This is a genomic window from Arthrobacter sp. Sr33 (genome assembly GCF_054511195.1).
In genome coordinates this window covers 57,672-114,595 of record NZ_JBTNDD010000010.1, presented here as the reverse complement: position 1 = coordinate 114,595, position 56,924 = coordinate 57,672, and the positions used below count along the sequence as shown (strand labels likewise).

General features: G+C 64.7%; 54 protein-coding genes, 1 tRNA gene and 2 riboswitches (2 of these 57 cut by a window edge). Of the genes, 33 read left to right on the top strand and 22 right to left on the bottom strand.

Annotated features, from left to right (window positions below; translation table 11 throughout):
• On the top strand, positions 1-703 hold the 3' end of the coding sequence (gene groL / locus ACX80T_RS13725) for a chaperonin GroEL (RefSeq protein WP_019483821.1). It extends 935 nt beyond the left edge of the window; the window shows 703 of its 1,638 coding nt (coding positions 936-1,638); its start codon lies off the left edge, out of view; the stop codon is at positions 701-703.
• 133 nt (positions 704-836) lie between these two features.
• Here the strand turns inward: groL and ACX80T_RS13720 are convergent, their stop codons facing one another.
• From ACX80T_RS13720 to ACX80T_RS13695, 6 genes are all read right to left on the bottom strand, one after another.
• Entirely contained in the window at positions 837-1,127 is a 291-nt protein-coding gene (locus ACX80T_RS13720) for a WXG100 family type VII secretion target (protein ID WP_019483822.1), read from the bottom strand.
• A 114-nt stretch (positions 1,128-1,241) separates the two neighbouring features.
• Positions 1,242-2,696, bottom strand: coding sequence for a sensor histidine kinase (locus ACX80T_RS13715; RefSeq protein ID WP_459304677.1), 1,455 nt, complete (start codon positions 2,694-2,696; stop codon positions 1,242-1,244).
• Positions 2,697-2,708: 12 nt separating this feature from the next.
• Positions 2,709-3,419, bottom strand: a complete 711-nt coding sequence (locus tag ACX80T_RS13710; protein WP_019483824.1) for a response regulator transcription factor — start codon at positions 3,417-3,419, stop codon at positions 2,709-2,711.
• Between the two features lie 63 nt (positions 3,420-3,482).
• Positions 3,483-5,126, bottom strand: a complete 1,644-nt coding sequence (locus tag ACX80T_RS13705) for a DNA repair helicase XPB (protein WP_459304676.1) — start codon at positions 5,124-5,126, stop codon at positions 3,483-3,485.
• Positions 5,119-7,569: a helicase-associated domain-containing protein gene (locus tag ACX80T_RS13700; RefSeq protein ID WP_459304675.1), complete on the bottom strand. Its 2,451-nt coding sequence runs from the start codon at positions 7,567-7,569 to the stop codon at positions 5,119-5,121. Before ACX80T_RS13700 ends, ACX80T_RS13705 begins: the two co-directional genes overlap by 8 nt.
• Positions 7,570-7,644: 75 nt before the next feature.
• Complete coding sequence (locus tag ACX80T_RS13695) at positions 7,645-7,908, bottom strand: hypothetical protein (RefSeq protein ID WP_024477371.1); 264 nt, start codon at positions 7,906-7,908, stop codon at positions 7,645-7,647.
• Between the two features lie 187 nt (positions 7,909-8,095).
• Between ACX80T_RS13695 and ACX80T_RS13690 the strand changes: the two genes are divergently transcribed.
• Genes ACX80T_RS13690 through ACX80T_RS13680 form a run of 3 tightly spaced genes read left to right on the top strand, consistent with a single transcriptional unit; the run spans position 8,096 to position 10,275 of the window.
• Positions 8,096-8,479, top strand: a complete 384-nt coding sequence (locus ACX80T_RS13690) for a cold-shock protein (protein ID WP_019483828.1) — start codon at positions 8,096-8,098, stop codon at positions 8,477-8,479.
• An 8-nt stretch (positions 8,480-8,487) separates the two neighbouring features.
• Positions 8,488-8,949, top strand: coding sequence for a DUF3027 domain-containing protein (locus ACX80T_RS13685; protein WP_459304673.1), 462 nt, complete (start codon positions 8,488-8,490; stop codon positions 8,947-8,949).
• Between the two features lie 48 nt (positions 8,950-8,997).
• Positions 8,998-10,275: an MFS transporter gene (locus ACX80T_RS13680; RefSeq protein ID WP_116778151.1), complete on the top strand. Its 1,278-nt coding sequence runs from the start codon at positions 8,998-9,000 to the stop codon at positions 10,273-10,275.
• Positions 10,276-10,322: 47 nt separating this feature from the next.
• Here the strand turns inward: ACX80T_RS13680 and serC are convergent, their stop codons facing one another.
• The gene (serC, locus tag ACX80T_RS13675) at positions 10,323-11,450 is read right to left on the bottom strand and encodes a phosphoserine transaminase (protein WP_459304672.1); all 1,128 of its coding nucleotides are present in this window, start codon (positions 11,448-11,450) and stop codon (positions 10,323-10,325) included.
• A 248-nt stretch (positions 11,451-11,698) separates the two neighbouring features.
• On the opposite strand from serC, the gene ACX80T_RS13670 reads away from it, so the two are divergent.
• From ACX80T_RS13670 to ACX80T_RS13635, 8 genes are all read left to right on the top strand, one after another.
• On the top strand, positions 11,699-12,406 hold the full coding sequence (locus ACX80T_RS13670) for a metal-dependent transcriptional regulator (protein ID WP_459304671.1): 708 nt from the start codon (positions 11,699-11,701) through the stop codon (positions 12,404-12,406).
• 138 nt (positions 12,407-12,544) lie between these two features.
• Positions 12,545-12,718, top strand: a riboswitch (cyclic di-AMP (ydaO/yuaA leader).
• A gap of 2 nt (positions 12,719-12,720) precedes the next feature.
• Positions 12,721-13,521: a M23 family metallopeptidase gene (locus ACX80T_RS13665; RefSeq protein WP_459304670.1), complete on the top strand. Its 801-nt coding sequence runs from the start codon at positions 12,721-12,723 to the stop codon at positions 13,519-13,521.
• A 125-nt stretch (positions 13,522-13,646) separates the two neighbouring features.
• Positions 13,647-13,810, top strand: a riboswitch (cyclic di-AMP (ydaO/yuaA leader).
• Between the two features lie 5 nt (positions 13,811-13,815).
• Complete coding sequence (locus ACX80T_RS13660) at positions 13,816-14,649, top strand: NlpC/P60 family protein (RefSeq protein ID WP_019483833.1); 834 nt, start codon at positions 13,816-13,818, stop codon at positions 14,647-14,649.
• A gap of 29 nt (positions 14,650-14,678) precedes the next feature.
• The gene (locus ACX80T_RS13655; protein WP_019483834.1) at positions 14,679-15,542 is read left to right on the top strand and encodes an NlpC/P60 family protein; all 864 of its coding nucleotides are present in this window, start codon (positions 14,679-14,681) and stop codon (positions 15,540-15,542) included.
• Positions 15,543-15,776: 234 nt separating this feature from the next.
• Positions 15,777-16,277 carry an HNH endonuclease gene (locus tag ACX80T_RS13650; protein WP_019483835.1) on the top strand — a complete coding sequence of 167 codons (501 nt, stop codon included), beginning with the start codon at positions 15,777-15,779 and terminating at the stop codon, positions 16,275-16,277.
• Positions 16,274-16,900, top strand: coding sequence for a molybdenum cofactor guanylyltransferase (mobA, locus tag ACX80T_RS13645; protein WP_019483836.1), 627 nt, complete (start codon positions 16,274-16,276; stop codon positions 16,898-16,900). The genes ACX80T_RS13650 and mobA overlap by 4 nt, the downstream gene beginning before the upstream one ends.
• A gap of 14 nt (positions 16,901-16,914) precedes the next feature.
• The gene (locus tag ACX80T_RS13640; RefSeq protein WP_019483837.1) at positions 16,915-17,211 is read left to right on the top strand and encodes a DUF6457 domain-containing protein; all 297 of its coding nucleotides are present in this window, start codon (positions 16,915-16,917) and stop codon (positions 17,209-17,211) included.
• 11 nt (positions 17,212-17,222) lie between these two features.
• Positions 17,223-18,509: a molybdopterin molybdotransferase MoeA gene (locus ACX80T_RS13635; RefSeq protein ID WP_156809121.1), complete on the top strand. Its 1,287-nt coding sequence runs from the start codon at positions 17,223-17,225 to the stop codon at positions 18,507-18,509.
• Positions 18,510-18,587: 78 nt separating this feature from the next.
• Here ACX80T_RS13635 and ACX80T_RS13630 read toward each other — a convergent pair whose 3' ends face one another.
• Positions 18,588-20,909, bottom strand: coding sequence for an FdhF/YdeP family oxidoreductase (locus tag ACX80T_RS13630; protein WP_019483839.1), 2,322 nt, complete (start codon positions 20,907-20,909; stop codon positions 18,588-18,590).
• A gap of 64 nt (positions 20,910-20,973) precedes the next feature.
• Here ACX80T_RS13630 and fdhD point away from each other — a divergent pair, with 64 nt between their 5' ends.
• A complete protein-coding gene (fdhD, locus tag ACX80T_RS13625; protein WP_019483840.1) occupies positions 20,974-21,813 on the top strand; it encodes a formate dehydrogenase accessory sulfurtransferase FdhD in 840 nt (279 codons plus the stop codon).
• A gap of 27 nt (positions 21,814-21,840) precedes the next feature.
• Complete coding sequence (locus ACX80T_RS13620) at positions 21,841-22,878, top strand: LLM class flavin-dependent oxidoreductase (RefSeq protein ID WP_019483841.1); 1,038 nt, start codon at positions 21,841-21,843, stop codon at positions 22,876-22,878.
• Positions 22,879-22,982: 104 nt separating this feature from the next.
• Here the strand turns inward: ACX80T_RS13620 and ACX80T_RS13615 are convergent, their stop codons facing one another.
• From ACX80T_RS13615 to ACX80T_RS13600, 4 genes are read right to left on the bottom strand one after another with little or no spacing between them, the layout of a single operon-like run.
• Positions 22,983-23,795 (bottom strand): DUF1684 domain-containing protein, encoded by an 813-nt coding sequence (locus ACX80T_RS13615; RefSeq protein WP_019483842.1) that lies wholly within the window; start codon positions 23,793-23,795, stop codon positions 22,983-22,985.
• 29 nt (positions 23,796-23,824) lie between these two features.
• The gene (locus ACX80T_RS13610) at positions 23,825-24,619 is read right to left on the bottom strand and encodes an amino acid ABC transporter ATP-binding protein (protein WP_019483843.1); all 795 of its coding nucleotides are present in this window, start codon (positions 24,617-24,619) and stop codon (positions 23,825-23,827) included.
• Positions 24,606-25,265 carry an amino acid ABC transporter permease gene (locus ACX80T_RS13605; protein ID WP_024476481.1) on the bottom strand — a complete coding sequence of 220 codons (660 nt, stop codon included), beginning with the start codon at positions 25,263-25,265 and terminating at the stop codon, positions 24,606-24,608. Before ACX80T_RS13605 ends, ACX80T_RS13610 begins: the two co-directional genes overlap by 14 nt.
• A gap of 27 nt (positions 25,266-25,292) precedes the next feature.
• Positions 25,293-26,117, bottom strand: coding sequence for an amino acid ABC transporter substrate-binding protein (locus ACX80T_RS13600; protein ID WP_019483845.1), 825 nt, complete (start codon positions 26,115-26,117; stop codon positions 25,293-25,295).
• 219 nt (positions 26,118-26,336) lie between these two features.
• Here ACX80T_RS13600 and ACX80T_RS13595 point away from each other — a divergent pair, with 219 nt between their 5' ends.
• Entirely contained in the window at positions 26,337-28,220 is a 1,884-nt protein-coding gene (locus ACX80T_RS13595; RefSeq protein ID WP_459304668.1) for an ABC transporter ATP-binding protein, read from the top strand.
• 16 nt (positions 28,221-28,236) lie between these two features.
• Here the strand turns inward: ACX80T_RS13595 and yczE are convergent, their stop codons facing one another.
• The 4 genes from yczE to ACX80T_RS13575 form a co-directional block, all read right to left on the bottom strand.
• Positions 28,237-28,869, bottom strand: a complete 633-nt coding sequence (yczE, locus tag ACX80T_RS13590; RefSeq protein ID WP_459304667.1) for a membrane protein YczE — start codon at positions 28,867-28,869, stop codon at positions 28,237-28,239.
• 11 nt (positions 28,870-28,880) lie between these two features.
• Entirely contained in the window at positions 28,881-29,366 is a 486-nt protein-coding gene (locus tag ACX80T_RS13585; RefSeq protein ID WP_459304666.1) for a DUF6314 family protein, read from the bottom strand.
• An 18-nt stretch (positions 29,367-29,384) separates the two neighbouring features.
• Positions 29,385-29,461, bottom strand: a tRNA-Arg gene (locus tag ACX80T_RS13580).
• Between the two features lie 18 nt (positions 29,462-29,479).
• Entirely contained in the window at positions 29,480-30,124 is a 645-nt protein-coding gene (locus ACX80T_RS13575; RefSeq protein WP_459304665.1) for a hypothetical protein, read from the bottom strand.
• Between the two features lie 173 nt (positions 30,125-30,297).
• Between ACX80T_RS13575 and ACX80T_RS13570 the strand changes: the two genes are divergently transcribed.
• The 8 genes from ACX80T_RS13570 (at position 30,298) to ACX80T_RS13535 (ending at position 40,710) form a co-directional block, all read left to right on the top strand.
• Positions 30,298-31,842 carry an alanine/glycine:cation symporter family protein gene (locus ACX80T_RS13570; protein ID WP_459304664.1) on the top strand — a complete coding sequence of 515 codons (1,545 nt, stop codon included), beginning with the start codon at positions 30,298-30,300 and terminating at the stop codon, positions 31,840-31,842.
• A 126-nt stretch (positions 31,843-31,968) separates the two neighbouring features.
• On the top strand, positions 31,969-34,461 hold the full coding sequence (pcrA, locus tag ACX80T_RS13565; protein ID WP_459304688.1) for a DNA helicase PcrA: 2,493 nt from the start codon (positions 31,969-31,971) through the stop codon (positions 34,459-34,461).
• A 143-nt stretch (positions 34,462-34,604) separates the two neighbouring features.
• A complete protein-coding gene (sucC, locus tag ACX80T_RS13560; RefSeq protein ID WP_019483851.1) occupies positions 34,605-35,774 on the top strand; it encodes an ADP-forming succinate--CoA ligase subunit beta in 1,170 nt (389 codons plus the stop codon).
• Between the two features lie 58 nt (positions 35,775-35,832).
• Positions 35,833-36,735, top strand: a complete 903-nt coding sequence (sucD, locus tag ACX80T_RS13555; RefSeq protein ID WP_019483852.1) for a succinate--CoA ligase subunit alpha — start codon at positions 35,833-35,835, stop codon at positions 36,733-36,735.
• A 151-nt stretch (positions 36,736-36,886) separates the two neighbouring features.
• Complete coding sequence (locus tag ACX80T_RS13550) at positions 36,887-37,942, top strand: zinc-dependent alcohol dehydrogenase family protein (RefSeq protein WP_024475443.1); 1,056 nt, start codon at positions 36,887-36,889, stop codon at positions 37,940-37,942.
• A gap of 140 nt (positions 37,943-38,082) precedes the next feature.
• On the top strand, positions 38,083-38,706 hold the full coding sequence (locus ACX80T_RS13545) for a TetR/AcrR family transcriptional regulator (protein WP_162148034.1): 624 nt from the start codon (positions 38,083-38,085) through the stop codon (positions 38,704-38,706).
• The gene (locus ACX80T_RS13540; protein ID WP_019483856.1) at positions 38,703-40,268 is read left to right on the top strand and encodes an MDR family MFS transporter; all 1,566 of its coding nucleotides are present in this window, start codon (positions 38,703-38,705) and stop codon (positions 40,266-40,268) included. Before ACX80T_RS13545 ends, ACX80T_RS13540 begins: the two co-directional genes overlap by 4 nt.
• Positions 40,269-40,272: 4 nt before the next feature.
• Positions 40,273-40,710, top strand: a complete 438-nt coding sequence (locus tag ACX80T_RS13535; protein WP_019483857.1) for an SRPBCC family protein — start codon at positions 40,273-40,275, stop codon at positions 40,708-40,710.
• Between the two features lie 19 nt (positions 40,711-40,729).
• Here the strand turns inward: ACX80T_RS13535 and ACX80T_RS13530 are convergent, their stop codons facing one another.
• Positions 40,730-41,827, bottom strand: coding sequence for a VIT1/CCC1 transporter family protein (locus tag ACX80T_RS13530; RefSeq protein ID WP_347693140.1), 1,098 nt, complete (start codon positions 41,825-41,827; stop codon positions 40,730-40,732).
• Between the two features lie 266 nt (positions 41,828-42,093).
• Here ACX80T_RS13530 and ACX80T_RS13525 point away from each other — a divergent pair, with 266 nt between their 5' ends.
• The 4 genes from ACX80T_RS13525 to ACX80T_RS13510 all read left to right on the top strand — a co-directional run bounded on the left by ACX80T_RS13525 (position 42,094) and on the right by ACX80T_RS13510 (position 45,898).
• Positions 42,094-42,489: a YidH family protein gene (locus ACX80T_RS13525; protein WP_019483859.1), complete on the top strand. Its 396-nt coding sequence runs from the start codon at positions 42,094-42,096 to the stop codon at positions 42,487-42,489.
• 10 nt (positions 42,490-42,499) lie between these two features.
• Positions 42,500-42,835 (top strand): DUF202 domain-containing protein, encoded by a 336-nt coding sequence (locus ACX80T_RS13520; RefSeq protein WP_019483860.1) that lies wholly within the window; start codon positions 42,500-42,502, stop codon positions 42,833-42,835.
• A 79-nt stretch (positions 42,836-42,914) separates the two neighbouring features.
• Positions 42,915-44,621, top strand: coding sequence for a long-chain-fatty-acid--CoA ligase (locus ACX80T_RS13515; RefSeq protein ID WP_459304663.1), 1,707 nt, complete (start codon positions 42,915-42,917; stop codon positions 44,619-44,621).
• A 35-nt stretch (positions 44,622-44,656) separates the two neighbouring features.
• Complete coding sequence (locus ACX80T_RS13510) at positions 44,657-45,898, top strand: AI-2E family transporter (protein WP_459304662.1); 1,242 nt, start codon at positions 44,657-44,659, stop codon at positions 45,896-45,898.
• Between the two features lie 135 nt (positions 45,899-46,033).
• Here the strand turns inward: ACX80T_RS13510 and ACX80T_RS13505 are convergent, their stop codons facing one another.
• Positions 46,034-47,566, bottom strand: a complete 1,533-nt coding sequence (locus tag ACX80T_RS13505) for a sodium:solute symporter family protein (protein WP_024476269.1) — start codon at positions 47,564-47,566, stop codon at positions 46,034-46,036.
• 185 nt (positions 47,567-47,751) lie between these two features.
• Between ACX80T_RS13505 and ACX80T_RS13500 the strand changes: the two genes are divergently transcribed.
• From ACX80T_RS13500 to ACX80T_RS13490, 3 genes are all read left to right on the top strand, one after another.
• Positions 47,752-48,330, top strand: coding sequence for a helix-turn-helix domain-containing protein (locus ACX80T_RS13500; RefSeq protein WP_459304661.1), 579 nt, complete (start codon positions 47,752-47,754; stop codon positions 48,328-48,330).
• A 179-nt stretch (positions 48,331-48,509) separates the two neighbouring features.
• Positions 48,510-49,502: an agmatinase gene (gene speB / locus ACX80T_RS13495; RefSeq protein WP_459304660.1), complete on the top strand. Its 993-nt coding sequence runs from the start codon at positions 48,510-48,512 to the stop codon at positions 49,500-49,502.
• The gene (locus ACX80T_RS13490) at positions 49,503-51,173 is read left to right on the top strand and encodes a thiamine pyrophosphate-binding protein (RefSeq protein ID WP_459304659.1); all 1,671 of its coding nucleotides are present in this window, start codon (positions 49,503-49,505) and stop codon (positions 51,171-51,173) included.
• A 28-nt stretch (positions 51,174-51,201) separates the two neighbouring features.
• Here the strand turns inward: ACX80T_RS13490 and ACX80T_RS13485 are convergent, their stop codons facing one another.
• The 4 genes from ACX80T_RS13485 to ACX80T_RS13470 all read right to left on the bottom strand — a co-directional run bounded on the left by ACX80T_RS13485 (position 51,202) and on the right by ACX80T_RS13470 (position 54,718).
• On the bottom strand, positions 51,202-52,329 hold the full coding sequence (locus ACX80T_RS13485) for an FAD-dependent oxidoreductase (RefSeq protein WP_116778157.1): 1,128 nt from the start codon (positions 52,327-52,329) through the stop codon (positions 51,202-51,204).
• Positions 52,322-53,041: a methyltransferase domain-containing protein gene (locus ACX80T_RS13480; RefSeq protein ID WP_019483867.1), complete on the bottom strand. Its 720-nt coding sequence runs from the start codon at positions 53,039-53,041 to the stop codon at positions 52,322-52,324. Before ACX80T_RS13480 ends, ACX80T_RS13485 begins: the two co-directional genes overlap by 8 nt.
• Complete coding sequence (locus tag ACX80T_RS13475; protein ID WP_024476268.1) at positions 53,042-54,172, bottom strand: type III polyketide synthase; 1,131 nt, start codon at positions 54,170-54,172, stop codon at positions 53,042-53,044.
• A gap of 75 nt (positions 54,173-54,247) precedes the next feature.
• Positions 54,248-54,718, bottom strand: a complete 471-nt coding sequence (locus tag ACX80T_RS13470; RefSeq protein ID WP_024476267.1) for an SRPBCC domain-containing protein — start codon at positions 54,716-54,718, stop codon at positions 54,248-54,250.
• Positions 54,719-54,790: 72 nt separating this feature from the next.
• Here ACX80T_RS13470 and ACX80T_RS13465 point away from each other — a divergent pair, with 72 nt between their 5' ends.
• The 3 genes from ACX80T_RS13465 to ACX80T_RS13455 all read left to right on the top strand — a co-directional run.
• Positions 54,791-55,816, top strand: a complete 1,026-nt coding sequence (locus tag ACX80T_RS13465) for a hypothetical protein (protein WP_024476266.1) — start codon at positions 54,791-54,793, stop codon at positions 55,814-55,816.
• 125 nt (positions 55,817-55,941) lie between these two features.
• Entirely contained in the window at positions 55,942-56,610 is a 669-nt protein-coding gene (locus tag ACX80T_RS13460) for a hypothetical protein (protein ID WP_024476265.1), read from the top strand.
• Positions 56,611-56,725: 115 nt separating this feature from the next.
• Positions 56,726-56,924 carry the 5' portion of a Tex family protein gene (locus tag ACX80T_RS13455; protein ID WP_024476264.1) on the top strand. It continues 2,126 nt past the right edge of the window, so the window shows 199 of its 2,325 coding nt (coding positions 1-199); it begins with the start codon at positions 56,726-56,728; its stop codon lies beyond the right edge, outside the window.

Here is a 56,924-nt window from a genome sequence, read left to right as displayed (position 1 = left end):
CGACCTTCTGGGTAGCGCACGCAAGGTTGTTGTCACCAAGGACGAGACCACCATCGTCGAAGGTGCAGGCAACGCCGAAGAGATCGCCGGACGCGTCAGCCAGATCCGCGCCGAGATCGAGAACTCCGACTCCGACTACGACCGCGAGAAGCTGCAGGAACGTCTGGCCAAGCTGGCCGGCGGCGTTGCAGTCATCAAGGCCGGAGCTGCAACCGAGGTTGAGCTCAAGGAGCGCAAGCACCGCATTGAGGACGCAGTCCGCAACGCCAAGGCAGCAGTCGAAGAGGGAATCGTCGCCGGTGGCGGCGTTGCTCTCATCCAGGCCGGCGCCAAGGCTTTCGCATCACTGCAGCTCGAAGGCGACGAGGCAACCGGCGCGAACATTGTTCGCGTTGCCATCGACGCTCCTCTGAAGCAGATCGCCTTCAACGCCGGCCTTGAGCCAGGCGTCGTTGTCGACAAGGTCCGCGGACTGCCTGCAGGCCACGGCCTGAACGCAGCAACCGGCGTGTACGAAGACCTGCTGGCAGCCGGAGTCAACGACCCCGTAAAGGTCACCCGCTCTGCACTGCAGAACGCGGCATCCATTGCTGGTCTGTTCCTCACCACCGAAGCCGTAGTAGCTGACAAGCCTGAAAAGGCTCCAGCCGGCGGCGGCGGCGGCGACGAAATGGGCGGCATGGGCGGTATGGGCGGCTTCTAGTCCCCACCGGCGAGGTGTCACCACCTCGCCTTGCTGAATCTGGAAGGACGGTACCCTCACGGGGTGCCGTCCTTCCGGCGTTAACCGGGAAGCTCGGCCTGCCGGTCACCGTGGGCGGGAGGGTAGTCCAGGCTCAGTACAGGAACATCCGCGCATTGCTCAGTTCGGCGTCGGCGTATTGCTGGGTGGCCACCGTCAAGGCATGATTGATCTCCGCCAACGACTCCTCTACCCGGGCCTGGGTGGCACGCCATTGAGCCACCGCCTGTTGGAAATTCGCGGCGGCCTGCCCCTTCCACAGCATCTCCAGTTCCAGCAGGCCCGCCTGCATCGTATTCACCTCGGACTGCAGCCGGCCGATGGTTCCCTGCACTTCGCTGCCCTTTGCGGCGAGTGCATCTGTGTCGACCTGAAAGTTTGCCATGTGCTTCCTCCTCATTGACGGCCACTCCCGGACCATTGCTGGTTAGCTTCGACCCTAGGCCGAGCGCTCAGGGGTTTGGGGAGGGAAAGCCGGAAAAGTGGGCAGCGCCCATGCCTAAAAGGCTGTGGAGGAGGAGTCATCCGATTCGAGGGCGCTATACGGCAGCCGGATGGACAGGGTGGCTCCGCCGCCGGAGGTCTCCTCCAACCGCACAGAGCCGTCATGCTGGGCCACCAGGGCAGCAACAATCGCCAGCCCCAGGCCGGTGCCGCCGGTCTCGCGGTAGCGGGATGAGTCGGCGCGGTAGAACCGCTCGAAAACCCGCGCCGCGTCTTCCTCGGAGATGCCCGGGCCGTGGTCCCTGACCTCGATCACCGTGTCCATCCGACCGTGGATCACCGGCGCCACACCAATCGCGACTTCGATCGGGGTGCCATCGGGGGTGTACCGCAAAGCATTCGTCATGAGGTTGGCCACGACCTGACGGAGCCTGGCCTCGTCCCCAACAGTTGGTGCCGAATGCGCAGGACCGCCGTCCAGACCAATGACGGTGATTTCACGATCAGGGGCAATCGCACGGGCATCGAGCGCTGCATCATTGCCGAGAATGACCAGGTCCAGAGGTTCGGATTCCAGCGGGCGCTGTTCGTCGATCCTGGCGAGCGTCAGCAGGTCCTCAACCAGCTCACCCATCCGCTTGGCTTCACTTTCGATCCGGCCCATCGCCGCCCGCACGTCGTCGTCGTTCTGCAGCGCTCCGTGCCGGTACAGTTCCGAGAACCCTCTGATAGTTACGAGCGGGGTACGCAGTTCGTGGGACGCGTCAGCGACGAAACGACGCATCTTGCGTTCGGATTCCGTTCGGGCCGAGAACGCTGTCTCGATATGGGCGAGCATGGCGTTGAGTGAACGCGACAACCTCCCCACCTCAGTGGCCGGCCGTTCTACCTCGACGCGTCGGGAAAGGTCGCCGGCGGCGATCGCCGCAGCAGTCCGTTCCACCCGACCCAGCGGCCTGAACTGACGGGTTACGGCAACGAAGGCGATACCGCTGGCCACCATCGTCGCCCCGAGGCCGACGAAGAAGATGATCTGCCCGGCTTCCTCCAGTGATTTGTTGACCGTAGCCAGGCTCGAAGCAATGGCCACGCTGCCCTGGCCGTTGCTCAGTGCATAGAGCTTCACCCGCCAGCCAGGGCTGCCGGGAGCGCTCCCTGGCACCGTAAAGCCCTTCTGCTCCCGGGCGGACACTTCCTCGACCGGAATTTCGGGGATGACCGGGAAGTCCGCCGATTCCTCGGACAGGGTTCCCCTGAGCTTCTGGCCGTCCACGTCCCTGAGCTCGCCGTAGAACCGTAGCAAGGTTCCATCGGTGGCACCGTCGGGAAGGATGTTTTGCGCCACGGCGTCGGCGTTGGCCCGGATATCCAGATCCATCTGCTCAATCAGGCTGCCGCGCAGCATCGAGACCGTGACAATGCCGGTAATCGCAACAGTGACCACCATGAGCAGAGTCATGGTGGCCACCAGTTGGGTGCGCAGCGATGCGGCTTTCCACCGATCAATCACGTGGGCCGGTACCTACCGCTTGTCAGAGGTACGCAGCAGATAGCCGACGCCCCTCTTGGTCTGGATCAGGGCCACCGCGTCAGGGTTCTTGTCGATCTTGCGCCGCAGATAGGAGATGTAGGACTCGACAATCGAGGCATCCCCGTTGAAGTCGTACTCCCACACATGATCGAGGATCTGGGCCTTCGAGAGCACCCGGTTAGGGTTCATCATCAGGTAGCGCAGCAGCTTGAACTCGGTGGGGGAGAGATCGATGACCTCACCCGCCCGGCGTACCTCGTGGGCGTCGTCGTCGAGCTCCAGATCGTCCACGCGGATCACGGCGTCGTCATCGTCCATGGGCTGGGTGCGGCGGAGGACGGCACGGATCCGGGCCACCACCTCATCGAGGCTGAACGGTTTGGTGACGTAATCGTCGCCGCCCACGGTCAGCCCGGTGACCTTATCGTCGGTGTCGTCTCGAGCGGTGAGGAACACAACGGGGAAGTGCCGTCCGGCGGCACGAAGCCGGCGGGTCACTGTGAAACCATCCATGTCCGGCAACATGACATCGAGTACTGCCAGGTCGGGGTTATGGGTCTCTGCAGCGGCCAGCGCTTCGCGGCCGTTGGCGGCAGCGACGACGTCGAAACCCGCGAAACGCAGGGAGGTGGAGAGGAGCTCACGAATGTTTGGCTCGTCATCCACTACGAGGAGTTTTGCTTCAGGTCCAGTCTTTTTCACAGTTCCCAGTATCCTCCCAGACACTGGGAGTTGTCTGGATAGTGCGTGAAAGCTTCCCGTATGTCAGCCCTGAGGAATGTCCGCGGCGTCCATGATCCGGTAGGCATAGCCCTGCTCGGCCAGGAACCGTTGCCGTTTTGCGGCGAAGTCCTGATCAATCGTGTCCCGCGCGACCACGGTGTAGAACCTTGCGGCCCGACCATCGGCCTTGGGGCGCAGCAGGCGACCCAGTCGTTGAGCTTCCTCCTGCCGGGATCCAAAGGACCCGGACACCTGGATGGCGACCGAGGCCTCGGGGAGGTCGATGGAAAAGTTGGCTACCTTCGACACCACAAGAGTGTGGATTTCCCCGTTGCGGAACTCACCAAACAGCCGCTGCCGTTCCTTCACGGAAGTGTCCCCCTTGATCACCGGGGCATTCAGGCGCTCGCCGAGCTCGTCCAGCTGGTCGATGTACTGACCGATTACCAGCAGCTGCTCGCCCTGGTGCGAGGCGACCAGCTTTTCGACCACGCCGCTTTTGGTCTCCGACGTGGCGCACAGGCGGTACTTGTCGCCGTCCTCGGCCATCGCGTAGGCAACCCGCTCGTCGCGCGGCAGATCCACTCGCACCTCCACACAGTCGGCCGGCGCGATGTAGCCCTGCGCCTCGATGTCCTTCCAGGGGGCGTCGTAGCGTTTGGGGCCGATGAGGGAGAACACTTCGCCCTCCCGGCCATCCTCCCTGACCAGGGTCGCGGTCAGGCCGAGTCGGCGTCGTGCCTGCAGATCGGCTGTCATGCGGAAGATTGGGGCAGGCAACAGGTGCACCTCGTCATAGACGATCAGCCCCCAGTCATTCGCGTCGAGGAGTTCGAGGTGCGGGTAGAGGCCACCCCGCCGCAACGTCAGCACCTGATAGGTGGCTATGGTGACCGGCCGAATCTCCTTGACCGCGCCCGAGTACTCACCGATCTCGTCCTCGGTCAGGGATGTGCGCTTCAGCAGCTCATCCTTCCACTGGCGGGCGGAGACGGTGTTGGTGACCAGGATCAACGTGGTGGTCTGGGAGGTCGCCATCGCTGCAGCGCCCACCAGGGTTTTGCCCGCACCGCAGGGGAGTACGACGACGCCCGAGCCGCCCGACCAGAAGTTTTCCATGGCCAGCTTCTGATAGGGGCGCAGCGTCCACCCGTCCTCGAGCAGGGCGATGGGGTGGGGTTTGCCATCCACATAGCCGGCAAAGTCCTCCGCCGGCCAGCCCAGCTTCAGAAGCAACTGTTTGAGCTGACCGCGCTGGGAGGAGTGCACCACCACCGTTTCTCCGTCGATACGCGGGCCCAGCAGGGGCTGGATTTTCTTGGCGTGCAGCACCTCTTCAAGGACCGGGTAGTCGTTGGTGCGCAGGACCAGCCCATGCTGGTCGTCCTTCTCAAGGCGGAGCCGCCCGTACCGTGACATGGTCTCTTCGATGTCCATCAGCAGTGCGTGGGGTACCGGGAACCGTGAGTATTTCAGCAGGGTGTCGAGGACATGCTCGGCGTCGAGCCCTGCCGCACGGGCATTCCACAGCCCGAGCGGAGTCAGCCGATAGCTGTGGACGTGTTCAGGGGCGCGTTCCAGCTCAGCGAACGCCGCGATCGCGTGCCGTGCTTCGGTGGATTGTTCGTGGTCCACCTCAAGCAGGATGGTTTTGTCGCTTTGGACGATCAACGGGCCGTCAGGCATCAGTTACTGCCCCTTCATCGATGGAAAGTAGTTCAACGTCCATGATCCGGTGGATCGAGACGACTTTTTCGACCTCGTTGGCCGGGTCAATGACCCGGACCCTGCCGCCGGATACAGATAGTGGAACAAGGACCTGCCGGGTGGAATTCCCCTGGCTGTCGGCGAACCCGAGCCGGACCGGGCGTCGGAGCCGGATTGCCTTGCGGAGGGTCTCGAGCCCCAGCAGGGTGTCACTCTCAGTGGTCGACATTCCGTCCGCAGGCGCCACCCCGGCACCGCGAAGCACTGCCACCTGGTTGGCGATGTCCTCCGATGAGAGGGTCCAGGGGTTCAACGTCACCCGCGACGACGCCGCCGTCACGCTTCCCGGCCCGCCTGCGGGGCCGGACCGTCCGGGACTGGATGGCACAGCCAAGCCCTCGAGGGCGGGTGCGTACCCCAGGTCACGCAGGACCGCCGCGAGCTCCGGCCCGGACGCCTGGGAAATCACGACTGTCGGCGCGAGCTGCACCAGGCCAAGTGCTGCGGCCCGGGGATCGGTCAGGAGGGCTGAAAGCGCCGCATCATCGTCGCTGCGAACATAGCTGCTGGCCCTGCCCACCCGGAGGCGGCCGTACCTCGACGCGGTGTCGTCGACCAGGTACTTCAACGGCTGTGGAACGTCGGTGGCCGAATGGCGTGCCAGGAACGACAGAATCGTCGACGCATCCTGGCCGTCGTCGAACGCGCGGCGCAGCGACTCCGCCGAGAACCGGTAGATGCTGGCCGGCCCCTGGCCCTCGGGGGTGGAAAGGAGGGCCAACTCGGTGGCGACCTCGGGCTCGAGATATCCGGGGGCAACAGCGGTCAGGTCTGCCTGCAACATGAAGTGCCGCAGCGGGGCGGGCAAGGCGCCGCGCAGGACGGCGGCGGCGTCGTCGTGCCTGCCGGCTGCGGTCAGGGAGCCTAGCTCAGTCAATGCGCCGGACCCCATCAGGCCAAGGCGGGACGCCTCCGTGAGCATGCCCGGAACCAGCCGGGCAAAGCGCCGCTGCAGGCGCGGCTGGCTCCACGTAAGCCACTCAACGACGTCGCGGGTCTGCAATACGGCCGACATGGCGCCGTCAATTGGGTGCCCGCTGGCGTCGTCGCTGAGGGCAGCCAGCGCCGCCAGCATCCGGGACCGGATGTGGGGGGCGTCGGGTCGGCCGGCCTCGGCCGCCAAAGCGTTCACCGTGGCACCGGCGGTGAGCTGGGTTCCTACCAACGACGGCGCGCGTTGCGCATCCAGCCACGTGGTCGCCAGACGGTGCCACTGCTCCACCCGGTCCTGCGCCAGCCAGAGAGTGCCTGGTTCAATGCGCCAACGGGAGGTGTCGACGTCGAGTACCAACAGGCCGGCGAGGGCCGCGAGCTCCACCAGCCAGGCAGCCTGCTCGGTGTCGACCCGCAGGGCATCGGCGAGCCGCCGGATTTCCCGGACGCCCACCCCACCGGACCGCAACGTGGTGATCGGGGAAACCTCGACGGCTGCGACGAGATCGGTGACCAGACGGAGGGTTTCGGCGACCGCGCTGTGCGCGGCGTTATCCCGCAGACTGTTCCGGATGGTTCGAAGCTCGGGAACCGGGGGGTCACAGCGCAGCTGTTCGATGATGGAATGACCACGCGCTGCCCGTCCCACGGCGCGGGGGAGTTCAACATGGCTCGCATCCAGGCGGGCGAGGAGCCCGTGGGTGAGTAACCACTGAATCGGTGAACCCGGGTCCTCAGCGCTCACCGGGGAGGCACCGACCGCCGAGACACTGAATTTGCCGAGCAGGTCCCTGGTGCGTTCGGGTGCCAGGGACAGCAGGGCCTCCCAGCCGGCGGGAGTCGAAACGACGTCGTGGAGGACCTCGGCTGCGGCGCCGGCTGTGGTGGCCTCACCGATCTCCAGCCCGAGCTTGCGGAGCCGGTCGACGCCGACGGGCAGCTGTTTGGCGTACCCGGGGAGAAGTCGGACCAGCTGGGTGATCTCCCGGCCCAGCCCGGCAGGGTAGGGGCCCAGGGCCTCGGTCAGGGAGGCAACGGGAAGGTAGAACCGGCGGTTCTGGTCAGCGGCCGAAGCCTCCGGCGGGGCCGGGGCGCGGCGGAGCAGAGCGAGCGCATGTAAATGGGCCAGGAATCCGTCCAGGATCTTCACGGTCGACCCCTTGATGTCCGACCGGAGCCAGGCCGCAGTGGTGCTTTGCCCGGTGTCACCATGAGTTGAAAGCTGCACGGCAGTGAGCACGTCCAGCTGGGGTTCGCTCAGGTTTTCCAGCGCCCGCTGGACGCTGACCCGGGTGGAAGCGCGGGCGGCGAGGGCGGCAAAATCGGGGACCGGTGGGAGAACGAGGTCCGGGCGCGCTGTGAGAAGGTCACGGAGCCGTGCGTCGCTGCGTGCAGCCAAATCGGTGGCCAGATCGCGGATAGCGGACATTATGACAACGTTACCCCGTTTGCCTGTGCTCGCCCCGCCCGATCACCCGGTGGGAGCCCGCGGCAGGAGCTGGAGTCAGGCCCGCCTGCGGGTCCGAATTCCCGAGATCACCATGAGGATCATGAGGATAAAGGCCACCGGAAGGCAGATGTAGGCTCCGGCAACAAAGCCTGGCCACACGGTGCCCTGGAAAAAGGCAGTGATCAGCACGGCAGTAAGCGAAAGCAAGCCGATGATCGCCAGGGCCACTGCTGTCACCATCAGGATCAGGCGCGGCAGGTTCCGCTCCGGAGTGCTGGATCCGTGGTCTGGAAGGGGGCGGGGTGAGGTATTTGCCATAACGCTAACAGCGTACAAGGTGTGCCCCTTTCATGAAGCACACTGGTAGAGAGGATATTCTGGAAGGCAGAGACTTTCCCGACGAGACGCTGGCCCCGCCGCAAGGACATGGGCACCAGATCCTTTTCCAAGGATCGGCACGGTCACAGCAGTGTCCGACGCAGCACCTACAGAACGAGGTAACGACGTGCCTATTGGCAAGGTCAAGTGGTTTGACGCTGAAAAGGGTTTTGGTTTCCTGGCTACCGACGACGGTCAGGAGGTCTTCCTTCATGCCTCGGCGCTGCCCGCAGGAGTGACCGAGGTGAAGGTGGGCACCAAACTGGAGTTCGGCGTCGCCGACGGCCGCAAGGGACTTCAGGCGCTCTCCGCCCGCATCCTCGAGGCGCCGGCCTCGGTTGCGAAGGCAACACGTAAAAGCGCCGATGATATGGCCGTGATCACCGAGGACCTCATCAAGTTGCTCGACGACGTCTCCAATGGGCTGCGCCGCGGCCGGTACCCCGACAAGTCGCACGCCGGCAAGGTCGCAGCGGTCCTCCGCGCGGTCGCGGACGATCTGGACGCGTAGGCCAGATCGTGGATTCAGACCTGGAAATCGTCGCTCATTCAGCGGACGTCGCTGACCCAGCGATCGCGGAGGCGGACGACGACGCAGTGGTTCCGCCGAAACGTCGTGCACCCCGGAAGCCGTCCAAGCCCGACGCTCTATTGGCGGATGCTGTGGAATTCGCGCGAAATGGTGTGAATGAGATTGCCGAGCAGGGGCAGGTCGGCACCCATGTGGGCGCCTATCCCGACGCCGAACGGGTGGTGACCCACCGGTTCGAAGCCCACCTGCCCGGCTACGGCGGCTGGCACTGGTTTGCCACCCTGGCCCGGGTACCCCGCGGTAAGGAGCCGACGATCTCCGAGGTTGGCCTGCTGCCGTCCGAGACGTCATTGCTGTCCCCACCCTGGATTCCCTGGGCCGAGCGGGTACGCCCCGAGGACTCCGCCAAGGACGAATCAGTTTCCCCTGACGCTGCTGGAGGAGAATAACCAGTTGACTCAGGGTAGTTGCGGACGAGACCGAGCGGAACTCACCTGATGGGGATGTTCCGCTCGCTGCATATCCATAACTACCGGGTCTGGTTTTTCGGAGCACTGGTCTCCAACATCGGCACCTGGATGCAACGCACCGCCCAGGACTGGCTGGTGTATGACATCCTCACCGATCAGGATGCAGCAGCCATGGGCATTGTCATGGCGCTCCAGCTCGGCCCCCAACTGCTCGTCGCCCCCTGGGCAGGTCTGATCGCAGACTCGGTGGACCGGCGGAAACTACTGATTATCACCCAGCTCTCGATGGCGGCACTCGGCGTCGGACTCGGGCTGATGGTGGTGCTCGGGGTGGCCGAACTCTGGCATGTGTACGCCTTTGCCCTCGCCCTCGGATTCGTCTCCGCGGTCGACGCGCCAGCACGGCAGACCTTCGTCTCCGAATTGGTCAGGGACGACTATCTCCCCAACGCAGTCGCTTTGAATAGCGCCTCTTTCAACGGTGCGCGGATGGTTGGCCCAGCGGTGGCGGGTCTGCTCACCGTGGCGGTGGGCCCCGGCTGGGTATTCATGATCAACGCGCTCACGTTCGGCGCCATGATCTTTGTGCTGATGACCATCAGACGGTCCGAGTTGCGAGTCCTGGAGAAGTCTCCGCCGGGCAAGGGCCGGATTCGGGAGGGCTTCAGATATGTGCGTAACCGGCCCGACCTGATGATGGTGATGCTCGCGATCTTCATCGTCGGCACCTTCGGACTCAACTTTGCCGTCTACATCGCGGCGATGGCACGCACCGAGTTCAACAGTGGCGCCGGAGTGTTCGGCGTGCTGTCATCGGTGATGGCCGTCGGCTCGGTAGCGGGCGCTCTGCTCTCGGCCCGCCGCAGCAAACCGAGGCTACGGTTCATTTACGGGGCGGCAGCAGCTTTCGGGGTCGCCTGTGCCGCAGCAGCGCTGGCGCCCACGGTCTGGCTGTTCGGTCTCACCCTGATCCCGGTGGGCCTGTTCGCGCTGACACTCATGACCAGTGCCAATGCGTACGTCCAGACCACCACCGAGCAGGTGATGCGCGGCAGGGTCATGGCGCTGTATTTCGCCATTTTCCTCGGCGGCACACCGCTCGGCGCACCAATCGTCGGCCTGGTCTCCAACACTTTTGGTCCACGGTGGAGCCTCGCCGTCGCCGCAGCGGCCGGCATCATTGCGGCGCTGGCGGGAATGATCTGGGCCTGGCGGGCCCACCATCTACGGCTTCGCTACGATCCGGCCCCGCGGCGTCGGCTGCGGATTGAAACTGACTTCGGCAAACCTCTCACCGATCCCTAAGATCCGGTCCAGCCACAGGCTTTTGGGATCTTAGGGGCGGCGGAGGGCTAGCGTCCGCCGATCACGAAGTCGATGCAGGCCAGCAGGGCTGAAATATCGTCCGGTTCAATCGAGACGAACGTCGCGATGCGCAGCTGGTTCCGGCCCAGCTTCCGGTACGGCTCGACGTCGACAATGCCGTTGGCGCGCAACACCTTCGCGAGTGACGCAGCGTCAACGGAGTCGTCGAAGTCGATGGTCGTAATGACATTGGAGCGGTCCTCGGCGCGGGTGACGAAGGGGGTGGCGACGTCGGACGCTTCCGCCCACTGGTAGACCCGCCCCGCGGACTCCGCGGTGCGGGCCGCAGCGAACTCGAGACCGCCGCTCTGGTTCAACCATTCGACCTGGGCGTTGAGAGTCACCAGGGTGGCCAGGGACGGGGTGTTGTAGGTCTGGTTCAGTAAAGAGTTGTCGATGGCCGTCTGGAGGTTCAGGAAATCAGGGATCCAGCGGTCGGTCGCCGCGATCCGGGCTGCGCGCTCCAGCGCGGCCGGCGAGAACAGGCCAAGCCACAGGCCGCCGTCGGACGCGAAGTTTTTCTGGGGAGCGAAATAGTAGACGTCGGACCCACTGACATCCACGTCCAGGCCGCCGGCGGCCGACGTCGCGTCGATGAGGACCAAGGCATCCGGTGCGGCGCCGTCGACCCGGTGCACCGGTGCTGCCACACCGGTGGAGGTCTCGTTCTGCGGCCAGGCGTAGACGTCCACGCCTGTTTCCGCTTCAGGGGTGGGGCGCGTCCCCGGGGCCGAGGTGATCACCGAGGATGCCTGGAGGAAGGGCGCCTTGTTGGTGGCGGAAGCGAACTTCGCCCCGAATTCCCCGAACGACAGGTGCTGGGCCTTGTCCTGCACCAGCCCGAAGGATGCCACATCCCAGAACGCTGTTGACCCACCAACGCCCAGCACCACCTCGTAGCCGGCCGGCGCGTTGAACAGCTGGCTCAGGCCTTCCCGGACCGAACCGACAAGGTTGCGCACCGGCGCCTGACGGTGGGACGTGCCAAGCAGGGTCCGTCCGGCCTGCGCGAGGGCCTCCATCTGCTCGTCGCGCACCTTCGACGGGCCTGCTCCGAAACGCCCGTCGGCGGGAAGGAGGCCAGCGGGGATCAATTGGTCCGGGGAAATGCTCATGGTCTCTCCAAGGGGGTAAGCGTGCGACACAAGACGGGATACATTCTGCCGCACTACCCGCCCCTGGTGGCATTTGTGAACATGTCCCGACCGGGCACCCGGTTGCCGCTGATTGCCGCGGCCTCTGGTAAATGGGTTAACCTTGGTGAGCGTAGAACTTGTGTTCGGCGCTGGCGATATGTGCCGCGCTCCCACCGCGAAAGCTGCCCGCTGTTCCATCCCGCACCAGTGCCTAGGAGCTGAACCGCATGACGGACCTCATCGATACCACTGAGATGTATCTGCGGACCATCCTGGAACTGGAGGAGGAAAACATTGTTGCCCTCCGCGCCCGGATCGCTGAACGGCTCCGCCATTCCGGTCCCACCGTCTCCCAGACCATCGGCCGGATGGAGCGCGACGGGCTGGTGATTGTCTCGGGCGATCGCCACCTCGAATTCACTGACCTTGGCCGCCGTCGCGCCATCGGGGTGATGCGCAAGCACCGCCTCGCCGAACGTCTCCTCTCCGACGTGATTGGCCTGGATTGGGCTTATGTCCACGAAGAGGCCTGCCGCTGGGAGCACGTGATGAGCGAGCGGGTTGAACAGCGGTTGTACGAGCTGCTGGGGAAGCCCACCGAGTCTCCATACGGCAACCCTATTCCGGGGCTTGAGGCCCTGGGCGGCCCGCCAACCCAAGGCTTCACCGACGGTGTCCGCAGCCTCCTGTCGGTGATCGGCGCCAATCCTCAGGGGTCAGTGATTACCCTTATCCGGTTGGCCGAGCCCATTCAGGTGGACCCGGAACTGCTCTCCCAACTCGATGAGGGTGGGTTGCGGCCCGGAACGGTCATCGGCGTGCAGGCGGCCGGCGACTATGTGTCGGTCAGGGTCGAGGGTATCGAGGGCGCGCTGGAGCTCCCGCCGGAGGTCGCCGCACACGTGTTCGTGTCGGTCGCCGGGCCGGCTCTCTAACCCTCCACGGCACAATATTGCCGCAAGTTATCCACAGGAAAAGATAACGAACGTATCTCTTTTGCTTCTGGTCGTGGATGATGGAAAGCTGACGTTGATACATCAGCGTTATCCAAACCGCACGCCTAACCCTGTCAGCGGATTTGGATGCTGAGACCCGTGACAGGGGCGGAGGACCCATCAGACGGCGGCTGATAAGCCGCCTTGGGGTGAAGTCCGGACGCGGTGCTGCTTCGGCGGACCGGTCAGGGCCGAGTTTCTTCCCGAACTCGAATCCGACAGCTAACTTCGCAGGCATATACGAAAGGGACCCTTTGTCGAAGCACCATGCTTCGGGACGCCGCCGTGCCGGCGCCCCAGTACCTGCCGTGCGTCCTCGGGACGCGCAACGACTCGAACGACGACGACGAGCAACCCGGGTCAGGGGCGACTTTTCGCTCACCGGGATGAGCCAAAAATTCGCCATCGCCGCCGCCGCGTCCGGGCTGGTGCTGACCGTTACGCTACCCACCACCGCGGGGACGGCCCCGCAGGACGACAATGCGGCCGCCGTAGCCGTTGCGCCCACCGTGCAGGCGACTGTTGCGCCCCGGGAAATCAGCGTTCCCGACGCGGCGCTGGTCGACTTCAGCCGCACCGCATTGCAGAGCACCTTTGACGCAGACGCCAAGCTCAGCGAGATCATGACCGCTGCAGACTCAGCGGCTGTACCTGCAGCGGCCCGCGGCTCCCTGTCAGCTCCCATGGACAAGCTGATTGTCACGTCCCCGTTCGGTTACCGGGTCAGCCCGATTACCGGTTTGGGTGGGGAACTCCACTCAGGTCAGGACTTCAGCAGCTCGTGCGGCACTGAAGTGTTCGCGGCAGCGTCCGGCACTGTCACCTTTGCCAGCTGGCACCCCTATGGCGGTGGAAACCGCGTGGTCATCGATCACGGCAACGGGCTCGAATCCACGTACAACCATCTCTCGTCCAGCAGTGTCCAGGAGGGGCAGTCAGTGGACCGCGGTGAGGTTGTCGCCCAGAGCGGTAGTACCGGTGCATCCACCGGCTGCCACCTGCATTTTGAAGTGATGGTTGACGGTCAGGCCGTGGACCCCATGGGCTGGCTGTAACCAAGGACACACCGTTTCGTGACCGGAATGTGACATTGCGGTCAATCTCATGTACCGTCAATCTCGTGCCAAATTCTAATAGGTTTGGCACCCTCGAGCAGATCGCCTAGCTCTGCCACTGCCTGAGGTTCCGTTCGCACAATTCGCATGGCAGAGGCGGGGGAACCAATTAGTGGATTTCGCAAGAAATCCTTGGGGTTAAGTCGTCTGATTCCACTGGGAATCAGAGGGCCGGGTGACTCCCATCCGAATCCGACAGCTCACCTCGCAGGCAATTGGGAGAGGCAATCGAACGTGTCAACTAGCTCTTCTCTGGGCCGCCACAGGGCCGCCCGTACGCACACCAGCCCCCTGACAGCCATCTCAAGCGCCGTCTCCTCGAACGCTGGTTCCGTCGGCCGCCAGGCAGCAGTCATCGTCGCAGCGTCAGGGCTCGTCCTGACCGCCGGACTGCCAGCCCACGGGTTCGGTGAGTCCGAGCGTGTCGTTCAGCTCTCCACCCCCCTGATCTCGATTGCTGCTACGGCTGACGCCGTAAGCGCTCCCGCCACCGCCGAGATCACCTTCGAGCGTGCAGCCGTGTCGGCGACGCCCGCCGCCGTAGCTGCTCCAGTCGTCGAGGTGCAGGCCGACGTCATCGAGCCAATAACAGCCGCCGCTGAGCCGGTAGCCGAAATGGTGGCAGAGCCCGCCGTGCAGGAAGCAGCGCCAGTCGAGGCAGCGCCAGTTGAGGCGCCCGCAGCAGAAGCAGTAGTCGCACCAGCTGCGCCAGCCCAGACGCCCGCAGCCGAAAAGCCAGCCCCCAAGGCTGCCCCTTCCGGTAACATCGCCGCTGGTCTGGTCGGATCCGCCTACTCCCAGATCGGTGTCGGGCAGGACTGCACCGCCATGGTTGAGAAGGCACTTCGCTCCGTCGGCAAGTCCGTTGGCGACATTGCGCCTGGCGATTTCTTCGCCTTCGGATCAGTTGTTGGCTCTCCAGCGGCGGGCGACCTGGTAATCACCGCCGGCCACGTAGCCATCTACGTCGGAAACGGCCAAGTCATCAGCGGTGGCCTGAACGGCATGAACACCGACCTCCATTCCCTTTCCGACCTCCCCGGCGCTAGCTTCGTCCGCGTTAGCTAAGACCACACCGAACCCTGGAGAACGCAAAAATGACAACTCGCACAGCTATTGCACGTCACCGTGCCGATAAGCGCCACAACACCAACTTCTCGGCTCTGGCCAAAGCAGTAACCGAGAACGCTGGCGGCATGGGCCGTCAGGCAGCTGTAATCGCCGCAGCATCAGGCCTTGTCCTGACCGGTGGGGTATCGGCCAACGCTGCTGAGCTCTCCCTCGAATCAGCCGAACGGACCACCCTGACCTCCGCGCTGGAGATCCAGGCCGCTCCAGCCGCCGTCGAAGCTCCCGCAGACGCCGACATTGCGTTCAACCGCACCCCGGTCAAAGCCGTAGCAGCCCCAGCAGTCGTCGAAGCCCCAGCAGTCACTGTTCAGGCTGAGACCGTTGTGGAGATCGAAGAGGCTCCGGCCGTGGCCCCGGCCGCTGAGCCCGAAACCGTAGAGCCGGTTACCGTAACACCTGCAGTGAACGTCGAGCCGGAAGCGCCCGTCCGGACCACTCCAGCACAGGCCGCTCCGGCAGCCGAGGCCCCCGTCGCGCAGAAAGCCCCAGCCGCATCCTCAGGGAAGGCAGCAACAATCGCGGCCGCAGCACAGGCTCAGCTGGGAGTCACCCAGGACTGCACCCGTCTGGTGAGCAACGCCCTGGCAGCAGCAGGGATCAACTTCCACGGCTGGCCAGCCGGGTACCTGTCCCTCGGACGCACGGTCAGCGCCGGCGAAGCCATCCCAGGTGACCTCATCTACTACACAGATGGCGGAGCCGGAGTGGCCCACATCGCTGTGTACATCGGTGGCGGCCAGGCAGTCCACGGTGGGTTCAACGGCAACCAGACTGTGGTCGCTCCAGCCGACCTTGGTTCGGGCCCAGTCTTCATCCGCGTCGGCGGCTAGGAACACCCCGCATGACGACAAAAGACCCGGAGGAATTTCCTCCGGGTCTTTTTGTGCGTCTGGCAGCCGCCCGGACTGTCAAGGCGATCGGTCCGCGACGACACGCGTGGACCAGCTCCATCAAAATTAGCTAACCGAGCGTCAGCCGAACTACCCTTACTCAAAAGGAGTCAGGATTTCGGCCTGCGACCCCGGCGATAGGGGTAGAGGCCTGATCGGCAAAGAGGAATGTGCATGCGCACTCTCGTTCTGAATGCTGGATATGAGCCGCTGGCGGTAGTGACCTTCCGCCGGGCGCTGGTCCTTGTGCTGGCCGGCAAAGCCAGCGTCGTCGCGGAAGGGGAGGAACCGGTCATCGGACCCAATGAGATTCTCGGGCGCCCCTCGGTCATCCTGCTGAACCGGTACGTGAAAATCCCCTACCGGCAAAGTCTTGTGGTCACCCGCAGGGGTGTGCTGCGCCGCGACAACCATCTGTGCGCCTACTGCGGCAAAAGCGCCTCCACCATCGATCACGTGTATCCACGCTCCCGCGGCGGGGACTCCAGCTGGGAAAACCTCGTAGCCTGCTGCCTCAGGTGCAACAACGACAAGGGTGACAAGACGCTCGCCTCTCTGGGGTGGCAGCTGGGGGTCACCCCACAACCGCCCCGAGGTCCATCCCACCACTTCCGTGAGATCGAGAAGCCAGCCCCGCAGTGGAGCGCCTTCCTCCGGTCGGAGAGCGCCGCTTGAGCGCTCAGGTACCCGTTGCCTTCAATGCCGTAGTGCTCTCGGGTGGCAGATCCTCACGCCTGGGAGGTACACCCAAGGCCCATCTCGAGCACAAGGGGCAAAGCCTGCTTGACCTGACCTGTCAGGCCGCGGCAGCTGCACGACGGATCGTCGTCGTCGGGCCAGACGACGTCGAAGGCGCAACCTTCCGGGCTCGACCGGTGTCGCGCGAGTTTGTCCGCGAGTCGCCACCGTTCGGCGGGCCGGCCGCGGCGCTGGCTGCCGCCGTCGACCATTTACAGGACGACTCGACACCGTGGCTGCTGGTGCTGGCGTGCGACATGCCGCGCATCGCGGAGGCGATTCCTTCGCTTCTGAAAGCGGCGGTCGATCGTCCGGATTCCTCGGCGATGGCGCACGACGGCGGCCGGGACCAGCCGCTGGCCGCCCTCTACCGTTTTGCTGACCTGCGGTTAGCGGTGCAGGAGATCCACGCCTCCGGAGGGGCCCAGAATCTATCGATGAAGGCACTCCTTGCTAGGGTGCAATGGAGAGCAATTGACGTTCGGCCGGGCAGTACCGCCGACGTCGACACCTGGGCTGACGCTCAATCCCTCGGTGTCTCAGGCACAGCACCGACCTAGATTCAGGAGCAGCGATGAAAAAACAGGATCAGATCCTTCAGGAATGGAGTGCCCAACTCATTGAGGCCTTCGAGCTTCAGGGCACCACCATCGATATCGATGCCATCCTTTCCCTCGCGGGGGACGCAGCCCATTCAATAGTGCGCCCGGCAGCGCCGCTGACCACCTTCATTGCTGGCTATGCCGCTGGCCTCGCCGTGGCCAGCCAGCAGGCTACCGAGGCGGTAGCCATGGAGTCAGCGATTGAGGCTGCCCGTCGCCAGTGTCCCACCGAAGACGCGGCCACCCCACCAACGGCGGAGGCCCAGTGAGCGAATCCCCCATGAGTGAATCCCCAGTGAGTGATACTGCCACCGACAACTCCACCGGCCGGAACCTCGACTGGGAGCAGGCGCGACGCGTCGCCTACGACGCCGGAACGCCAATGGCCAACCAGACAGTCCCGCTCTCCGAAGCGCTTGGACAAACACTGGCTGAGCCGGTCACGGCTTTACAGGCCATCCCGCACTACGCGTCGTCGGCCATGGACGGTTGGGCAGTCAACGGCAATCCACCGTGGCAACTGGTTAGTCATGCACCAAAGGAAGAGCACCCCTGGTCGCGTCCTGCCCCGCACCAGGATTCGGGTGCGGGACCGCTGGTTCCCGGTGAGGCGACATTCATCCTGACCGGCGGCGTGGTACCGGAGGGGACCACCGGGATCCTCCGGATGGAGCACGGCGCCGTCCGCGGTGATTCCCTGGACCGCAACGAGCGGGCCCGGCCGGACGAGCCGAGGCCCCAGGAACACATCCGACCGGCCGGCGAGGAGGCCCCTCAGGGCAGCGAGACCATTCCCGCGAACGTCACCCTGAACCCGGCCCAGATTGCCCTGGCCGCGGTCTGTGGCTACGACAACCTTCCAGTGCTGAGGGCACCGCGGGTGTCCTTGCTGCTGACCGGCGACGAGGTCATCGAAGCCGGGCTCCCCGAGCCGGGGCAGGTCCGTGACACGTTTGGTCCCCAGCTTCCCGGTCTGGTCCAGATGATGGGTGGGCACGTCGACACCTCGGGCCGTGCCAAGGATGACCTCGACGACGTCGTCGCCGCCATCAGCGCCGAAGCGCTCGATGAACTCTCCCTCGCTCGCGCCTCCGGTGACGTCCTCATCACCACCGGCGGGACGGGCAGTTCCTCGGCTGACCACATCAGGCGCGCGTTGGAGACGCTCGAGGCAGAGTTCATCATTGACGGCATCGCGATGCGGCCCGGCCACCCCACGCTGCTGGCCCGACTGCAGGACGGCCGGTTCCTGGTAGGTCTCCCCGGCAATCCCCTGGCCGCGATGATGGCCATGTTTACCGTGGTGGGCCCGCTGCTGGCAGGCCTGCGCGGAGCGCCGTTCCCCGAAACCGACGAAGTTACCGTCGGGGAAGCATTCGATGAACTTCCCGGTCGGAGCCGGGTGGTGCCCTACCGGCTGGAATCCGGCCGGGCCGTCGCGGCTACTCACCAGCGCTCCGGCATGCTGAGAGGCCTCGCCTCCGCGGCCGGGGTCATGGTGGTGCCGGCTGACGGCTGCGTTGCGGGAGACAGGTTGCCAGCGCTGCGCCTGCCGTGGATCAGCTAAAACTCCACCTGATAAAACACCGGCGCCCTCATTCAGCTGAATGGGGGCGCCGGTGTTTTAGGCTCAGAGCGGTTCAGCTCAGGCGATCTTCTCAAGCCGGATGATGACCGACTTGGACGTCGGTGTCCCACTGACGTCAGCCGTGGAATCCAACGGCACCAGCACGTTGGTCTCGGGGTAGTAGGCGGCCGCGCAGCCCCGCGGGGTGGCGTAGGTGACCGCCCGGAAGTTCTCGGCCCGGCGCTCAACGCCATCGGAGAACTGCGAGACCAGGTTCACCATTTCTCCTTCGGCGATCCCAGCAGCTGCCAGATCGTCCGCATGCACCAGCACCACACGTCGTCCGCCGTGGATGCCGCGGTACCGGTCATCCTTGCCGTAGATCGTCGTGTTGTACTGATCGTGCGACCGTAGGGTCTGCAGCAGCAGCCGCCCCTCGGGGATCTTCGGGTACTCGAGGGCGTTGCCGGTGAAGACCGCCTTGCCGGACGGAGTGGTGAACTTCCGGCCGTCACGGGGACCATTCGGCAGGACGAACCCACCCGTTTCAATCCGGGTGTTGTAATCCTCGAAGCCAGGGATGACCGCCTCAATGTGGTTACGGATGACCGAGTAGTCGGCCTGCGCCGCAACCCAGTCGATCTGCGGGGCGTTGTCGCGGAACGGGCTCTCCGGGCGAGCGAACAACCGGTCACCGAGCTCACACACGATCGAGATCTCCGAGCGCACATCCGGTCCCGGGGGACGAAGCCGTCCACGCGAGGCATGCACCGCACTCATCGAGTCTTCGACCGTCACCCGCTGGTCGCCGGTGGCCTGGGTGTCCCGATCCGTCCGGCCCAGGGCCGGCAGAATCAAGGCACGACGGCCGGTGATCAGGTGCGAACGGTTCATCTTCGTCGACACCTGTACGGTCAGGCGCGTGTTGCGGAGCGCCTTGTCGGTCACATCGGAGTCCGGAGTGGCGCGCACAAAGTTGCCTCCCATCGCCATGAAGACCTTCGCGCCGCCGTCGCGCATGGAACGGATCGCCGCAACAACATCGACGCCGTGCTTACGCGGCGACGCGAAGTTGAAGTGCGAGTCCAGACTGTCGTGGAAACCGTCGGGCATGCGCTCGAAGATGCCCATGGTGCGGTCGCCCTGCACGTTTGAGTGTCCCCGGACCGGGCAGACGCCCGCTCCAGGCTTCCCGATATTGCCCTGCAACAGGAGGACGTTGACGACGTCGCGCAGTGTCTTCACCGAGTGCTTGTGCTGGGTCAGACCCATCGCCCAGCACACCACGGTGCCGGGGGACGCGATCATCCGATCGCCGACCGAGGTGATCTGAGACTTGGCGATTCCGCTGGCCTCGACGATCTCGTCCCAGGACACGTCACGCAGTTCCTGCAGGTACTCTTCCAGGCCAGTGGTGTGTTCCTTGATGAACTCGTGGTCGAAAACCGTCCCGGTCTTCTCCTCCTGCTCCAGCAGGTACTTGCCGAGACCCTGGAACAGGGCCTGGTCGCCGCCGAGGCGGATCTGGAGGAAATCGTCGGAGAGCTGGGTGCCGCCGCCGAACCTGGTGCCGAGGATGCCGGAGATCTTCTGCGGATTTTCGAAGCGCAGCAGCCCAGCCTCGGGCAGCGGGTTGATCGCGACGATCTGCCCGCCGTTCTTCTTCGCCTTTTCCAGCGACGTCAGCATGCGGGGGTGGTTGGTGCCCGGGTTCTGGCCCGCGACCAGGATCAGCGGGGCCTTGTCGACGTCTTCGAGGGACACCGTCCCCTTACCGATGCCGATGGTCTGGGTCAGCGCGGAGCCCGAGGACTCGTGGCACATGTTCGAGCAGTCCGGCAGGTTGTTGGTGCCGATACCACGCACCATCAACTGGTACAGGAATGCCGCCTCGTTGGAGGTACGGCCGGAGGTGTAGAAGACCGCTTCGTCGGGACTGTCCAGTGCCGCCAGCTCTTCGACGATGATGTCGTAGGCCTGATCCCAGCTCACCGGACGGTAATGGGTGCCACCCTCTTCCAGGAGCATGGGATGGGTGATGCGGCCCTGCTGGCCCAGCCAGTACTCATCGCGCTCGTTGAGCTCGGCAACCGAGTGCTTCTCGAAGAACGACGGCGTCACGATGCGGCGCGTCGCTTCTTCGGCGACAGCCTTGGCGCCGTTTTCGCAGAACTCGGCGGTGTGCCGTTTGTCACCCTCGGGCCAGGCGCAGCCCATGCAGTCGAAACCCTTTACCTGGTTCACTGCCAGCAGCGTCTGCGCGCTGCGCACCGGACCCATCTGGTCCAGGGAAATCTTCAGGGAGTTCAGAACGGCGGGAAGTCCCACCGCTTTTCTCTTGGGCTTACCGACCTCAATTTCGGCTTCGTTGATTCCATCTTTGGGCGCACGAGTCGCCATAGCCATCACATCCTAGGGTCAGAAGTCCACTAGTCTCATCCTAGGACAACGGTAGGAGTGCAAATTGAAGAAGCGCGTCAGTCAGCGCCGCCAGATCACCCGGTTCCGCCTCGGCGCAACCGAAAATGGCATCAGCCGGCGCGAGGATATTCTCGCCGGTGAGGAACCGCTGGAGATCCGCTTGGGAGCAAAGTCTTTTTCGGTGACCATGCGCACACCCGGCGACGACTTTGACCTGGTGGCAGGATTCCTGGTCTCTGAGGGCATCGTCTGGGAGCCCGGGCAGCTGGTCAGTCTCCGCTACTGTGCAGGAGTGGACGACGCCGGTCAGCAGACCTTCAACGTGGTCGAATCCCAGCTCAGACCCGATGTGGTACTTCCGGACACCACGATGGAACGCCATGTGTACACGTCCAGTTCCTGTGGAATCTGCGGTACAGCCTCGATCGATGCGGTGCGCAAGTCGTCCCGTTTTGACGTGCACGACGACGACGCCCAGGTCACGCTCCCGGCGCTCGCCGGGCTGCCCGACCGGTTGCGTGAATCACAAAAGCTGTTCGACTCGACCGGTGGCGTGCACGCTGCGGGGCTGTTCACCCGCGACGGCGAATTGTTATGCCTTCGTGAGGACGTGGGCCGGCACAACGCGGTCGATAAGGTGGTGGGCTGGGCGCTGCGGGAGGGAATGCTCCCCCTGAAGGGAACCATCCTCCAGGTGTCCGGGCGGGCCTCCTTCGAGCTGGTGCAGAAGGCGCAGCTTGCGGGGATCCCCGTGCTGTCGGCCGTCAGCGCGCCGTCGTCGTTGGCTGCCGACCTCGCCGAGGAAACCGGCATCACCCTGGTGGGCTTCAGCCGCGGCACCTCACTGAACTGCTACACGCACCCGCAGCGGATCGCAGCCTAGCCACCACCGACGTCAGGGGCCTCGCGCATGGAACTCGGTATCTACAGTTTCGGGGACATCCACCCCAACCCGGTGACGGGAGAGCGGGTTTCGCCGCAGCAGCGGATGGCGGACCTGCTGGAGCGGGCCCGGCTCGCCGACCAGGTGGGACTGGACTATTTCGGCATCGGTGAACACCACCGCCCGGACTACGCCGTGTCGTCGGTGGTGCCCGTGCTCGCCGCGGCCGCCGCGCAGACCACCAGGATCCACCTCGGCTCGGCGGTCACAGTCCTGAGCACCGAGGACCCGGTGCGGGTGTACCAGCAGTTCGCGACCCTCGACCTCCTCTCCGGAGGCCGGGCTGAGCTCACGGCCGGGCGGGGGTCCTTCATCGAGTCCTATCCGCTGTTCGGGGCGGAACTCGGGGACTACGAAGAGCTCTATGAGGAGAAAATCCGGCTGCTGCTGCAGCTCGACGCCGCTGAACGCATTACCTGGACCGGCAAGTTCCGTGCCGCCTTGGATGATGCGTTGATCCTGCCGCGGCCCACCTCAGGGCACCTCGACATCTGGATCGCTACCGGCGGCACACCGGCGTCGTCAGTGCGGGCTGCACGCCTGGGCACACCCGTGATCTTCGCCTTGCTTGGCGGAGCCGTGGGGAACTTCGCCCAGCACGCGCAGCTCTATCGCGAGACAGCTGCCCGGGCGGGCCATGACCCCTCGACCCTGAAGGTGGGCCTGAGCGGCGTCGGGCTGGTGTTGAGGAAGGACGCCCCAGCCGTCTTCAAGCCGTACTGGCTGGACACGATGAAGCGGATTTCATCGGAGCGGGGCTTCCCGATGCCGAGCGAGGTCACCTACAACATGCAGGCGGCACGCACCGGGGCGATCTTCGTGGGGAACCCCGAGGAAGTGGCGGAGAAGATTGTGCTGGCCCACTCACAGATGCAGCACGACCGCCACATTCTGCAGCTCGACTGGTCCTCCGTGCCGCAGGCGCAGGTACTCGAGTCGATTGAACTGCTCGGCACCGAGGTGCTGCCCATGGTGCGCCGTGAGCTCGGTGTGGTGGCGCCGTAGCGGTGAGCACCAAAGTGTCTCACCCAAGGCTGACATACAGCGAAAGTTGCCCACGGATGTCCAGGTTCCTCACCGAAACGGGCCAAGCGGGCACGACGACGATGCTAGCCGGGAATGCGTTCGCCGGCTTCCACCGGGACGCCGATGCGGTTACCGTCGATCGGCCGCGGGCAGGTGCCATACGGGGTGAACGCGCTCGGGTAGTTCAACGCACGGTTGAAGTCGAGCTGGACCCGACCGTCAGGTGACACCCGGTCGGTGACAAGGAAACGCCACCCGGCAGTGGTGTCCTTGTTCGTCGCATCATGGAACGCCACTTTCAGGGAGCCGTCCCGCTGCTGTTCGGCCATCAGGGTATGTTCATCGCCACCGATGACAAAGGAAACCGTTCCGGTCGCCTGGGCGACGTCGTCGACCTCGGGATGGGCGGTCCGGATCGGTATCTCACGCGCCGCCGGAAAGGCAGTGTAGCGGCCCTCGGCCACCGCGAAGGAGTCGTACTCGAAGACGGGCACGCCGTCGAACCCGGTGAATGTGGGGGCCGTGTTGTCGCGGGTCCGCACCACGTAGCGGTTGCCGCGGACCGCGAGTTCCACCACTGTGTCCTGATAGCGCACCCAGTTAAGGGAATCGCCGTCGTCGAGGAGCTGGGTGATCGTTCCACTGACTGGCGCCCCGGTGCTTGCGAGGGTCAGGCCGTCAGCGACCTGGGCGGTCAGGGTGGCGCCCTCGGCGGAACCGGGCAGCCCTGCACTCCAGAGGCCGGGCACCAGTTCCAATGCCGTCGGCTCAGTTGGTAGCCACTGCAGGGACGTCAGGGTCAGCCAGCCATGGCCGACGGCGAGGGAGCCGTCGCGCTGCTCACGGAAGCTGCGCCACTGCTGGAGGTGAGTCCGGTCAGGGGTGTGCTGGGTCATGGGAAATCTCCAAAAAGTCGCAGAACGGGTCAGAACGGGTGGAGGAGGCGCTGGACGAACCGTTTGGTCCGCTCCGCTTTGGGCGCCCGCAGCACGGTGTCGGGGTGGCCGCGTTCGATCACCACGCCGCCGTCCATGAAGACCACTTCATCGGCAACTTCGCGGGCGAAGGCCAGCTCATGGGTAACGATCACCATGGTCCATTGCTCGTCGGCTAGTTCCTTGATGACACCCAGGACTTCACCCACGAGCTCCGGGTCGAGCGCCGAGGTGGGTTCATCAAAGAGCAGCAGCGCCGGTTTCAGGGCCAGGGCCCGCACAATACCGACCCGCTGCTGCTGCCCGCCCGACAGTTCAAACGGGTACTGGTCCTTCTTGTCGGCCAGTCCCACCCGGGCGAGCAGCGCCTCGGCGTCCCGGACGGCGTCGGCCCTGCGGGTTTTCTTGACCTGCATGGGTCCTTCGATGACGTTCTGAAGGACGGTCATGTGGGGAAACAGGTTGTAGTGCTGGAAGACCATGGCGCTCTGGTCGCGCAACGCCGACAGGTCCCTGGCTTTGACCTGCCCGCCGAAATCCACCGATGGTCCACCCGCGACCGAGACTGTTCCGCCGTCGGGCGTCTCGAGCCCGTTGAGGCAGCGGAGCACTGTGGTTTTACCGGAGCCGGACGGCCCGATCAGGGCAGTGACCTGACCGGGCCGGACCGCCAGGTCGATCGACTTCAGCACCACGTTGTCGCCGAACGATTTACTGAGTCCGGTCACGGTCAGCAGGTTTCCCGGCTCACCGGAGCGGCCGGCAGCGGGCTCAGTGTGCGACATAACGATCCAACCTCTTCTCCAGATAGGACTGCCCGCTGGAGAGAACGAGGCAGAACACCCAGTAGACCAGCGCGGCCTCCAGATACAACATCATGAATTGCTGGCTGAACGCTGCGATCTCCTGCGCCTGGCGGAACAGCTCGGTCACCAGGATCAGTGATGCCAGGGAAGTGTCCTTCACCAGGCTGATGAACGTGTTGGATAGGGGTGGTACCGACACACGGGCGGCCTGCGGCAGGATAATCCGGCGCAGGGTCCGGGTGCGGGACATGCCAATGGTGTGCCCGGCCTCCCATTGGCCCTTGGGGACGGACAGGATCGCCGCACGGATGATCTCCGCCGCGTAGCCCGCCACGTTCAGGGAGAACGCGATGATGGCGCTGGGCCAGGGATCAATCACCAGCCCGATCGAGGGCAGCCCATAGAAAATGACGAACAGCTGCACCAGCAGGGGAGTGCCCCTGATGATCGAGACGTACACCCGGGCCGCTCCTGACGCGAACCGGTTGCTGCTCAACCGCATCAAAGCGATCACGAGCGCCAGGAGCAGGCCGAGGACAAACGACGACAGGGACAGCGGGATGGTGCCCGTCAGCCCGCCCAGGACCAGAGGCCAGAGCGAATCCCAGAACAGTGTCCAGTCGATGGTGTTCCTCCGTGTGGCTAGCCGGTGCTATTCGGTGACGTCGGAGCCGAAGTACTTCTCCGAGATCTCGGCAAGCGTACCGTCTGCACGCAGACTGGCGAGGGCCTCGTCGACTGCGGCAATCAGGTCGTCGCTGCCCTTGGTGAAGGCGAAGGCACTCAGGGATTCCTCATCGGTTTCAGCGGCGATCTTGATCGCGTCGGTGGGGTTGGTCTGCTGGTAGTCCAGGTAGGTCAGCGTGTCGTTGATCGTGGCGTCCACCCGCCCCTGTTCCAGGAGTGCGACTGACTGCGCCCACCCTTCGACTGCCTCAATTTCGGCACCGCTTTCCTGCGCCAGTTCGTGCCAGTTGCTGGTCAGCGACTGGGCGGTGGTCTTACCCTCAAGGTCCTCGAAGGAGGTGATCTCGGTGTTGTCGGCGCTGGTGACGATCACACCGGTGCTGACCGTGTAAGGATCGGAGAAGTCATAGGTTTCCAGGCGCTGATCGGTAATTGACACCTGGTTGGCGATGACGTCGAACCGGCCGGCATCCAGTCCGGCGAAGATGGCGTCCCACTGGGTTTCCTCGAACTCCGCCTCGACCCCGAGTTCCTCGGCGACGGCGGTGATGACTTCGACGTCGAACCCGGTCAGATCGCCCGCGCCGCCCTCATGGAAACTGAAGGGACGGTAGGTTCCCTCGGTGCCGACGGTGATGACGCCGGCATCCTGGATTTCCTGCAGCGTGGTGGGTCCCGCAGAGGCGCTGCCGTCAGCTGGCTCCCCGGTGGTTTCTCCGCCGCCGCAGGCCGCCAGGCCCAGGGTGAGAGCGGTGGCTGCGCCAAGAATTGAAAGACGACGGGTCAACATTTTTGCGGGTCCTTAATAACTGGGGATGGTTCAGGGGTCTCCTGCCGTTGTACAGGGCATGGTTGTGCGGGCACAACGTGCGGAGCCACATAGTGCAACAAAGCCCTCAGCGGAATTAGTTCCGGTCGCCGGTGTGATCCGTGCGACCTTGGGCCGCTCCGGACTCGTCCCCGGGGGTTGCGGGCATAAGCTGAACACCAGAGCAACGGAGGCTTATACATGAGCATGGAAGGCGCTGCCTGGAATTCCCTGTACCGGATTTCCACCGCCAAGGACAGCAACAACAAATTCTCGAAGGAAACGCTGAAACGCATCCTGAGATTTGCTGTGCCGTACCGGACCAAACTGATCTTCTTCATCGCGTTGTCGGTGGTGTCCGCTTTCCTCGCGGTCGCGACGCCGGTCCTCGCTGGCCAGGTGGTCAACGAGATCATTGCCGGCACCGGGCTTGAAACAGTCATCTGGCTGGCCGTCGTCATCGCGCTGGTAGCGGTTGCCGACGCCGTGGTGTCCATGGCGACCCGCTGGTTCTCCTCGAAGATCGGTGAGGGAGTCATCCTGGACCTGCGCACCACCGTTTTCGACCACGTACAGAAAATGCCGATCGCCTTCTTCACCCGCACCCGGACGGGCGCGCTGGTCAGCCGGCTCAACAACGACGTGATCGGCGCGCAGCAGGCCTTCAGTGGCACCCTCTCCGGGGTGGTCAGCAACATTGTGGCGCTCGCCCTCACCCTGGTGGTCATGCTGACGACGTCGGTCCTGGTCACCGTGCTGGCCGTCATCATGCTGCCGATCTTCCTGCTGCCCGCCCGCCGGATGGGCAACCGCCTCGCCGCCCTGCGTCGCGAGGCAGCCGACCACAACTCGGCGATGAGCACGCAGATGACCGAGCGCTTTTCCGCCCCCGGCGCCACCCTGGTCAAACTGTTCGGCCGCCCGGACGAGGAGTCGCAGGAATTCGCGGTCCGCGCCGCACGGGTCCGCGACATTGGCGTCCGGATGGCCATGCTCCAGTGGGTCTTCGTCACCGCACTGATGCTGGTCTCCGCGCTCGCCCTCGCCCTGGTGTACGGCCTCGGCGGTGCCCTGGCCCTGAACGGTGCGTTGAACACGGGTGAGGTGGTCACGCTCGCGCTGCTGCTCACCCGCCTGTACGCACCCCTGACCAACCTGGCCAACGCCCGGGTGGAAATCATGAGCGCGCTGGTCAGCTTCGAGCGCGTCTTCGAGGTCCTCGACCTGGACCCGCTGATCAAGGAGAAGCCCGACGCGGGACGTATCCCCGACGGTCCGGTCTCAGTGGAGTTCGACGACGTCCGGTTCGCCTACCCCTCGGCGGACAAGGTGTCCCTCGCCTCACTGGAGGAGGTCTCCACCCTGGATACCCGGGGCGGCGAGGAGGTGCTGCACGGGGTGTCCTTCCGGGTGGAACCGGGCCAGACGATCGCCCTGGTGGGAACATCGGGTGCCGGCAAATCCACGATCGCGCAGTTGCTGTCCCGGTTGTACGACGTCGACAGCGGCGCGGTCCGCCTCGCTGGCACCGACGTGCGGGACGTGACCTTCGAATCGCTCCGGCACACCATGGGCATGGTCACCCAGGACGGCCACCTCTTCCACGAGACCATCAAATCGAATCTGCTACTGGCACGGCCCGGGGCGACCGACGAGGAGATCTGGGACGCCGTCCGGCGTGCCCGGCTCGAACCGCTGCTGAGGTCACTGCCCGATCAGCTGGACACCATGGTGGGGGAGCGCGGCTACCGGCTTTCCGGCGGCGAACGCCAGCGCATGACGATCGCCCGGCTCCTGCTGGCCCAACCCCGGGTGGTCATCCTGGACGAGGCGACCGCCGCACTGGACTCCACCTCCGAGGCGGCAGTCCAGGCAGCGCTCAGTGAAGCACTGGAGGGGCGGACCGCCGTCGTCATCGCCCACCGGCTCTCGACCATCCGCACCGCCGACCAGATCCTCGTGATCGAGGACGGCCAGATTGCCGAACGCGGAACCCACGACGAACTGCTGGAGCGTGGCGGCAGGTACGCGGAACTGCACCGCACCCAGTTCGCGGTCAGGAAGAACGTGGCGCCCGGAGTCTAGTTCCGTGCAGACCGTGTCAGGTGGCAGGAGCTGCGGTGCCGGCCGCGCCGCCACGGGGGCGCGGGTCCGGAATGTGAAGCAGAGGAAGCGCTGCGTTGACCATGGGCCCTATTAGGAGGGCAAAGGCGACGGTGCCGACGCCGACGGTCCCGCCGAGCACCCACCCGATGGCCAGCACAGTGAGTTCGATGAGCGTACGAACCTTCCAGATCTTCCAGCCCCACTTCCGGTGAATACCGGTCATCAACCCGTCCCGGGGTCCGGGGCCCATCCGGGCACCGATGTACAGTCCGGTTGCCAGCGCCAGGAGGGTGAGCCCACCGGTAAACAACAGGATCTGCGCCCAGAGTTCCGTCGGCATCGGAAGTATGGCCAGGCCCACCTCTGCGCTGGGGCCCACCAGCGCCACGTTGAGTACCGTCCCGATGCCCGGCTTCTGCCGGATAGGAATCCAGAGCAGGAGCACCAGCAGCCCAATGATGTTCGTGGCGACACCGAAGGGGAGCCCCGACTGGAGTGCGACACCCTGCCCGAGTACGTCCCACGGTGACACGCCGATCCCGGCCTGGATCATCATGGCAATGGCAAAGCCGTAGCAGAACAAGCCAACCAGTAGCTGGGGGACGCGTCGGAGAATGAGGTGGCTCATAGGGGCCGACATTACGCCCCGCGGCTGCTTCTCAACGATTCCGTTTCGGCGGTCCGGGTGAGGCGCGTCAGCAGCGTCAGATCCTTCTGGGGGCCGCTGACCCGCCACCTGTACTGCCAATGATCCCGACCCACCAGGACGAACTCTCCCCGGTAAACGTCGGGTGGGCACGGATGTACGGGCAAATCCTGGCCGGTGGAGAGGTCGAGGCAGTGGAAAAAGCGGCCGTCCGGGAAGAACACCTCTGCTGACTGGGGTTCGACTGTCGGCCGCCAGAACAGTTCGCGGGTCGCTGGTGTGGGTGAGGACCCGGCCCAGGTGAGGGAGCCGCGCTCGCCGTGGCGAAGGGCGCCATCGTCGAACGTGAAGGTCGCGACGCCGGTGAACCGGCCCGTCAGACCGGAGGCGTGATCGGCCAGTGAACGCTCGACCGTCCAGGAGCCGTGCAGATAGTTGAGGAGCGTATCAGCGGCGCCGAGGCGAAACGGTTCATTCATCGGGCTACCCATCCACGGTGGTGCCCCTGGCCGGAATCGAACCGACGACCTTCCCTTTAGGAGAGGGACGCTCTATCCTACTGAGCTACAGAGGCGGGTACAGCGGTACCAGCTTACCTGCTTTCGGGCGCTGTCCCATTCGGGTCGGTCAGCAGTACCGGGAGCTTGCCGCGAACGCTGCCCGGAAGCAGGACCGCCAGAAGTCCTGCGATGGCTGAGAGCCCCAGCAGGACCCAGCGCGCGATGGTGAGCGCCGAGGCCAAGGCAACCTGGCCGTCGTCGGGCGCTGTGGCCGCCAGCATCGAATCTATTGCCACGTTTTCCCACAGGTCCACCACCGCGAACAGCAGCGGCGGGGCCCAAAGCAGCCAGCGCAGCCAACGGCGATCAACATTTAACTGAATCAGGAGAAGCCACGCGATGCCGAAGATGAGCGGGAACAGTGTTCCCGCAGTCTTATGGAGGTAGCTGAGCTGGCCGAGCGCGTCATCGTCCATGGCCGCCTGCAGGTCGGCCACGTGGGCCGACCCGTAACCACCAAACATCATGTCGGGCATCGTCAGCCCCTCGGCGAGCTGGCCCAGCTGGCCCAGCGCGAGGAGGTGGTAGTACCCGAACAGGAGAACTGCCGTGGCAGCCGCGGCGATCAGGAGCATGTTCCCGTTGCTGCGTGGTGGAACTGCGGTCGGAGCGGCGTCGGGCATGCCGGCCGCGGCCGGTCCGTGCTTCTTGGCGATCTGCGCTCGGGTCTTGGACATGCAGTGATTATCCCAGCTGTCGGATGAAATCAGAGCCCACCATGTGAAACTGCGGATTTTCTGTGAACTACATCACGTTTTGGTGACAAATATGCCATACGAAGCATCTGTGATTGCAAACACACCACGCTTTGCGGTTGTTTAGATGAATGGCAATTAACCAAGCACTACCTATGACCAGCGTTGCGGATGAAATTGGCTGGCTGGCTGAGGTCGAGGATGCGATCGATTCGGTTTTCGCTCCCGTAACTGAGGTGTTCTCCAACATCGTGTTCTTCCCCATCACCATTGGGGAGGTCAGCTTTCCTATAGTTGTCGCGTGGCTGATCGCCGCGGGCATCATCTTCACCATCTACTTCGGCTTCGTCCAGTTCCGGCACCTCAAGGTGTCCTACGAAGTGGTCCGCGGCAGGTATTCCTCCAAAGACGACCCGGGAGAGGTGCCTCACTTCCAGGCCCTGACCTCAGCACTGTCCGGCACGGTCGGACTTGGCAACATTGCCGGTGTCGGCGCCGCTATGGCCCTTGGCGGGCCTGGCGCAACATTCTGGATGATCCTGGCCGGTTTGCTTGGTATGGCCACCAAGTTCGCTGAATGTACCCTCGGGGTGAAGTACCGCGAGGTCCACCCTGACGGCACCGTCAGCGGCGGGCCGTTCAAATACCTCCCCATCGCTTTTGAGAAGTTTGGCCGACTGCCCGCAAAGATCCTGACGGGTATCTTTGCCGTCGCCATCCTCATCTTCGGTGTGGCTGGTGGCAATATGTTCCAGGCCAACCAGACCTTCGCCCAGGTGCAGAACGTCACCGGCGGCGACGACGGATTCCTCGGCAGCGCGGGCGCTGCCCTGATCTTCGGCATTGTCCTCGCCGCACTTGTCGGCGCAGTGATCCTCGGCGGCATCAAATCAATCGGTGCTACCACCAGCCGGCTCGTCCCCGCCATGGCAGCCGTCTACATCACAGCCTGCCTCTTCGTGATCGTCGTCAACATCGGCAACGTCCCAGCGGCCTTCGGCTCCATCATCGAGGGTGCTTTCGCCCCCGCCGGTATGGCAGGCGGCTTCATTGGTGTCATGATCGTCGGCTTCCAGCGTGCTGCATTCTCCAACGAGGCCGGCCTGGGCTCCGCAGCAATTGCCCACTCGGCAGTCAAGACCCGCCGTCCGGTCAGTGAAGGCTTCGTCGCGATGTTCGAACCGTTCATCGACACGGTGGTTATCTGCACCATGACCGCACTCACGATTGTCATTGCCAGCGCACCAAGCCTGCAGGCCGGAATCGACCAGGTGCAGGCCGGCGACGGCGCTCCCGACGGCGTGATCCTCACCTCGGATGCCTTCGCATCGGTCATTTCGTGGTTCCCGATTGTGCTGGCCATCGCTGTTGCCCTGTTCGCCTTCTCCACCCTGATCACCTGGTCGTACTACGGGCTGAAGGCCTGGGAGTACCTCTTCGGACGCAGCAAGGTGTCCGAAATCATCTACAAGTGCGTGTTCCTCTTCTTCACCGTCGTCGGCACCGTCCTGACCTTCGCCCAGGTCCTGAACTTCGCCGACGCCGCACTGTTCGTCTGTGCTTTTGTGAACCTGCTCGGTGTGTACATGCTGCTGCCGGTCATCAAGCGCGAGATGAAGGCCTACCTGGCCGACCGCAAGAGCGGCACGTTGCTGCAACTCGGTATCGACCATGACGATATCGAAGAAGCCAAGCCGTAATCGCCATCACGATCTAGCGTTCAAACGCCCGCCGGTTCCGTTGAACCGGCGGGCGTTTGGGTGTGAGGTGGGGTTGCCCAACCGGTTTCGTCGGTGCCAGCAACTAGACTTGGTGGCACCATGGATATGCTTTTCGACCCACACCTCGGCTCCACTCCCGCCAGTTCAGGGCGGCGCGCGACGTCGTCGGCGCGCCCTGCCGCCGCCGACCCGGCGGACGGTTCCGCTGAGGTGCCGCACTCCAGCGGCGGGCGCCGGGACGATGCACGCGCACGGGAACTATTGGTGGGCCTGAATCCGCAGCAGGAAGAAGCCGTCCGCCACAGCGGGTCGCCGCTACTGATCGTTGCGGGCGCCGGCTCGGGCAAAACCCGGGTGCTCAGTCACCGCATTGCCTACCTGTTGGCCATGGGCAGGGCCCACCACGGTGGGATCCTGGCAATCACCTTCACCAACAAGGCCGCCGCCGAAATGCGCGAACGCATCGAAGGCCTGGTCGGCGACGTCGCCAAGCGCATGTGGATCTCCACCTTCCACTCCTCCTGTGTGCGGATCCTGCGGCGGGAGGCAGCCTCCGTGGGGCTGAACTCCAACTTCTCCATCTACGATTCAGCCGACACGCTGCGGCTCGTCACCCTGGTGGCCAAGGGGCTGGATCTGGATCCCAAGCGGTTCACGCCCAAATCCATCCAGCACAAAATTTCGGCCCTGAAGAATGAACTGATCGATGAGGAGAGCTACGCCAGCTCAGCCAACTACTCGGACCCGTTCGAGCAGGCAGTCGCCGAGGTCTACAAGGGTTACGCGCAGCGGATGCGTCAGGCCAACGCGATGGATTTCGATGACCTGATCGCCCAGACCGTCTACATGTTCAGGGCCTTCCCCGGGGTAGCCGACTACTACCGCCGCCGGTTCCGGCACGTCCTGGTGGACGAGTACCAGGACACCAACCACGCGCAGTACGCCCTGGTGCGGGAAATTGTTGGCATCACGGAGGACCCCAGCGAAAACGGGGAAGCCATTCCGCTCGCCGAACTGACGGTGGTCGGCGACTCGGACCAGTCGATCTACGCGTTCCGGGGTGCCGACGTCCGGAATATCGTCGAGTTCGAGAACGACTACCCCAATGCGCGCACCATCCTGCTGGAACAGAACTACCGTTCAACCCAGACCATCCTGAGCGCAGCCAACGCGGTGATTTCCCGCAACCCGGACCGGCCCGACAAAAAACTGTGGACCGCCGAGGGTGATGGTGAACCGATCGTCGGGTACGTGGGCGAAAACGAGCACGAGGAAGCCCGGTTTATCGCCGAGGAGATCGACCGCCTCCAGGATGAGGATGACCTTCGTCCTGGCGACGTGGCGATCTTTTACCGGACCAACGCGCAGTCCCGCTCCATTGAGGAAATCCTGATGCGCGTAGGTCTGCCGTACAAGGTGGTGGGCGGCACCCGCTTCTACGAGCGCAAGGAGATCAAGGACGCGCTCGCCTACCTGCGGGTCCTGGTCAACCAGGACGACGTCGTCAACCTCCGCCGAATCCTCAACGAACCGAAGCGCGGGATCGGGGACCGGGCCGAATACGCCGTCGCGGCGCTCGCCGAGCGGGAGCGGATGTCCTTCATGGCAGGACTCCGCCGGGCCGGCGAGGCACCGGGCCTGGCGACCCGCTCACTGAATGCAGTGAACGGCTTCGTGAAGCTCATCGATGATCTCGCTGAGGTGGCCGACGGGTCGGGCGCCTCCGCGGCACTGGAAGCGGTGCTGGAGCAGACCGGCTACCTGGCACAGTTACGGCTGAGCAACGATCCGCAGGACGAGTCGCGGGTGGAAAACCTTGCGGAACTCGTGGCGGTGGTCCGCGAGTACGAACAGGAAAACCCTGACGGCACACTCGGCGACTTCCTGGAGCAGGTCTCGCTGGTGGCTGACGCCGACCAGATCCCTTCGGCACCCGAAGGGTCGGCTGCCGAGGTGGAACAGGCGGTCGCCGAAGCCAAAAGGCTGGGTGTGGTCACCCTGATGACCCTGCACACGGCCAAGGGGCTCGAATTTCCGGTGGTGTTCCTGACCGGCATGGAGCAGGGCATCTTCCCGCATCAGCGCTCAGCTACCGACCCAAAGGAGCTGGCCGAGGAACGCCGGCTCGCCTACGTGGGGCTGACCCGCGCGCGGAAACGGCTCTACATCACCCGGTCCGAGGTGCGCAGCATGTGGGGTCAGAGCCAGTACAACCCTGCCTCGCAATTTGTCGGCGAAGTGCCCAGCGAACTCATCAAGTGGAAACGGGAAGGCGCATCCGGGCCGGTCTGGTCCGGGGGCGCGGCAATCGGAGGCAACAACCGGTTCAGCGGATCCTACTGGGGGGCCGGTGCCGCGGGTGGCGACGACACCGGGCGCGGGCTGCCCACCCGGTCGGCAACCGTCGTCGGGCGTGTGCAACCACAGAAAGAGGTGCTCTCAGTCGCGGTGGGGGACAAGGTCAACCACACCAGCTTCGGCAACGGGACCATTCTGGCCGTCGAGGGAGCGGGCGACAAGACGGTGGCGAAAGTGTCGTTCGACGTTGGCGAGAAGCGCCTCCTGCTGAGGTATGCGCCGCTGACCAAGACGGGGTAGTTCATTAGCTCATCAGGTTACATTTCTACAAACCATAGAACTGTGGCCTTGGTCACTAAACGGGTAGTCTGTGAAAGGCGCTGAACGCCAAGGGACTAAAGTTCCCTGTGTAAACCTACTTCGACGTAGAAGGACACTGGCCTGTGGATCTGTTCGAATATCAGGCGCGCGATCTTTTTGAGGCACACGGAGTACCCGTGCTCGCCGGCATCGTGGCGCATACCCCCGAGGAAGCAAAGGCGGCAGCCGAGAAAATTGGCGGTGTCGTCGTCGTCAAGGCTCAAGTCAAAGTTGGAGGCCGCGGTAAAGCGGGCGGCGTCAAAGTCGCAAAGACCCCCGATGAGGCGTTCAAGTACGCCTCGGACATCCTTGGCATGGACATCAAGGGCCACACCGTTCACAAGGTGATGATCGCGCAGGGCGCTGACATCGCCGAGGAGTATTACTTCTCGGTACTGCTGGACCGGTCCAACCGCAACTACCTGGCCATGTGCTCGGTGGAGGGCGGCGTGGAAATTGAGCAGCTCGCGGTTGAGCGTCCCGAAGCGCTGGCCCGCATCGCCGTCGACCCCGCTGTGGGCATCGACCAGGCGAAGGCCAACGAGATCGTGGAGACCGCAGGGTTCGCTCCTGAGCTGCGCGAGGGTGTTGCCCACGCGATCATCAAGCTGTGGGACGTCTTCGTCTCAGAAGACGCCACCCTGGTGGAGGTCAATCCGCTGGTGCAGACCGGAAGCGGCGAGATCATTGCCCTCGACGGCAAAGTCACCATCGACGAGAACGCTGCGTTCCGTCAGGCCGGCCACGCCGAGCTTGAGGACCAGGACTCGGCTGACCCACTGGAGGCCAAGGCGAAGGCCAACGACCTCAACTACGTCAAGCTCGACGGCGAAGTGGGGATCATCGGCAACGGTGCCGGTCTGGTCATGTCAACGCTCGACGTCGTCGCCTACGCCGGCGAAGCCCACGGCAATGTGCGTCCAGCGAACTTCCTGGACATTGGCGGTGGAGCATCGGCTGCTGTGATGGCTGCCGGACTCGACGTCATCCTGAACGACCCTCAGGTCAAGAGCGTGTTCGTCAACGTGTTCGGTGGCATCACCGCGTGTGACGCGGTCGCCAACGGCATTGTCGAAGCGCTCCAGATCCTGGGCGACAAGGAAAACAAGCCACTGGTAGTCCGCCTCGACGGCAACAACGTTGAGGAAGGCCGCCGCATTCTCGCCGAGGCGAACCACCCAATGGTCACCCTCGCCGACACCATGGATGAAGGCGCCGACAAGGCCGCCGAATTGGCTTACGCCGCCCGCTGATCGAGCCTGCACTCCCCGGCTAGTGTTCTGCCGGGTCCAAAGGATTAAGGAATAACGTATGTCAATTTTTCTCAACAAAGACTCCAAGGTCATTGTGCAGGGCATCACCGGCGGCGAAGGCACCAAGCACACCGCGCTGATGCTCGCTGCCGGCACCCAGGTGGTCGGTGGGGTCAACGCCCGCAAGGCTGGCACCACCGTCACCCACGGTGACGTCACCCTGCCGGTCTTCGGTAAGGTCAGCGAAGCGATGACCGAAACCGGCGCCGACGTGTCGATCGTCTTCGTCCCCCCGGCCTTCACCAAGGACGCGGTGATCGAGGCCATCGAGGCCGGCATCGGACTCGTCGTAATCATCACCGAGGGCGTCCCCGTGCAGGACTCGGCCGAGTTCTGGGCCCTCGCCCAGTCCAAGGTCGACGCCGACGGCAACCAGGTCACCCGGATCATCGGCCCTAACTGCCCAGGCATCATCACGCCGGGGGAGTCCCTGGTCGGCATCACCCCGGCGAACATCACCGGTAAGGGTGGCGTGGGCCTCGTGTCCAAGTCAGGCACCCTGACCTACCAGATGATGTTCGAGCTGCGCGACCTCGGTTTCTCCACCGCCATCGGCATCGGCGGTGACCCCATCGTCGGAACCACCCACATCGACGCACTTGCTGCGTTCGAGGCGGACCCCGAGACCAAGGCCATCGTCATGATCGGCGAAATCGGTGGCGACGCCGAAGAGCGTGCCGCCGAATACATCAAAGCCAACGTCACCAAGCCGGTTGTCGGCTATGTGGCAGGCTTCACCGCACCCGAGGGCAAGACCATGGGCCACGCCGGCGCCATTGTGTCCGGCTCAGCGGGTACGGCTCAGGCCAAGAAGGAAGCCCTTGAGGCTGCAGGCGTGAAGGTCGGCAAGACGCCGTCCGAGACCGCCAAACTGCTCCGCGAAGTGTACGCGGGACTGTAATTCCTTCAGCGGAGGGCCCCGGCAGCTGGATTAGTCCAGCCGCCGGGGCCTTTTCTGTCCTCGGGGCTGGTGAGCAGTGCGCTGGAATTCGGGGCGTGACGGCCGCGTTAGGCTAACTGAACACCCCTACATCCCAGTTTGAGGAGTATGCATGCGTGCCACCATCATTCACGGTCCCGGCGACATCAAGGTTGAGGACCGCGACTACCCCACGATCAAGCGTCCGACCGACGCCATCGTGAAGGTCACCGCTTCCTGTGTCTGCGGTTCGGATCTCTGGCCCTACCGCGGCATCGGCAAGAACCGCGGCACCCGCGCGATCGGGCACGAGTTTGTCGGAGTCGTCGAGGAGATCGGCACCGAGGTGACAGACCTGGCGGTGGGCGACTTCGTGATTGCCCCCTTCGTCGACAGTTGCGGCAAATGTCCCCAGTGCCTCAATGGTGTGACGGTGGCGTGCGACCACCTCACCTCCTGGGGCGGCGACGACGAGTTCGGCCACTACGTCGAGGGCGCCCAGGGTGAGGCGGTCCGCGTCCCCCAGGCCGACGGCACCCTGCGCCGGGTAGATGGCGTGGCCGACCCCGACCGGGCGCTGACCGCCAGCCTCCTGACGCTTTCCGACGTGATGTCCACGGGCCACCATGCCGCGGTCAGCGCCCAGGTCGGACCAGGCCGCACCGTGGTGGTGGTCGGCGACGGCGCCGTCGGGCTGTGCGGTGTGCTCGCCGCAAAGCGACTCGGCGCGGAACGCATTATCGCGATGTCCCGGCACGAGGATCGGCAGGCGCTGGCCCGCGAGTTCGGCGCCACCGACATCGTCGCCGAACGTGGCGATGCCGGCGTGGAGAAAGTCCGGGAATTGTTGGGGGGAGTGCTGGCCGACTCGGTGCTTGAGTGTGTGGGTACCAAGGAGTCGATGGAGCAGGCGCTCGCCAGCACCCGGCCCGGCGGCAACCTCGGGTTTGTTGGTGTTCCCGCCGGCGGCGCCGAACTGCCCATCGGCCTGCTGTTCTCGAAGAACATCACCGTGGGCGGCGGCATGGCCCCGGCCCACACCTACATTCCCGAGCTTCTGGCCGACGTCCTCGCCGGGAAGATCAACCCGGGCAAAGTGTTCGACGTCGAGATGCCCCTCGAAGAAGCAGCGGCAGCCTACCAGGCCATGGATGAGCGCCGCGCGATCAAGGTACTGCTCAAACCCTAGCCCCACCCACGAACGCGCCGGCAGCCGTGTTGCACACGGATGCCGGCGCGTTCGGCGTTTAACGGCAACCCGACGGACGAATTGTGCAGAGCCGCAATTTTGCAGTTGTGTAAAAGGTTGTCCAGTGCCACAATAGTTTGGTGAGTCAACTAATTTCCTTGCGGGACCGAAAGAGGACAGAGACCTGGGCTGCGCTGCATGATGCCGCGGCCAGGCTCACCCTCGAAAACGGCCCGGACCGCGTCACCACCGAGGCGATTGCTGCCCAGGCCAACGTCTCGGCCCGCACCTTCTTCAACTACTTCGGCACCAAAGAGGACGCCATCCTCGGCCTCCAGGACCCCTCCATCCACGACTCCTGGCTGGCGGCCTTCGACGTCGACGCGGACCTCCTCGACCAGGTTTCCCGGCTCCTCGTGCAGGTGGTGCATTCCACTGAGGGTGGCGCCGACGGCGACAGCCTCCGGATGGAGGTGGTGCGGCGGTTCCCCCAGTTGCGCCAGCGCCGCTTCGGCTACTTCCTGAAGGTGGAACAGCTGGTCCGTGACGTCCTCACCGAAGGCATCACCGCCTCAGCCAAGTGGGCCGACGTCGCCCGGCGCCACCGGGCCGAAGACATTTCCCGGATGATCGTGCTGATCGCCGGAGCCCCCATGCGTTACGCGATGCAGGAATCTGCACACGCCCCCACACTAGACAACCAGTTCGCGGCTCTCAGTACCGCCAACGCACTCCTCAGAGAGGTCCTCCCGGAAATTCAATGAGTACCACAACCAAAACCGCTCCAGCTGTCGTTGTCGAGAAGCCCACCGGCATGCTCCTGTTGTTCATCGGCCTGATGCTCTCAATGCTGCTGGCAGCCCTCAGCCAGATGATCCTCAGTACCGCGCTTCCCACCATTGTGGGCGAGCTCAACGGGGTGGACCAGATGCTCTGGGTGATCACCGCCTACATCCTGACCGCCACCATCGTGATGCCGATCTACGGCAAACTCGGTGACCTGATGGGCCGCAAGAACCTGCTGCTCATCGCGATCAGCATCTTCATGGCTGGCTCAATCGTCGGCGGGCTTGCCCCCGACATGCCGTGGTTGATTACCGGCCGGGCCATCCAGGGCGTCGGTGGCGGTGGGCTGATGATCCTCTCCCAGGCGATCATCGCCGACGTCGTTCCCGCCCGCGAACGCGGCAAATATATGGGCGCCATGGGCGGGGTCTTCGCGTTCGCCTCGGTAGCTGGGCCCCTGCTTGGCGGATTCTTCACTGAAGGTCCGGGCTGGCGTTGGATGTTCTGGATCAACATGCCGTTGGGCATCCTCGCGATCCTCGTTGTCGTCTTCTTCCTGCACCTTCCCGGCAAGGAGAGGAAGCGGTCAAAGCCCGACGTCGCAGGCATGGTCCTCCTGGCCCTTGCCACCACCTCGATTGTGCTGGTGGGCACCTGGGGCGGCACCCGGTACGACTGGACCTCGTTGACGATCCTGGGCCTGATCGCTGCTGCGGTGGTCACCAGCGCAGCTTTTGTCCTGGTCGAACGCCGTGCGGACGAGCCGATCCTTCCGATGCACCTCTTCCGGGAACGCAACTTCAACCTCACCACCGCTGGCGGCCTGCTGATCGGCGTCACCATGTTCGGCGCCGTCGGCTACATGCCGACCTACCTGCAGATGGTCACCGGAGCAAGTGCCACCAACGCTGGCCTGCTGATGATCCCGATGATGGGGGCGCTGCTGGTCACTTCCACCGGATCGGGGCTGCTTGTCAGCCGGACCGGCCGCTACAAGTGGATGCCGATCGCCGGGTCACTGCTGGTCGCCGTCGCACTCTTCCTGCTCTCGACCATCCAACCCGCCACCGAGCTCTGGGTAATCTGCACGTACCTCGGGTTGCTTGGCGCCGGGCTGGGCCTCAGCATGCAGATCCTGGTGCTGATTGTGCAGAACACCTTCCCAAACCGGATGGTCGGGACGGCTACCGCCTCGAACAACTACTTCCGTCAGATCGGGGCCACCCTGGGGTCGGCCATCGTCGGTAGTCTCTTCACGACACGGGTCGCTGACCTGCTGACCGAGCGGCTTCCCGGCGGGGCGGTCAGCACCGAGGGTGGGGTCAACTCGCTCACCCCCGAACTGGTCTACACGCTCCCGGAGGCCGCGAGGAACGCGGTGATCGATTCCTACAACGACGCACTCACACCACTCTTCCTCTACATGGCGCCGCTCGGAATCATCGCCGCGATCCTGCTGTTCTTCGTGAAGGAGGCCCCTCTTGCGACGTCGATCGCCGCGGACCCTGAACCAGCCACCCAGGCCAGCAAGGCAGAATAGGGGCATGAGTTCCTACCTGATTACCCGTGAACGATTCATCAACGCCCCGGCCAGCGACATTTTCGAGGTCCTGGCGACCCCGGCGCTGCACAGCGTGATTGACGGCTCCGACACCGTCCAGGGCGAACAGCCAGGTGGACCGCAGCGGCTGTACGAGGGCGCCAAGTTCGGCATGGACATGCGGATCGGCGCGAAGTACAAGATCCTCAACAAGGTGACCGAGTTCGAGGAAGGCCGCCGGATTACCTGGCGCCACTTCACCAAGGCCACCTGGAGCTACGTCCTCGAACCGCGTGACGGCGGCACCCTGGTCACCGAGCAGTGGGATGCGCGTTCGGTGACTGGGAAGATTGTGCTGCGGCCGATGGGGTTCCTGCGGAAGAACCCGGTTGCCATGGAAAAAACCCTCATCAAGCTCGAAAACTACGTGACCAAACCCTGAGGTCAGCAGCTACTGGCCCTTACAGCAGCCCGACGCCGAACAGCAGCCCGAGCAGGTAGGTAGCGGCGGCCGCACCGAGGCCGATCGCCACCTGCCGTAACGCCAGCTTCAGTGGCGACGCTCCGGAGAGAAGCCCGACGACGGCGCCCGTTCCCAGCAGCGCGAGTCCCACCAGAACGCAGGCGACGAGGACGGCCGTCATCCCGCTCAGCCCGAACAGGTACGGCAGGATGGGGATCAGGGCCCCCGAGGCGAAAAAGCAGAAGCTGGCACCCGCCGCGCCCAGGCCAGTGCCGATGTGTTCATGAGCGTCGCGGTCACCAGTGATTTCCGGCTGGAGGGACAGACTCGGATCACAGTCGCAGTCACGGAGCCCCAACCGTTCCGAGGCGCGATGCTCGGCCGCCTCCAGGGACATGCCGCGGGCGCGGTAGACCAGCACCAGTTCGTTGGCATCCATATCCAGTTCCTTGGCGGCGGTGAGCGTGATCTGGGTGGGCCGCGACGCTGCGAGCAGCTCCCGCTGCGACCGGACGGACACGTACTCGCCGGCACCCATGGACAGTGCTCCGGCGAGGAGGCCCGCGACGCCGCTGAACAACACAAACCCGGTGGAGACACCGGTTGCGCCGACACCCAGGACGAGGGCCAGGTTGCTGACCAGTCCGTCGTTAGCCCCGAACACTGCGGCCCTGAAGTTGCCCGATAGCCTGTTGCGGCCCCGGGTCGCAAGCCCCCGAATGACTTCCTCATGGATCTGTTCATCAGCAGCCATCGCGTCGGTGGCGGTGGGGTCCGCGGCGTAGGGGGACCTGCTTTCGGCACGCTGCGCCAGGGCCAGCACGAAGACGCTGCCAAACCGCCTGGCGAGGAAGCCCAGCACCAGGTTGCGGAACGAAGGCCGCGCAGGCTTGCCGGCGTCGGGCCCGAGGAGTGAGAGCCAGTGGGCCTCGTGTCTGCCTTCGGCCTTGGCCAGGGCGAGCAGAATTTCTTGTTCCTCGCCCTCGCGGCGGCTCGCCAGATAGCGGTAGGTGGCGGCTTCGGCGCGTTCGTCGGCCAGGTATTGGCGCCAGCGGCGAATATCTGCCGGGGCTGGCTGGTCTGACTGTGGTGTCACGTGGGATCTCCTGGTCTGTAGCGACCAGTGCCGTGACGGGGCTCCGGCCGTCGTTAAAGCGGCCGAAGGTCTCGCTCGCCGGTCTAGGTCACCGGTGGATTGCCGGGCCATCGTCTTCGATGGCCAGTATGTCGACAGGCCGCTGCGCCGAGCCCCGCTGGTGCGGGACGAACGCGGGAGCTACTCCCCTTCTCAGCGTCAATCTTAGCCCGAGGGCGCCTCATCAGACGACCACCGATGGAGGTAAGCCTCGCTAGGATGAAACCATGGCCAGCCCAGCAGATAAATCCCCCCGCCGTGGATCACTGACCCAGTGGCTGCTGCAGGGCGGAGCAGATCCCGATCCCCGGTTCACGCTGGCGAACGAGCGGACGTTCCTGGCCTGGATCCGGACGTCCCTGGCGTTGCTGGCTGGCGGCATAGCGATTGAAGCGTTCACCGCTGAGTTGTTCGATCCGGTCATCCGCAAAGCCCTGGCGATTCTCCTGTTGGTATTGGCCATGCTGCTTGCCGCCGGAGCGTGTGGGAGATGGTTGATCGTCGAGCGGGCCATGCGCCAAGGGCGGCCCTTACCCCTGTCGCTCCTCGCCCCGCTGCTCGCGCTCGGCGCAACGGTAGTGGCGGCGGTGGTCGTGGTCGTGATCTACAGCCGATCGGCCTGACAGGCTCCCGATGAACCGCGACCACCCCGTCGACACCGGCCTGCCGCCGGAACGCACCTCACTTGCCTGGGGGAGGACCCTGCTGGCGCTGGTGATCTGCGGTGTGCTCTTTGTGCGATGGCTGCCGGAGCACGGTTGGTTTGCGATGATCCTCACCGGCACCTCACTCGCTGCGGCGCTGGGAATCTACCTGAGCCAACGGCTCCGGTATCGCCGGAACCTCAAGGGGGTCAGGAGTGGTGTGTTGAAAGCAGATGTGACTGCGGTGCTCTGGACTACCGTGGTGGTGGTCGCGGTGGGTGCCGCTGGCATCTACGCTGTCCTGTTCCAGTCGCTGCATGAGTGAGGAAAAAAGCTGTCGGACAGTGAGCGACCGCCCGGCGAATCAGGATAGAGTTCAACAGGCCAAGACAGGAAGTAGACTGATGACTTTTGATTCAACTGCCCCATGGGTACAAAACTACGGCCCGGGTGTGCCCGCCGCCGTCGCCATCCCCGACGGCTCCCTCGTCAACCTCGTTGAGGAATCCGCACGTAACTACGGCAAGAAGGTCGCCCTTGAGTTCTTCGGAGCCGAGACGACCTACCGCCAGCTCGGTGAGGAGATCCAGCGCGCGGCCGAAGGCCTGCATCGGCTGGGTGTCGTAGCGGGAGACCGGGTGGCGCTGGTGCTGCCAAACTGTCCCCAGCATGTGGTGGCGTTCTATGCTGTCCTGCGGCTCGGCGCCATTGTCGTGGAGCATAACCCCCTCTACACCGACCGCGAGTTGCGGCACCAGTTCGAGGACCACGGCGCACGGCTGGCAATTGTTTGGGACAAGGCAGCGCAGCGGGTGCAGGATCTGCCCGCAGACGTCCACGTCACCACCATTGTGACCGTCGACCTGACGCGGGCCATGCCGTTCGCGAAACGGGCAGCGCTGAGGCTTCCCATCCGGAAGGCCAAGGACTCACGCAAGGCGTTGACCACCACCGCGAAGCTCTCCGGCAGTCGAAGCGTCACCCGGTGGGACGACCTGGTGAAAAACAAGCGGCTGGACGTAACCCATCCGGGGCCCGTGGCCACCGACATTGCGGTGCTGCAATACACCAGTGGCACCACCGGGCACCCCAAGGGGGCGGTGCTCACCCACCGGAACCTACTCGTCAATGCGGCGCAGGGACGGGCATGGGTGCCAGGCCTGGATGACGGGAAGGAAGTCATTTACGCCGTCCTGCCAATGTTCCACGCCTACGGGCTCACCCTCTGTCTGACGTTTGCCATGAGCATTGGGGCCCGGTTGGTCCTTTTCCCCAAGTTCGATGAAGACCTGGTGCTGGACGCGGCGAAAACCCACCCGCCCACCTTCCTGCCCGCTGTTCCACCGATCTATGAGCGTCTTGCGAAGCGCGCCGTGGAACGTGGGGTCAGTCTGAAGAGCATTCGCTTCGCGATCTCCGGCGCAATGAATCTGCCGCTGGCGACCATCGAGTTGTGGGAGTCGGTAACCGGTGGATACCTGGTGGAGGGGTACGGGCTCACCGAGACCTCGCCCATCTCGCTCGGCAATCCAATTGGCCCCACGCGTAAGCCCGGAACCGTTGGGGTGCCGTTCCCCAATACGGAAATCCGGGTCGTGGACCCCGAGGATGCCGGTAGTGAGCGTGCGCCCGGAGAGCCCGGCGAACTCCTCATCCGCGGACCGCAGGTGTTCCAGGGTTATTGGCGGAACGATGAGGACACGCGGGCTGTCCTGAGTTCCGACGGCTGGTTCAAGACCGGGGACATCGTCCGGGTCGATGCCGACTCCTATGTCACCATCGTGGACCGGATCAAAGAGATCATCGTCACCGGCGGGTTCAACGTCATGCCCACCGAGGTGGAGGAAGCGTTGCTCGACCATGACAGTGTCGCCGATGCGGCGGTGGTTGGCCTGCCGCTGGCGGGCGGGGGCGAAGAGGTGGTGGCCGCCGTCGTGATCCGCGAGGGACACCAGTTCAGCGGGGACGCGCTGAAAGCCTTCTGCCGGGGCTCCCTCGCCGCCTACAAGGTGCCGCGCCGTATTGTGGTGGTAGAAGAACTGCCGAGGTCACTCATCGGCAAGGTGCTGCGGCGCCGGGTTCGAGATCAACTAATTGCCGGCGACAGCTGAAATGCGCCACCCCAGTGAACAAGGAGACAGGGACTGTGTTTAACATTTTCAGGCGCACCAAGGAGGCACCGCGCGGGGAAGAACGCCGGGAGGAAACTGCCGACGTCGACACCCCAGAGCCGGTGGGGAGCCCCTGGCGCGACTCGCTGGGCCGCAGCAGCACGCGCGCAGCTCAGGTTCTGCTGATCCTGCTGCTGGCGGTCATCGTGATCTACGGCCTGATCCAGGTGCGCCTGGTAGTGATCCCACTGATCATTGCCCTGATTCTCGCGGCCGCCATCGGCCCGCTGGTGAACTGGTTGCGGCGTAAAGGGTGGCCCAGTGCGCTCGCCACCGCGTTCTCCTTCCTGCTCCTGCTTGGAGTATTGGGTGGTGTGATCACGGGCATCGTCTTCGCTGTCCAGAGCCAGCTCGACGAACTGGTCGACAACGCATCGCAGGGCTTCGACCAGATTTACGAATTCGTCCGCGATGGCCCGCTGCCCATCGATGAGCAGCAGATCTCCGACGCGCAGGAATGGCTGATCGACTTCGCCACCAGTGCCACAGCCGGAGCCGGTGCCGTATCGGGCATTACGGCAGCCGGCGAGTTCCTCACCGGGGCTGTGCTGATGGTGGTCATCCTGTTCTTCTTCCTCAAGGACGGGGACAGGATCTTCGCCTTTGTCCTGCGGCCCTTCAAGGGTGAGCGGCTGGTCAAGGCCCGCCGCGTGGGAATGCACGGACTGGAGACACTCGGTGGGTATGTTCGGGGAACCGCGATTGTCGCTTCAGTTGACTCGGTGGTCATCGGCATCGCCCTGTTCATCCTGGGCATCCCACTGGCGCTCCCGCTCGCGGTCATTGTGTTTGTTGGTGCGTTCATTCCCCTGGTGGGTGCGACGGCGGCCGGAGCGCTCGCCGCTCTGGTGGCACTCGTGTCAGACGGGCCGACTACCGCACTGATCGTGATTATCGTGGTGATTGCCGTGAACCAGATCGAGGGCAACTTCCTGCAGCCTGTGGTGATGGGCCGCTCCCTGAGCGTGCACGCCCTGGTCATCCTGGTGGCGTTGACCGCCGGCACCATCCTGGCCGGTATTGTCGGCGCCATCCTGTCGGTGCCCATTGCGGCAGTCACCTGGAGTGCCATCAAGTCCTGGACCGGTGAAGAAGACGGACCAGTGACCCCCGCCGACATCAGGCAAGCCGAGATTGATACCAAGGCCGACGCCGTCGGCCGTGGCCGCAGCAGCAGGCCTGGCCGGAAGATCAAATCCTCGACAGCCAAGTCGTAGGCCCGGGCACCCCGGCTCGCCCCCGCGACACCCCCACCCCCGGATCGAGTCAACACCAATAACAGGTTTCCGGAAGGAAATCGGCTATGAGTGTTGACTCGATCCTAGGTGGGAGCGGCCCCACCGCGTTGCGGGCTAGCGGGTGGTGGAGGTGACGGGTACTGCGACCTCGTCCTCAGCGGCGCCCGCCACACGACGCTCCCAGGCGGCCATGACCGCCGGGTCGGTGCGCTTGGTGAGGAACGAAACGATCACAAACACCAGGGCCGAAGCGATGAGTCCGTAGTAGATCGGTTCGTTGGCGTAGATACCGTCGTACTGGTTCTCGGCGTTGACCTCAAGGTAGATCATGGTGCCGAGGGTGAAGACCGTGCCGGCAGCCATCGAAGCCGCTGCTGCGACGCCGGTGGCCCGCTTCCAGACCAGTCCACCGATGATGGAGACCAGCAGGCCGCCAACCAGGATGGCGTAGGCAATGGTGAGAGCTGCGACCACGTCCTGGACGATGACCGCCAGCGCGATGGCGACCAGGCCCAGACCCAGCACCCACCAGCGGTTGGCGGTGACATCGTGCTCGGGGTTCTCGGCCTCGTCCTCGGTGGTGGTGTCGATGCTGCTCTGGCCGCCACGGCCAAACCAGCTGCTGACGAATGGCACGACGTCGGCACGCGCCACTGTCGCAGCGGCGATCAGTGAACCGGATGCCGTAGACATCATGGCGGCGACGGCAGCCGCCAGCACCAGTCCGCCGATGCCGATCGGCAGGACGTTGATGGCAATATCCGCGTACACGTCGTCCTGGGACTCGATGTTGGGGAGGATCACGCTGGCCGACATGCCGATGATCGCGCCGGCGACGCCGTAGAGGATGCAGTAGACGCCTGCCGTCACTCCACCCCACCGGGCCACGGTGGGTGTCCGGGCGGTGAAGACGCGCTGCCAGATGTCCTGCCCGATGAGCAGGCCCAGGGTGTACACCACAAAGTAGGTGATGATGCTCTGCAGGCCGATGCCGGTGATGCTGAAGAACTCGGCTCCGGCACGCTCGGAGATGCCGTCGAAACCGCCGGCGTTGATCAGGGCGAAGGGCAGCATCAGGGCAAACACGCCGATGGTTTTGATGATGAACTGCGCCATGTCGGCCAGGGTGATGGACCACATGCCGCCGATTGTCGAGTAGATCAGCACGATCGCACCGCCGACGGCGATCGAGGCTGCGCGGTCCCACCCGAACAACACCACAAAGATGGTGGCGTAGGCGCCGGTAGAAGTAGCGCAGAGCATCAGGGTGTAGGCCAGCATGACGATGCCTGAGGCCTTGGTGGCCTCGGCGCCATAGCGCAGGGTGAGCATTTGGGAGACCGTGTAGATCTTCAGCTTCTGCAGGGTTGGGGCAAAGAGGAGGCTGAGCAGCAGCACCCCAACCCCGATGGCGACGACGAGCCACATGCCCGAGATGCCGTAGGTGTAACCGAGGCCGACGCCACCGACGGTCGAGGCGCCGCCCAGTACTACCGCCGCCATAGTGCCGGTGTACAGAAGTGGGCCGAGGCGCCGGCCGGCGACAAGGTAGTCGCTCGTGTTCTTGGTGCGGGACTTGCCCCACCAGCCGAACGCCAGCATGCCTACGAGGTAGACCACCACGATCGCAATATTGATGAATTCCATGGTGCTCCTGAATGTGGGGGTTTCGGTTAGAAAGTAACCTATAGAAAACTTATGTTTCGCTATAGGCTAGTTGTGACCTTGCTAACAGGTCAAGTGTGTGATCAGGGCGGTCCTCGGGGAATCCTCGGTATGCTCATAGTCGATGTCCGCCCGGGTGATTGTCCTGCGCAGAGAGATGGTAGCCAGTGAAGGCCCTGCCCGTAGAACCCAGCAACGCCCCGGTAGCCATCGGGTCTCGAATCCGTGCTGCCCGGCAATCCCAGCGGATGACCATTGAACAGGTTGCGGCTGCCACGGGGCTGACCAAAGGGTTCCTGAGCCGCGTGGAGCGGGACCTGACGTCACCGTCGGTCGCCTCTCTGGTGACGCTCTGCCAGGTCCTTTCCATCTCGATCGGTGACCTCTTCCTGGTGCCGGAGACCCACCTGACCCGTCTGGCGGAGGCTCCGCGGATCAGCCTCGGTGGTGAAGGCATTAACGAACGCCTGGTGACGGCCCGCTCCGAGCGGCGGCTCCAGATGATCCGCGCGGTCATCGAGCCTCATGGGCGAGGCGAGAGCGAACTGTATTCGGTTGACTGCGAGGTGGAGACGCTGCACGTTGTTGCCGGCAGTTTTGTCCTGATCTTCTCGAATGACCGGTATGAACTGGAGGCCGGGGACACCGTCACGTTCCCCGGCCGTGAACCCCACACCTGGTTCAATCCCACCGATCTGGAAGCGATTGTTCTCTGGACTCTGGTCCCCGCGGCTTCCGGCGGATAATAACCGGACCGCAGGCCTGGAGGACCGGTGATGCGGGTGCAATTTACGGATCCTTTAGGGGGAGTTGTCACCCTGTTTCGGCGGCATCAGTGTTGACCGAGACGGGCATCACAATTAGCCTTATGAAAAACAGTTGATGCTTATATGGCAACTTCTGTTTCCCCAACCCGGAGGTACCCATGGAACAGCCGCGCGTCACGGCCAATGGAAACATTGGCCCCATCGATTCCTCACGGATTCCCCGTTATGCCGGCGCCGCGACTTTTGCCCGGCTGCCGCGACTCGACGAGGTGGACCGGGCCGACATCGCCGTCGTCGGTGTCCCCTTCGACTCGGGGGTGTCCTACCGGCCGGGGGCCAGGTTCGGGTCCAACCACGTTCGCGAATCCTCGCGCCTGCTCCGCCCCTACAACCCGGCCCTGGACATTTCCCCGTTCGAGCGGGTACAGGTGGCCGACGCCGGCGACATGGCGGTTAATCCCTTCAATATCAACGAGGCGATTGAAACCATCCAGCAGAATGCCCTCGATCTGACCGTCGACGGCACCAAGCTGGTCACGCTGGGTGGCGACCACACCATTGCGCTGCCCTTGCTGCGGGCTGCCTCCGAACGCGCCGGCGCACCCGTGGCGATGCTGCATTTCGATGCGCACCTCGACACCTGGGACACCTATTTCGGCGCCGAGTACACCCACGGCACACCCTTCCGGCGCGCGGTAGAGGAGGGCATCCTCGACACCGAGGCCATCTCCCACGTGGGCACCCGCGGCCCGCTCTACGGGGTGAAGGATCTCGAGGACGACCGTCGGTTCGGGTTCGGGATTGTCACCTCCTCCGACGTGTTCCGACAGGGTGTCGACGAGGTGATTGCCAAGCTGAGGGACCGGATCGGCAACCGCCCGCTGTACATCTCCATCGACATCGACGTGCTGGACCCGGCGCACGCCCCCGGGACGGGGACACCCGAGGCGGGTGGCATCACCAGCCGTGAGCTGCTGGAAATCCTCCGCGGGATGCGCGGCATGAACCTGATCGGGGCCGACGTCGTCGAGGTCGCCCCCGCATACGACCATGCGGAGATCACCGGCGTCGCGGCATCGCACGTCGCCTACGACCTGGTGTCCCTGATGGCGGACCAGGCCACTACCAACACCACGGCGGAGGAACGCTAAATGGTCACCAGTGACAGTGTTGCAACAGCACCGCCGGCGCCCCTGACAGGTGAGCGCAACGGTGGGGACCTCGTCGTCGAGACCCTCAGCGCCCTCGGAGCGACCACCGTTTTCGGCATTCCCGGCCAGCACGCGTTGGGTTTGTTTGATGCGCTGTCCCGGTCGGAGCTGCGTTTCGTTTCCTCGAGGGTGGAGAACAACTCGGCATTCGCCGCCGACGGGTTCTCCCGCGCCACCGGGCAAGTGGGAGTGCTGTTCCTGTCGACCGGGCCGGGCGCGCTGACCGCGCTTGCGGGCCTGCAGGAGGCCTACGCCACCGGCGTACCAATGGTGGTCATCGCCAGCCAGATCCCGCTGGAGGGTCTGGGCGCCCGGCGGAAGGGCATGCTGCACCAGCTCGACGACCAGAAGGCCTCGGCGGCGAACGTCACCAAGAGCCAGCGGCTGATCCAGCACGCCTCGGGCATCCCCTCAGCCATTCAGGACGCCTGGACCGAAGCCGTTTCCTCACCGCAGGGGCCGGTCTGGATCGAGGTGCCGCAAAATGTGCTGCTCGACCCGGTGATGGTGCCGCAGGTCGAGGACGCGCTCGCGGAGCCCTTCGACAACCCGCCCCGGGTGGAGCTGGTCCGCGAGGCAGTGAAGTGGCTGACGGAATCCAAGCGTCCGGCCATCGTGGCTGGCGGCGGAACCCGTCGTGGCAACGCCGAACCGTGGCTGCTGTCCATCGCCGAGAAGCTCGGCGCCCCCGTGCTGTGCTCGCCCGGCGGGAACGGCGCGTTCCCGTGGGAGCATGAGCTGTCACTGCAGGCGTGGGTGGAGGACCGCTACGTTACCGAGGTTCTTGAGGATGCCGATGTGGTGCTGGTGGTCGGATCCTCGCTCGGTGAGGTGACCAGCAACTACTTCACGCTCGAACCGCGGGGGCGCATCATCCAGATCGACGCCGAACCCCGGGTACTCGAATCCAACCGGCCAGCCCTGGGCATCCGTGCCGACGCCGGCCAGGCGCTCGCTGCCCTCGATGAGGCGCTGCCCGCGCTGGACCGTGACCGCACCGACGGGTACGACGCCGTCACGCTGGTCGCCGAAACCCTCGCCAAGGTGCAGGGGCGGCTGGATGCGCAGGACCTCGCACTGGAACGCAAGTTCATGGCGGACATCCGCGCCGCCGCGCCGGCCGGACTGCAGACCTACTGGGATATGACCATCGCCGCCTACTGGGCGTGGAGTTGCTGGGATGCCAAGGATGGGCAGTTCCATTCGGCCCAGGGCGCTGGCGGGCTGGGGTACGGTTTCCCCGGCGCGATCGGTGGCGCCGTCGGGCTCGGGGAACGTGTCCTGGCGGTCTCCGGTGACGGATCGTCGATGTATTCGATTGCCGAACTGGCCACCGCCAAGCAGCACAACCTGCCGGTCACGTGGCTGATTGTCGACGACGGCGGTTACGGCATTCTGCGCGAGTACATGGAGGGCGCGTTCGGGAAGGCCACCGCCACCGAGCTGACCCGGCCGGACTTCGTGAAGCTCGCCGAAGCCTTCGGTGTGCCGGCGGTCAAGGTGGCCCCGGGCGACGTGCGGCAGGCGCTGGAGGACAGTTTCGCCGCGGAGGGGCCCAACGTCGTCGTGGTCGAAACCCTGCTCCGCCTGTTCGCCCCCACCCACCTGTAGTCCGGTAACGGGGGAACCCGGGGAGGTGTCACTGCATGGTGAAGGTGCGGGCAATAGTGTCGTGGACGGCCGGCACCGCGTTGCACCGGCCCAGGAGGGTATTCCGGGCCGCCAGCACCGGCCGCGGCAGGGGGCGCCCGAGCGCCATGTTCAGGTGAGCCTGGCGTGCAGCCGTCACAGCAGCCCGACGGCGTCGCTGGTCAAACGCCGACAGGTCGCGGCCGACGTCGCGACCGTCAACCAGTGACGCCGTGATGATCGGGACCAGCTCGGTGGCATCGAGCCACCCGAGGTTCATCCCCTGCCCGCCGATCGGGCTCACCTGGTGGGCCGCGTCCCCAATCAGCACGGTCCGCCCGGACACGAGCCGCTGGGCCAGCCGCCGGTGCACGTCGAACGCGCTCAGCATCGAGATGCTGTCCACGTCCACCCGCACGCCGGTGCGGGCAAGAATCAGCCCCGCCAGAACGTCGGGGGTCGGCGAGGCGACCAGCGAGGACGTCCGCACCACCCAGCGCCGCACCCCGTCCGGTAGCGGGAAGGACTCGACAATCCCGCCCGGCTCCAGATACAGCACCGCCGTCGACCGGTCCGCCGACGAGTCAGCAAAGTCGCCCATCAGGTAGGTGTCGGGGTACCGCTGCAGCGACGCGGGGATCCCGGCGCTGGACCGCACGGTGCTCTTGCCGCCGTCGGCCCCAATGACGAGCCGCGCCTGCAGCACCTCACCGGTTGACGTGGTCACCAGCATTGACGCCCCAATGTCATGGACCGCGGTGACCGTCACGCCCCGGCAGAACACACCGGGTGCGACGGCGGCAAAGCGGGTTTCCAGCACCTGCTCGGTCCGGATCTGCGGTACCGCAAGCACAAACGGGTAGTCGCATTCCAGGCCCGCGAAGGACAGGCGGGTCACGTCGCTGCCAGCGCTGCGGGCAACCCCCGCACCGATCCTGACGCCGCGGCTGATCAGCTCATCGGCCACCCCGGCCTGGGCGAGTGACGCCAGGGCCGGCGGGTGGATGCCAATGGCTCGCGAGTGGCCGCTCCGGGTGGTCCGCTGCTCCAGGACCAGCACCTCCAGCCCGGCCTGGCGGAGCAGGATTGCCGCGAAGAGGCCCACCGGACCGCCGCCCACGACGATGACGTCATGCATGGGGCGCCCGGTGAACCAGCAGGTTGTGGGAGGGGAACCTCGCTGTGACCTCCCAGCCGGGCGGGGCGACGGACGCCAATTCGGCGGCGGTATAGCTGCGGCGGATCGAGGTCAGCCCGTCTTGCCGGATCAGGGAGCGGCGGAGCGGAAGAGTGCCGAGGGAAAACAAGAGGTAGCCCAACCGGCTACGTTCAATGTCGTTGTGCAGGGTGATCCCGCTACTCAGCTGCTCCGAGTCGGCCAGCAACGACTGCAGTTGTTCCGGCGCCAGATGGTGCAGCAGGTGGTTGGACGTCACGACGTCGAACTTCAGCCCCTCGGCCACCAGATCGGTGCTGAACGCGCGCCGGAACTTCAGCCCCAGCACGGGCGGCTGCGAGGTCGCGAACGCGTGCGCCCGGTCGTCGGGGTCGATGCCCAGTATCGAGAGTTGCAGGCCATCCCGGGCCGCCCAGCGGGCGAACGCCCGCGGCATGTCCCCGCCACCAGACCCGATATCGAGCAGGGTGCTGGGCCGCGACGGTGACAGTCGGGGGCGGATCTGTGCCGACCAGGTGCGTCGCCAGCCAGCGACCGTCGCGTTGATCAACCCGAACTGTGAGTAGGTCCGGTCCAGCAGGACCGGGTCGCAATCCGGCTTGTCCATCTCCTCCACCGCATCAGCGTCGCGGTGCGCGAGGAAACCGTTCTCGCGGAGAGCGGGGAACTGCACTCAGGGACCCACCTTGGTGAACAGTGCGGTTTCCACCGTCAGGCCGGGGCCGAACGCCATTGAGCAGATCCGCTCGTCGGCGCCGTCAAAGGGCTGCTCCAGAATGTGCTTCAACACGAACATCACGGTGGCGCTGCTCATGTTGCCGTAATCGCGGAGGGTTTCCCGCGCCGGCACCAACTGGTCCTCCTTCAGGTCCAGTTTGGCCTCCACCTTGTCCAGGATGCTCCGCCCGCCCGGGTGGATCGCCCAGTGCTCAATGTCCTTGTACTGCTTGTCGGCGAGGGTTTCGTCGCGGGCCAGCAACGGCTCCAGCGCCCCCACAATATGCTCATCGATGATGTGGGGCACGTAGGTGCCGAGCACCATCTCGAACCCTTCGTCCCCGATGTTCCACGCCATTGACTCCTCGCCGACGGGTGTCAGGACCGTCTCGAAGAAATCCAGGCTCAGGGCGGGCGCGGTGGCCTCGTATTCCCGTGCACTGATCACTGCCGCTGCCGCGCCGTCGGCGAACAGCGACGACCCAACAATGGTGTCAGGGTTGTTGGAAGACCTGACGTGCAGGGAGCACAGTTCGGCTGCGACCACCAGGACGACTGCGTCCGGCTCGGCCTCACAAAAGGACTTGGCGGCCCGCAGGGCGGGGAAGGCGGCGTAGCAGCCCATGAAGCCGAGGTGGTAGCGCTGCACGGCCGGGCTCAGCCCGAGCGCGCGAACCACCTTGTAATCCGGTCCGGGGTTGAAAAAGCCGGTGCAGGAGACGGTGATGACGTGCGTGACATCAGCCGGTTCAATGCCCTCGGCGGCTGTCAGGGCCTTGTCGGCTGCCTCGACGAACAGCTTGGTGCCCTCTTCCGCGTACACCTCATTGCGCACCTTGGTGCTGGGGGACAGGATGCGCCGTTCAGCGGAATCGAAGAAGACCGGGTTCTCGGACGGGGCGTCCAGGGTCATTTCCTTCACCGCGGTGTACCGGGTGTTGATTCCCGAGGAGTCGAAGGCCGCGCCGACCAGACGCGTCCCGAGCCGGTTCAGTCCCGGCTGCGCAGCGAAGACGTCCCTCACATCCGACTGCACCATAACGGTCTCAGGAACTGCGGTTTCTAGGGACCTCATGATTACTGTCATAGTTCATTCTTAGGGACGGGTGCCGGTAAATACAATGAGCGCCCGCCGTGGCTCGACCGGACGAGCCCGAAATCCCTACTGGTTGCCCGGGGCCGGATACTGGGCGTTGTCATTCTCCAGGAGCGCCTGGAGGTTCGTCAGAATGGGAGCCCAGCTTTTGCCCACGGCTGCCAGCTCCGCCGCCTCCGCAAGCCGGTCCTGCACGAGGCGGAACCGCACCCCGCCGCCGGCCACCTGTTCAACGTCAATCGTGATGCGGGACGCAGCATCGTCCTGAGGGTCGGTGTGCCCATCCTCGCCGGCTGGTACTTCGCGGAGCGTGTATGACAACCGCTTCGGCTCGTCTACCTCCAGCACCACCCCGTGGTGGGTGATTGTCTCCGAACTGCTCTCATAGAAGCGGATGGGGGAGCCCGGCACCCAGGTGGACTCCACCCGGCGTCCGGACCAGTAACGACGCGTCACGGCACCCTCGGTCAGAGCTTCCCACAGCCGGAGCGGGGAGGTGGAAATCTCGGTGTCGTGCACGAACGCTGGCTCAGTCATGGGTTCAGCGTAGCCCAGCGCCTGTACCGTTTAGGGCGCAAAGACTGACCAACACTCTCGCCTAGGAATGACATGCACCACACCAATCCCTTCGACCACCCGATCAGGGATGCCGGGGTGCCAATTCTGCTGTCCCTGTGTCTTCTGCTCACCGGCTGCGCGGTCGGTGGTGCGTCCGGTGGTGCGGCCGGAAATGCAGCGACGCCAACGACGACGACGGCTCCAGCTGCGGGCGAGTCGATCGCCGTCGACCCCAGCATGGCGCCAAGCGTCGAGCCAACCGCCGTCGTCGAACCCGAACCGCTCGAACTGCCCCGCGGCGGCACCGACCTGTTCCCTGACTACCGGCTGGTCGGGTTCAGCGGCCATCCGACGTCCGAGGGGATGGGCCGGCTGGGGATCGGTGATATTGACGAGCGGGTCGAGGAGATGGAACTTCTTGGTGAGCAGTACGCCGACGGACGCAGCATCCTGCCGGTGCTGGAACTGATCACCGTCGTCGTGCAGGCTTCTCCCGGGGCGGACGGGCTCTACCGCGCCCCAGCCTCGGACGAGTTCATCGAGTCCTACCTGGCGGCGGCCCGGCGGCACGACGCGCTGCTGCTGCTCAATGTCCAGCCGGGACGCTCCACCATGACTGCAGAAGTTGAACGACTCAAAAAGTGGCTCCTGGAACCCGATGTGGGACTTGCGCTGGACCCGGAATGGGATATCTCCGGGGAACAGCTTCCGGGTCAGTCCTATGGGCAGACGTCAGGGGAGGAAATTGATCGGATCGCCGGGTACCTCGATGACCTGGTGGCCGAGCACCAGTTGCCCCAGAAGGCGCTGGTGTTCCACCAGGTTGCCCCGTCGGTGGTGACCAACGAGGGTGCGGTGGGTGAATACGACGGCGTCGAGGTGATCAAGAGTGTCGACGGGATCGGTGCGCCCGGCGCGAAAATTGAGACCTACAACCAGTTGATGCTGGAACTCCCGCCGACAGTGAATCCCGGCTTCAAACTCTTCTTCGAAGAAGACACCGTTCACGGCCCGCTGATGCTGCCACCGGAGGTCCTCGGATTGCAGCCCAAACCGGATTACGTGCTGTACGAGTAGGGGCTTGGCGGGAGATGTTGCGTGGCTCACCAAACCGCACCGCCACCGGATACGAAGAACAGATAAGCGCAGGCCGGAGTCTCGGCCGCGTCCGGTGGCACTAAAACCCGAGAGCATGAGGACCCATGGCAAGCAGAACCGCAACGATCCTGGGCAGCTCAGTGCTCGCCGTCGGCCTGATCTCCGGGTGCGGCGGCATGGAAGAGAACCCGTTGAACGTCAATGGTGCGCCGCCGGAACAGGCGGTCGCGGACGCTTCCGAGACCGAAGTCATTGCGGCATCGCTCGGCGAGGATCCGCTCCAACTCGGCGTCAACGGTGCCAAGCTCTGCTCGGTCCAGCCTGCACTCGGCTACCAGGAATACACGGTCCTGATCCACAACGAGACGCTCGAATCGTTCACGATCGACGACGTCAGCCTCGGTTCGCCCTCCGGCGTCACCCTGAACTCCGCGGAAGTCACGCCAGCCAATCGGGGCGGTCACGGGACCCATGGCATGGAGGACGGGACGGTCATGGGCGGCGGCGATGAGCACACCGAGGCGCACGGCTCAGGCGACATGGCCGACATGGGGGATATGCCCCAGAATGTGTTCTTCACTGAACCCGTCCCCGCTGTCGGCTACGAGATCTCCACCCTGGAGTATCTCAACGTGGTGGTCTCGGTTTCCCTCGACGACGACGCCGACAGGGGGACCTCCGAGTACGTCGAGATTGACTACTCCACGGCAGACGGATCGTTTACCGGCAAGCATCCGCTGGTCATCACCATGGACCAGGATTCCTGCGCCTAGCCGATAGCTGGGAAGAGTTCGCGGCGCAGATGCCGCGAGTCCTCGGAGGGTAGCACCACTGTTTCAGGGCGGGAACTCCGCGCCGGTTGGAACGCAGCCCCCACCGTAGGCGACAATGGCTCACGTGCCACATCTGACTTCTGACGCCACCATCTTTGACCTCCTCGCCGACGAACTCGGAGTCCGTGCCTGGCAGGTGAAGGCCGCGGTGGACCTCCTCGACGCCGGTTCGACTGTCCCTTTCGTGGCCCGATACCGCAAGGAGGCCACCGGTTCACTCGACGACACCCAACTCCGGACCCTCGACGAGCGGC

What these genes read in the sequence shown, in the direction of transcription:
- ACX80T_RS13720 (WP_019483822.1), bottom strand. Translation starts at nt 1,127, where the DNA reads ATGGCAAACTTTCAGGTCGACACAGATGCACTCGCCGCAAAGGGCAGC.
- ACX80T_RS13535 (WP_019483857.1), top strand. Translation starts at nt 40,273, where the DNA reads ATGAGTTCCTACCTGATTACCCGTGAACGATTCATCAACGCCCCGGCC.
- ACX80T_RS13490 (WP_459304659.1), top strand. Translation starts at nt 49,503, where the DNA reads ATGGTCACCAGTGACAGTGTTGCAACAGCACCGCCGGCGCCCCTGACA.
- ACX80T_RS13570 (WP_459304664.1), top strand. Translation starts at nt 30,298, where the DNA reads ATGACCAGCGTTGCGGATGAAATTGGCTGGCTGGCTGAGGTCGAGGAT.
- ACX80T_RS13505 (WP_024476269.1), bottom strand. Translation starts at nt 47,566, where the DNA reads ATGGAATTCATCAATATTGCGATCGTGGTGGTCTACCTCGTAGGCATG.
- ACX80T_RS13680 (WP_116778151.1), top strand. Translation starts at nt 8,998, where the DNA reads ATGGGGATGTTCCGCTCGCTGCATATCCATAACTACCGGGTCTGGTTT.
- ACX80T_RS13540 (WP_019483856.1), top strand. Translation starts at nt 38,703, where the DNA reads ATGAGTACCACAACCAAAACCGCTCCAGCTGTCGTTGTCGAGAAGCCC.
- ACX80T_RS13695 (WP_024477371.1), bottom strand. Translation starts at nt 7,908, where the DNA reads ATGGCAAATACCTCACCCCGCCCCCTTCCAGACCACGGATCCAGCACT.
- ACX80T_RS13670 (WP_459304671.1), top strand. Translation starts at nt 11,699, where the DNA reads ATGACGGACCTCATCGATACCACTGAGATGTATCTGCGGACCATCCTG.
- ACX80T_RS13585 (WP_459304666.1), bottom strand. Translation starts at nt 29,366, where the DNA reads ATGAATGAACCGTTTCGCCTCGGCGCCGCTGATACGCTCCTCAACTAT.
- ACX80T_RS13575 (WP_459304665.1), bottom strand. Translation starts at nt 30,124, where the DNA reads ATGTCCAAGACCCGAGCGCAGATCGCCAAGAAGCACGGACCGGCCGCG.
- ACX80T_RS13600 (WP_019483845.1), bottom strand. Translation starts at nt 26,117, where the DNA reads ATGTTGACCCGTCGTCTTTCAATTCTTGGCGCAGCCACCGCTCTCACC.
- ACX80T_RS13635 (WP_156809121.1), top strand. Translation starts at nt 17,223, where the DNA reads ATGAGTGAATCCCCAGTGAGTGATACTGCCACCGACAACTCCACCGGC.
- pcrA (WP_459304688.1), top strand. Translation starts at nt 31,969, where the DNA reads ATGCTTTTCGACCCACACCTCGGCTCCACTCCCGCCAGTTCAGGGCGG.
- ACX80T_RS13620 (WP_019483841.1), top strand. Translation starts at nt 21,841, where the DNA reads ATGGAACTCGGTATCTACAGTTTCGGGGACATCCACCCCAACCCGGTG.
- ACX80T_RS13460 (WP_024476265.1), top strand. Translation starts at nt 55,942, where the DNA reads ATGGCAAGCAGAACCGCAACGATCCTGGGCAGCTCAGTGCTCGCCGTC.
- ACX80T_RS13550 (WP_024475443.1), top strand. Translation starts at nt 36,887, where the DNA reads ATGCGTGCCACCATCATTCACGGTCCCGGCGACATCAAGGTTGAGGAC.
- ACX80T_RS13485 (WP_116778157.1), bottom strand. Translation starts at nt 52,329, where the DNA reads ATGCATGACGTCATCGTCGTGGGCGGCGGTCCGGTGGGCCTCTTCGCG.
- ACX80T_RS13615 (WP_019483842.1), bottom strand. Translation starts at nt 23,795, where the DNA reads ATGACCCAGCACACCCCTGACCGGACTCACCTCCAGCAGTGGCGCAGC.
- ACX80T_RS13630 (WP_019483839.1), bottom strand. Translation starts at nt 20,909, where the DNA reads ATGGCGACTCGTGCGCCCAAAGATGGAATCAACGAAGCCGAAATTGAG.
- ACX80T_RS13640 (WP_019483837.1), top strand. Translation starts at nt 16,915, where the DNA reads ATGAAAAAACAGGATCAGATCCTTCAGGAATGGAGTGCCCAACTCATT.
- speB (WP_459304660.1), top strand. Translation starts at nt 48,510, where the DNA reads ATGGAACAGCCGCGCGTCACGGCCAATGGAAACATTGGCCCCATCGAT.
- ACX80T_RS13525 (WP_019483859.1), top strand. Translation starts at nt 42,094, where the DNA reads ATGGCCAGCCCAGCAGATAAATCCCCCCGCCGTGGATCACTGACCCAG.
- yczE (WP_459304667.1), bottom strand. Translation starts at nt 28,869, where the DNA reads ATGAGCCACCTCATTCTCCGACGCGTCCCCCAGCTACTGGTTGGCTTG.
- ACX80T_RS13515 (WP_459304663.1), top strand. Translation starts at nt 42,915, where the DNA reads ATGACTTTTGATTCAACTGCCCCATGGGTACAAAACTACGGCCCGGGT.
- ACX80T_RS13655 (WP_019483834.1), top strand. Translation starts at nt 14,679, where the DNA reads ATGACAACTCGCACAGCTATTGCACGTCACCGTGCCGATAAGCGCCAC.
- ACX80T_RS13700 (WP_459304675.1), bottom strand. Translation starts at nt 7,569, where the DNA reads ATGTCCGCTATCCGCGATCTGGCCACCGATTTGGCTGCACGCAGCGAC.
- ACX80T_RS13705 (WP_459304676.1), bottom strand. Translation starts at nt 5,126, where the DNA reads ATGCCTGACGGCCCGTTGATCGTCCAAAGCGACAAAACCATCCTGCTT.
- ACX80T_RS13610 (WP_019483843.1), bottom strand. Translation starts at nt 24,619, where the DNA reads ATGTCGCACACTGAGCCCGCTGCCGGCCGCTCCGGTGAGCCGGGAAAC.
- ACX80T_RS13520 (WP_019483860.1), top strand. Translation starts at nt 42,500, where the DNA reads ATGAACCGCGACCACCCCGTCGACACCGGCCTGCCGCCGGAACGCACC.
- ACX80T_RS13475 (WP_024476268.1), bottom strand. Translation starts at nt 54,172, where the DNA reads ATGACAGTAATCATGAGGTCCCTAGAAACCGCAGTTCCTGAGACCGTT.
- ACX80T_RS13470 (WP_024476267.1), bottom strand. Translation starts at nt 54,718, where the DNA reads ATGACTGAGCCAGCGTTCGTGCACGACACCGAGATTTCCACCTCCCCG.
- serC (WP_459304672.1), bottom strand. Translation starts at nt 11,450, where the DNA reads ATGAGCATTTCCCCGGACCAATTGATCCCCGCTGGCCTCCTTCCCGCC.
- ACX80T_RS13595 (WP_459304668.1), top strand. Translation starts at nt 26,337, where the DNA reads ATGAGCATGGAAGGCGCTGCCTGGAATTCCCTGTACCGGATTTCCACC.
- ACX80T_RS13465 (WP_024476266.1), top strand. Translation starts at nt 54,791, where the DNA reads ATGCACCACACCAATCCCTTCGACCACCCGATCAGGGATGCCGGGGTG.
- ACX80T_RS13650 (WP_019483835.1), top strand. Translation starts at nt 15,777, where the DNA reads ATGCGCACTCTCGTTCTGAATGCTGGATATGAGCCGCTGGCGGTAGTG.
- sucD (WP_019483852.1), top strand. Translation starts at nt 35,833, where the DNA reads ATGTCAATTTTTCTCAACAAAGACTCCAAGGTCATTGTGCAGGGCATC.